Source organism: Caulobacter sp. GW821-FHT10C03 (genome assembly GCF_059415485.1).
The window spans coordinates 53090-107295 of record NZ_JBWKNI010000012.1 but is presented as its reverse complement, the minus strand read 5'-3'; the positions used below and the strand labels follow the sequence as shown (position 1 = coordinate 107295).

At 68.0% G+C, this 54206-nt stretch carries 60 protein-coding genes and 2 tRNA genes (1 of these 62 cut by a window edge); 6 read left to right on the top strand and 56 right to left on the bottom strand.

What is annotated here, in order from left to right; genetic code table 11:
- The 6 genes from panB to AC07NG_RS16605 form a co-directional block, all read right to left on the bottom strand.
- On the bottom strand, positions 1-638 hold the 5' portion of the coding sequence (panB, locus tag AC07NG_RS16630) for a 3-methyl-2-oxobutanoate hydroxymethyltransferase (RefSeq protein ID WP_487288739.1). The gene continues 190 nt to the left of window position 1, outside the view; 638 of the gene's 828 nt are visible here — the first part of the coding sequence; its start codon is at positions 636-638; its stop codon lies beyond the left edge, outside the window.
- Positions 639-693: 55 nt separating this feature from the next.
- Positions 694-1074: a hypothetical protein gene (locus tag AC07NG_RS16625; protein WP_487288740.1), complete on the bottom strand. Its 381-nt coding sequence runs from the start codon at positions 1072-1074 to the stop codon at positions 694-696.
- Positions 1067-1639: an RNA polymerase sigma factor gene (locus tag AC07NG_RS16620; RefSeq protein WP_487288742.1), complete on the bottom strand. Its 573-nt coding sequence runs from the start codon at positions 1637-1639 to the stop codon at positions 1067-1069. The genes AC07NG_RS16625 and AC07NG_RS16620 overlap by 8 nt, the downstream gene beginning before the upstream one ends.
- Before the next feature lie 33 nt (positions 1640-1672).
- On the bottom strand, positions 1673-2071 hold the full coding sequence (locus tag AC07NG_RS16615; protein ID WP_487288743.1) for a DUF6249 domain-containing protein: 399 nt from the start codon (positions 2069-2071) through the stop codon (positions 1673-1675).
- 118 nt (positions 2072-2189) lie between these two features.
- Positions 2190-2867, bottom strand: coding sequence for an HAD hydrolase-like protein (locus tag AC07NG_RS16610; protein ID WP_494595180.1), 678 nt, complete (start codon positions 2865-2867; stop codon positions 2190-2192).
- Positions 2868-2999: 132 nt separating this feature from the next.
- Positions 3000-3347 carry an ArsC family reductase gene (locus AC07NG_RS16605; protein WP_110117806.1) on the bottom strand — a complete coding sequence of 116 codons (348 nt, stop codon included), beginning with the start codon at positions 3345-3347 and terminating at the stop codon, positions 3000-3002.
- Between the two features lie 128 nt (positions 3348-3475).
- On the opposite strand from AC07NG_RS16605, the gene AC07NG_RS16600 reads away from it, so the two are divergent.
- Positions 3476-4078, top strand: coding sequence for a biliverdin-producing heme oxygenase (locus AC07NG_RS16600; RefSeq protein ID WP_494595178.1), 603 nt, complete (start codon positions 3476-3478; stop codon positions 4076-4078).
- Positions 4056-4511: a YbaN family protein gene (locus tag AC07NG_RS16595; protein ID WP_494595177.1), complete on the top strand. Its 456-nt coding sequence runs from the start codon at positions 4056-4058 to the stop codon at positions 4509-4511. The genes AC07NG_RS16600 and AC07NG_RS16595 overlap by 23 nt, the downstream gene beginning before the upstream one ends.
- Positions 4512-4520: 9 nt before the next feature.
- On the opposite strand, the gene AC07NG_RS16590 is transcribed toward AC07NG_RS16595, so the two are convergent.
- The 19 genes from AC07NG_RS16590 to rpsB all read right to left on the bottom strand — a co-directional run bounded on the left by AC07NG_RS16590 (position 4521) and on the right by rpsB (position 22981).
- Positions 4521-5093 (bottom strand): 2'-5' RNA ligase family protein, encoded by a 573-nt coding sequence (locus AC07NG_RS16590; protein ID WP_494595176.1) that lies wholly within the window; start codon positions 5091-5093, stop codon positions 4521-4523.
- A 73-nt stretch (positions 5094-5166) separates the two neighbouring features.
- Positions 5167-5871 carry a glutathione S-transferase N-terminal domain-containing protein gene (locus AC07NG_RS16585; RefSeq protein ID WP_494595174.1) on the bottom strand — a complete coding sequence of 235 codons (705 nt, stop codon included), beginning with the start codon at positions 5869-5871 and terminating at the stop codon, positions 5167-5169.
- 91 nt (positions 5872-5962) lie between these two features.
- A complete protein-coding gene (locus tag AC07NG_RS16580) occupies positions 5963-6226 on the bottom strand; it encodes an EscU/YscU/HrcU family type III secretion system export apparatus switch protein (protein WP_110117814.1) in 264 nt (87 codons plus the stop codon).
- Positions 6223-7902: a flagellar hook-length control protein FliK gene (gene fliK, locus AC07NG_RS16575; RefSeq protein ID WP_494595172.1), complete on the bottom strand. Its 1680-nt coding sequence runs from the start codon at positions 7900-7902 to the stop codon at positions 6223-6225. Before fliK ends, AC07NG_RS16580 begins: the two co-directional genes overlap by 4 nt.
- Before the next feature lie 69 nt (positions 7903-7971).
- Complete coding sequence (gene lpxB / locus AC07NG_RS16570; protein WP_494595170.1) at positions 7972-9183, bottom strand: lipid-A-disaccharide synthase; 1212 nt, start codon at positions 9181-9183, stop codon at positions 7972-7974.
- Positions 9183-10016: a UDP-2,3-diacylglucosamine diphosphatase gene (gene lpxI, locus AC07NG_RS16565; RefSeq protein ID WP_492855534.1), complete on the bottom strand. Its 834-nt coding sequence runs from the start codon at positions 10014-10016 to the stop codon at positions 9183-9185. The genes lpxB and lpxI overlap by 1 nt, the downstream gene beginning before the upstream one ends.
- Before the next feature lie 2 nt (positions 10017-10018).
- On the bottom strand, positions 10019-10813 hold the full coding sequence (gene lpxA / locus AC07NG_RS16560; protein WP_494595168.1) for an acyl-ACP--UDP-N-acetylglucosamine O-acyltransferase: 795 nt from the start codon (positions 10811-10813) through the stop codon (positions 10019-10021).
- Entirely contained in the window at positions 10810-11286 is a 477-nt protein-coding gene (fabZ, locus tag AC07NG_RS16555; protein WP_487288756.1) for a 3-hydroxyacyl-ACP dehydratase FabZ, read from the bottom strand. Before fabZ ends, lpxA begins: the two co-directional genes overlap by 4 nt.
- Positions 11283-12308, bottom strand: a complete 1026-nt coding sequence (gene lpxD / locus AC07NG_RS16550; protein ID WP_494595166.1) for a UDP-3-O-(3-hydroxymyristoyl)glucosamine N-acyltransferase — start codon at positions 12306-12308, stop codon at positions 11283-11285. Before lpxD ends, fabZ begins: the two co-directional genes overlap by 4 nt.
- A gap of 135 nt (positions 12309-12443) precedes the next feature.
- Positions 12444-13115 (bottom strand): OmpH family outer membrane protein, encoded by a 672-nt coding sequence (locus AC07NG_RS16545; RefSeq protein ID WP_110117793.1) that lies wholly within the window; start codon positions 13113-13115, stop codon positions 12444-12446.
- 22 nt (positions 13116-13137) lie between these two features.
- The gene (gene bamA / locus AC07NG_RS16540) at positions 13138-15498 is read right to left on the bottom strand and encodes an outer membrane protein assembly factor BamA (RefSeq protein WP_110117794.1); all 2361 of its coding nucleotides are present in this window, start codon (positions 15496-15498) and stop codon (positions 13138-13140) included.
- Between the two features lie 17 nt (positions 15499-15515).
- Entirely contained in the window at positions 15516-16712 is a 1197-nt protein-coding gene (locus AC07NG_RS16535) for a M50 family metallopeptidase (RefSeq protein WP_492855537.1), read from the bottom strand.
- Between the two features lie 32 nt (positions 16713-16744).
- The gene (dxr, locus tag AC07NG_RS16530) at positions 16745-17938 is read right to left on the bottom strand and encodes a 1-deoxy-D-xylulose-5-phosphate reductoisomerase (RefSeq protein ID WP_494595163.1); all 1194 of its coding nucleotides are present in this window, start codon (positions 17936-17938) and stop codon (positions 16745-16747) included.
- Positions 17926-18771, bottom strand: coding sequence for a phosphatidate cytidylyltransferase (locus AC07NG_RS16525; protein WP_494595215.1), 846 nt, complete (start codon positions 18769-18771; stop codon positions 17926-17928). The genes dxr and AC07NG_RS16525 overlap by 13 nt, the downstream gene beginning before the upstream one ends.
- On the bottom strand, positions 18731-19507 hold the full coding sequence (uppS, locus tag AC07NG_RS16520) for a polyprenyl diphosphate synthase (protein WP_494595161.1): 777 nt from the start codon (positions 19505-19507) through the stop codon (positions 18731-18733). The genes AC07NG_RS16525 and uppS overlap by 41 nt, the downstream gene beginning before the upstream one ends.
- A gap of 51 nt (positions 19508-19558) precedes the next feature.
- A complete protein-coding gene (gene frr, locus AC07NG_RS16515; RefSeq protein WP_058346382.1) occupies positions 19559-20125 on the bottom strand; it encodes a ribosome recycling factor in 567 nt (188 codons plus the stop codon).
- Positions 20126-20153: 28 nt separating this feature from the next.
- Positions 20154-20885, bottom strand: coding sequence for a UMP kinase (gene pyrH / locus AC07NG_RS16510; RefSeq protein ID WP_110117788.1), 732 nt, complete (start codon positions 20883-20885; stop codon positions 20154-20156).
- 200 nt (positions 20886-21085) lie between these two features.
- Complete coding sequence (gene tsf, locus AC07NG_RS16505) at positions 21086-22024, bottom strand: translation elongation factor Ts (RefSeq protein ID WP_110117787.1); 939 nt, start codon at positions 22022-22024, stop codon at positions 21086-21088.
- 111 nt (positions 22025-22135) lie between these two features.
- Positions 22136-22981 (bottom strand): 30S ribosomal protein S2, encoded by an 846-nt coding sequence (gene rpsB / locus AC07NG_RS16500; protein ID WP_487288763.1) that lies wholly within the window; start codon positions 22979-22981, stop codon positions 22136-22138.
- Positions 22982-23345: 364 nt separating this feature from the next.
- Here rpsB and AC07NG_RS16495 point away from each other — a divergent pair, with 364 nt between their 5' ends.
- Entirely contained in the window at positions 23346-24140 is a 795-nt protein-coding gene (locus AC07NG_RS16495; RefSeq protein ID WP_494595158.1) for a helix-turn-helix domain-containing protein, read from the top strand.
- Positions 24141-24440: 300 nt separating this feature from the next.
- On the opposite strand, the gene AC07NG_RS16490 is transcribed toward AC07NG_RS16495, so the two are convergent.
- From AC07NG_RS16490 to sidA, 3 genes are all read right to left on the bottom strand, one after another.
- Positions 24441-24791 (bottom strand): GFA family protein, encoded by a 351-nt coding sequence (locus AC07NG_RS16490; protein WP_494595157.1) that lies wholly within the window; start codon positions 24789-24791, stop codon positions 24441-24443.
- Positions 24792-24951: 160 nt separating this feature from the next.
- Positions 24952-28383, bottom strand: a complete 3432-nt coding sequence (dnaE, locus tag AC07NG_RS16485; RefSeq protein ID WP_494595155.1) for a DNA polymerase III subunit alpha — start codon at positions 28381-28383, stop codon at positions 24952-24954.
- A 25-nt stretch (positions 28384-28408) separates the two neighbouring features.
- Positions 28409-28498, bottom strand: coding sequence for a cell division inhibitor SidA (sidA, locus tag AC07NG_RS16480; protein WP_058346375.1), 90 nt, complete (start codon positions 28496-28498; stop codon positions 28409-28411).
- 173 nt (positions 28499-28671) lie between these two features.
- Between sidA and AC07NG_RS16475 the strand changes: the two genes are divergently transcribed.
- On the top strand, positions 28672-29628 hold the full coding sequence (locus tag AC07NG_RS16475; protein WP_494595153.1) for a nucleoside hydrolase: 957 nt from the start codon (positions 28672-28674) through the stop codon (positions 29626-29628).
- A 3-nt stretch (positions 29629-29631) separates the two neighbouring features.
- Here AC07NG_RS16475 and AC07NG_RS16470 read toward each other — a convergent pair whose 3' ends face one another.
- From AC07NG_RS16470 to AC07NG_RS16335, 28 genes are all read right to left on the bottom strand, one after another.
- A complete protein-coding gene (locus tag AC07NG_RS16470) occupies positions 29632-30318 on the bottom strand; it encodes an ABC transporter ATP-binding protein (protein WP_110117780.1) in 687 nt (228 codons plus the stop codon).
- On the bottom strand, positions 30311-31585 hold the full coding sequence (locus AC07NG_RS16465) for a lipoprotein-releasing ABC transporter permease subunit (RefSeq protein ID WP_494595151.1): 1275 nt from the start codon (positions 31583-31585) through the stop codon (positions 30311-30313). Before AC07NG_RS16465 ends, AC07NG_RS16470 begins: the two co-directional genes overlap by 8 nt.
- Complete coding sequence (gene proS, locus AC07NG_RS16460) at positions 31585-32910, bottom strand: proline--tRNA ligase (RefSeq protein WP_494595150.1); 1326 nt, start codon at positions 32908-32910, stop codon at positions 31585-31587. Before proS ends, AC07NG_RS16465 begins: the two co-directional genes overlap by 1 nt.
- Positions 32911-33307: 397 nt before the next feature.
- Positions 33308-33568 (bottom strand): DUF1467 family protein, encoded by a 261-nt coding sequence (locus tag AC07NG_RS16455; protein WP_492855545.1) that lies wholly within the window; start codon positions 33566-33568, stop codon positions 33308-33310.
- Entirely contained in the window at positions 33568-33987 is a 420-nt protein-coding gene (gene mce / locus AC07NG_RS16450) for a methylmalonyl-CoA epimerase (RefSeq protein WP_110117776.1), read from the bottom strand. The genes AC07NG_RS16455 and mce overlap by 1 nt, the downstream gene beginning before the upstream one ends.
- A gap of 62 nt (positions 33988-34049) precedes the next feature.
- Positions 34050-34781, bottom strand: coding sequence for a rhomboid family intramembrane serine protease (locus AC07NG_RS16445; RefSeq protein WP_494595148.1), 732 nt, complete (start codon positions 34779-34781; stop codon positions 34050-34052).
- A gap of 7 nt (positions 34782-34788) precedes the next feature.
- The gene (locus AC07NG_RS16440) at positions 34789-36468 is read right to left on the bottom strand and encodes a ribonuclease J (protein WP_494595146.1); all 1680 of its coding nucleotides are present in this window, start codon (positions 36466-36468) and stop codon (positions 34789-34791) included.
- Entirely contained in the window at positions 36465-37253 is a 789-nt protein-coding gene (locus AC07NG_RS16435) for a type III pantothenate kinase (RefSeq protein ID WP_487288841.1), read from the bottom strand. The genes AC07NG_RS16440 and AC07NG_RS16435 overlap by 4 nt, the downstream gene beginning before the upstream one ends.
- The gene (locus AC07NG_RS16430; RefSeq protein ID WP_487288842.1) at positions 37250-38005 is read right to left on the bottom strand and encodes a biotin--[acetyl-CoA-carboxylase] ligase; all 756 of its coding nucleotides are present in this window, start codon (positions 38003-38005) and stop codon (positions 37250-37252) included. The genes AC07NG_RS16435 and AC07NG_RS16430 overlap by 4 nt, the downstream gene beginning before the upstream one ends.
- Before the next feature lies 1 nt (position 38006).
- On the bottom strand, positions 38007-39446 hold the full coding sequence (nuoN, locus tag AC07NG_RS16425) for an NADH-quinone oxidoreductase subunit NuoN (protein ID WP_487288773.1): 1440 nt from the start codon (positions 39444-39446) through the stop codon (positions 38007-38009).
- Positions 39447-39454: 8 nt separating this feature from the next.
- A complete protein-coding gene (locus tag AC07NG_RS16420) occupies positions 39455-40939 on the bottom strand; it encodes an NADH-quinone oxidoreductase subunit M (RefSeq protein ID WP_110117772.1) in 1485 nt (494 codons plus the stop codon).
- Between the two features lie 10 nt (positions 40940-40949).
- Positions 40950-43040: an NADH-quinone oxidoreductase subunit L gene (gene nuoL / locus AC07NG_RS16415; RefSeq protein ID WP_492855551.1), complete on the bottom strand. Its 2091-nt coding sequence runs from the start codon at positions 43038-43040 to the stop codon at positions 40950-40952.
- Between the two features lie 4 nt (positions 43041-43044).
- A complete protein-coding gene (gene nuoK / locus AC07NG_RS16410; RefSeq protein ID WP_110117770.1) occupies positions 43045-43350 on the bottom strand; it encodes an NADH-quinone oxidoreductase subunit NuoK in 306 nt (101 codons plus the stop codon).
- Positions 43347-43964 carry an NADH-quinone oxidoreductase subunit J gene (locus AC07NG_RS16405; protein WP_110117769.1) on the bottom strand — a complete coding sequence of 206 codons (618 nt, stop codon included), beginning with the start codon at positions 43962-43964 and terminating at the stop codon, positions 43347-43349. The genes nuoK and AC07NG_RS16405 overlap by 4 nt, the downstream gene beginning before the upstream one ends.
- Before the next feature lie 82 nt (positions 43965-44046).
- Positions 44047-44538, bottom strand: coding sequence for an NADH-quinone oxidoreductase subunit NuoI (gene nuoI / locus AC07NG_RS16400; RefSeq protein ID WP_487288775.1), 492 nt, complete (start codon positions 44536-44538; stop codon positions 44047-44049).
- Positions 44539-44548: 10 nt separating this feature from the next.
- A complete protein-coding gene (locus tag AC07NG_RS16395; protein ID WP_110117767.1) occupies positions 44549-44773 on the bottom strand; it encodes a hypothetical protein in 225 nt (74 codons plus the stop codon).
- Positions 44770-45009 (bottom strand): hypothetical protein, encoded by a 240-nt coding sequence (locus AC07NG_RS16390; RefSeq protein ID WP_494595143.1) that lies wholly within the window; start codon positions 45007-45009, stop codon positions 44770-44772. Before AC07NG_RS16390 ends, AC07NG_RS16395 begins: the two co-directional genes overlap by 4 nt.
- On the bottom strand, positions 45009-46073 hold the full coding sequence (gene nuoH, locus AC07NG_RS16385) for an NADH-quinone oxidoreductase subunit NuoH (protein ID WP_110117765.1): 1065 nt from the start codon (positions 46071-46073) through the stop codon (positions 45009-45011). The genes AC07NG_RS16390 and nuoH overlap by 1 nt, the downstream gene beginning before the upstream one ends.
- A gap of 3 nt (positions 46074-46076) precedes the next feature.
- Positions 46077-48137 carry an NADH-quinone oxidoreductase subunit NuoG gene (gene nuoG / locus AC07NG_RS16380; protein ID WP_494595142.1) on the bottom strand — a complete coding sequence of 687 codons (2061 nt, stop codon included), beginning with the start codon at positions 48135-48137 and terminating at the stop codon, positions 46077-46079.
- A 5-nt stretch (positions 48138-48142) separates the two neighbouring features.
- Positions 48143-49462 carry an NADH-quinone oxidoreductase subunit NuoF gene (gene nuoF, locus AC07NG_RS16375; RefSeq protein WP_110117763.1) on the bottom strand — a complete coding sequence of 440 codons (1320 nt, stop codon included), beginning with the start codon at positions 49460-49462 and terminating at the stop codon, positions 48143-48145.
- Positions 49463-49466: 4 nt separating this feature from the next.
- Entirely contained in the window at positions 49467-49727 is a 261-nt protein-coding gene (locus tag AC07NG_RS16370; protein WP_487288778.1) for a hypothetical protein, read from the bottom strand.
- Positions 49724-49969, bottom strand: coding sequence for a hypothetical protein (locus AC07NG_RS16365; protein ID WP_494595140.1), 246 nt, complete (start codon positions 49967-49969; stop codon positions 49724-49726). The genes AC07NG_RS16370 and AC07NG_RS16365 overlap by 4 nt, the downstream gene beginning before the upstream one ends.
- A complete protein-coding gene (nuoE, locus tag AC07NG_RS16360; RefSeq protein WP_494595139.1) occupies positions 49969-50652 on the bottom strand; it encodes an NADH-quinone oxidoreductase subunit NuoE in 684 nt (227 codons plus the stop codon). Before nuoE ends, AC07NG_RS16365 begins: the two co-directional genes overlap by 1 nt.
- Complete coding sequence (locus tag AC07NG_RS16355) at positions 50649-50981, bottom strand: nuclear transport factor 2 family protein (RefSeq protein ID WP_110117759.1); 333 nt, start codon at positions 50979-50981, stop codon at positions 50649-50651. Before AC07NG_RS16355 ends, nuoE begins: the two co-directional genes overlap by 4 nt.
- Positions 50978-52228: an NADH-quinone oxidoreductase subunit D gene (locus AC07NG_RS16350; RefSeq protein WP_487288780.1), complete on the bottom strand. Its 1251-nt coding sequence runs from the start codon at positions 52226-52228 to the stop codon at positions 50978-50980. Before AC07NG_RS16350 ends, AC07NG_RS16355 begins: the two co-directional genes overlap by 4 nt.
- Positions 52229-52231: 3 nt before the next feature.
- The gene (locus tag AC07NG_RS16345) at positions 52232-52834 is read right to left on the bottom strand and encodes an NADH-quinone oxidoreductase subunit C (protein ID WP_494595138.1); all 603 of its coding nucleotides are present in this window, start codon (positions 52832-52834) and stop codon (positions 52232-52234) included.
- On the bottom strand, positions 52831-53436 hold the full coding sequence (locus AC07NG_RS16340; RefSeq protein ID WP_110117756.1) for a NuoB/complex I 20 kDa subunit family protein: 606 nt from the start codon (positions 53434-53436) through the stop codon (positions 52831-52833). Before AC07NG_RS16340 ends, AC07NG_RS16345 begins: the two co-directional genes overlap by 4 nt.
- Positions 53406-53783: an NADH-quinone oxidoreductase subunit A gene (locus tag AC07NG_RS16335; protein WP_110117755.1), complete on the bottom strand. Its 378-nt coding sequence runs from the start codon at positions 53781-53783 to the stop codon at positions 53406-53408. Before AC07NG_RS16335 ends, AC07NG_RS16340 begins: the two co-directional genes overlap by 31 nt.
- Positions 53784-53982: 199 nt before the next feature.
- On the opposite strand from AC07NG_RS16335, the gene AC07NG_RS16330 reads away from it, so the two are divergent.
- A tRNA-Asp gene (locus AC07NG_RS16330) sits at positions 53983-54059 on the top strand.
- 69 nt (positions 54060-54128) lie between these two features.
- Positions 54129-54205: transfer RNA gene (locus tag AC07NG_RS16325), tRNA-Asp, on the top strand.
- The last annotated feature ends 1 nt before the right edge of the window (position 54206 follow it).

Below are 54206 nucleotides of genomic sequence, written 5' to 3'. Positions count from 1 at the left end.
GAGGCGCCGATGCCGATGGTCGGCGGGGCGATCGTCTCGGTGATCTCGCGGGCCAGGGCCTCGGCGACGCCCTCGACCACCACGGCGAAGGCGCCGGCCTCGGCGGTGGCGCGGGCCTCGGCCAGGATCTTCTGGCGGCCTTCCTCGTCGCGGCCCTTGGCCTTGAAGCCGCCGTCGACCAGCACCGCCTGCGGGCGCAGGCCCACATGGCCCATCACCGGCACGCCGCGATCGACGAGGTAGCGGATGGTCTGGGGCACGGTGGGGCCGCTCTCGACCTTCACGGCCTGGGCCCCGGTCTCCTTCATGATGCGGACGGCGTTGGCGTAGGCCTCTTCCGGCGCGCCCTCGTAGGAGCCGAAGGGCATGTCGACGACGACCATGGCCTTGCGGGAGCCGCGCATGACCGCCTGGCCGTGCAGGATCATCATCTCCATGGTCACGCCGACCGTGTTGGGCAGGCCGTGGACGACCATGCCCAGCGAATCGCCGACCAGCAGCACGTCGCAGGCGTCGTCGAGGGCGGCCGCCACCGGGGCGGTGTAGGCGGTGAGGCAGACGATCGGAACGCCGCCCTTGCGGGCGGCGATATCGGGGGCGGCGAGACGGCGGACCGTCTCCTGGCGATGGGCGGACAAGACTCGCTCCGGCTCTCTTCGATGACCGGAGCGCGACGGGGGCCGCCCTCCGGAATTAGAACTCTTCGACCAGTCGGGTGACGGCGAAGGCCAGAGCGATAGCCGCAAGCGCCGCGCCAAGCCACAGGGTTTCGACGCTGGCCGGCGTGGCGACGAACTGGTCGATCCGCCCCATCAGCTTGTCGACGCCCATGTCCATGCTGGTGACGCCCTGCGCGGAAGCGTGCTGCAGGTCCGAGGCGAAGCGGCTGGTGATCAGTTGCCCCACCGCCACCACGCCGGCGACGGCGCCGGCCGCGCCGATCAGCAGGCGACGCATGGCCCAGCCGCGATCGAGCCGCCGCTCGACCTTGGCCTGAAAGGCTTCGGCGTCGGAAAAGGCCGGCGGGGCGGCGAACAGCCGCGAAAGCTGGGCGTCGAAGTCGCGATCAACCATGACCTTCCCTCCGCGCAGATGAGTCCGGTGACGGGGCCAGTCTGGCCCGGAGCTTATCGAGACCACGTTTGACATGGGATTTGACCGTCCCGATCGGGATATTCAAGGCCTCCGCCGCCTCGGCGTGCGACCAGTCGGCGCCGTAGCACAGCGAGACGCACAGCTGCTCGCCGCGCGACAGGCCCTTGAGAGCCTCGTCCAGGTCGAGCCGGTCGCCCGGCGAGGCGCTGGTCGCGGGCGAAGGATCCTCCGGCGTCTCGTCCGAGAAGATCAGGCGCGAGTCGCGCTTGACCTTGCGCAGATAGAGCCGCGCGGCGGTCTTCTTGATCCAGCCGCCGAAGGAGCCCTCGCCGCGATATTCGGCGATCTGCTCGAAGCCGACCAGGAAGGCGTCCTGGGCGACGTCGTCGGCCGTGGCCGGATCGGCGCCGAGGCGACGCAGCAGCCCCCGTACGGCCGAGCCGTGCCTGCGCACGAGCTCCCCGAAGGCGGCGCGGTCGCCGGTGGCGGCGAGGGCCGCCAGCTCGACGTCGTGACCGGTGGTTGGCGGGCGTTGAACACCCATGATGACAAGTCCCCTCTTCCCCAGCGGACGGCCTCAGTTCAGAGGCCGCGCGCCCTTGTTGGGGTTGAAGAAGCTCAGGACCACATAGGCGACGCCGATCAGGGCCGGGATGGCGGCGACGCCGAGAATCGGGTGCAGCGCCTCGTTCTCGACCTGGCCGAGCATGAAGCCCAGCACGGCGAGACCGCCGCCGACGGCGATCAGGATCACGCCCACGCGCATGTCGCGCAGGGCCGAGGATTCCTTCGGCGGTTTGACTTCCTTGCTCAGCGCCTCGATCAACTCGGGCGGCAGCGCCTGGCCCTTCTCAATGGCGGCGCGGACGGTGGCCTGCATCTCCCGGCGCTCGCGGCTCTTCAGCCACATCGGGATGCAGACGATGCAGACGACCATGATGAACGGCGCCAGCGGCACCAGGATGCCAAGTTCCATGACTCGTTCCCCTCGGAATGTTTTCGACGAGAGCCTGTCGCTTTCGTCTCGTATAGGGAAGAGGCTTTGGCGGCGCCGTTTGGAGGCGCCTAGCGAGATGAAACTTTCGTAAGGCGGATCAAGCCGTTGCGACGGCCGCGGCGGTCCGTTGAGGCGCAAGGCTGGCGACGATGTCCTCGACGGCGTCGAGCAGCACGGTCGGGGTGTGGTCGACCAGCAGCTGGCGGGTGGCGTAGCCCCAGGTGACGGCGCCGGACGCCAGGCCCAGGGCGTTTGCCGCGTCGATGTCGCGGGTCTCGTCGCCGATGGAGATCACCCGGCCGGGCCGCACGCCGGCGGTCTTGATCACCTTGAGGAACTTCTTGGCCTTGCCGAACAGCGAGGCGCCGCAGCCGTAGTGGTCGATCAGCTTGGCGAGGTCGGGACCCAGCACGGTGCGGATCGTGGCTTCGCTGTTGGAGCTGACCACGGCCAGGCGCACGCCGCCCGCCGCCAGGGCGCGCAGCATGTCCGGAACGCCCGGGAACAGTCCGATCGAGCCGATCTCGGCGGCCATCAGCTTCTTGCCGTGGGCGGCGATGATCGGGATCTTCCAGGCCGAGACGCCCAGGTACTTGATGATCTCGCGATTGGGACGACCACGGAGCATCTCGACTTCCTCGTCGGTGACGCTCTTGAAGCCGTAGATCCTGGCCATCGGATTGACGAGCTTCAGCACCACGGCGCCGCTGTCGGCCAGCGTGCCGTCGAAATCGAAGATCGCCAGATCGTAAGGAAGCCCCGAAGTCACGCCCACTCAATCATCCTGTCGTCGCCATTCTCTGGTCACAGAGTCCGGCCGTTTCCCAAAGACTTAGCCGCTGTTTGCCGCGGTTGTCGCCCCAAAGTTCGCCAACTCGCGTATTTCGCGCAAGCGCTGTTTCACGCTTCAGGCGAGAACCGCCGCATAGGCCTCGGGCTTGAAGCCGGCCAGCAGCTTGCCGTCGATATCGAGGATCGGCCGCTTGATCATCGACGGCTGGGCCAGCATCAGGTCGACCGCCTTGGCCGCGTCGATCCCGGTCTTGTCGGCGTCGGGCAGCTTGCGGAAGGTCGTGCCGGCGCGGTTCAGCACCGTCTCCCAGCCCAGCTGCGCGACCCAGCCCTCGACGCTGGCGCGGTCGATCCCGGCGACCTTGTAGTCGTGGAAGGCGTAGGCCACGCCGCGCTCGTCGAGCCAGGTGCGGGCCTTCTTCATCGTGTCGCAGGCCTTGATGCCGTAGATCGTCACCGTCACCGGACGCGCTCCAGAACTTCGCCCGCGAGTCGGGCTCTCCTCCGACGGATTAGCATTTTCGCCAAAGTACGAGGCGGATTTGATCCAGAGCAGTTGCGTCTCAATCGCGAGGGGGCGACATTCACCCCATGAACGCCATGACCGATCTCGCCAACGCCGAAAGCCTCGCCAAGCGCCTGAAGGCCGGAACGACCCAGACCCACGAGCGGCTCGACAAGAGCATCATGGCCGGCCGGCCGTTCGAGGATCGCGAGCGTTATGGACGGTTCCTGGAGGTGCAGCAGCGCTTCCATCGCGACATCGACGCCCTCTACCAGCGGCCCGAACTGGCCCAGCGCCTGCCGGACCTGGAAGGCCGCCGGCGGCTGGCGGCGATCGAGGCCGACCGCGCCGATCTTGGCCTGCCCGCCCTGGAGGACCTGCCGCCGCCGGCCTTCACGGCCGACGAAGAGCCGGACCTGGCGACGGGGCTGGGCTGGCTCTACGTCGCCGAGGGCTCGAACCTGGGCGCGGCGTTCCTGTTCAAGGCGGCCGCCAAGCTGGGACTGGGCGAGACCTTCGGCGCGCGCCATCTGGCCGGCCATCCCGACGGCCGCGCCGCCCACTGGCGACAATTCACCGCCGCGCTGGACGCGGCCGATCTCGACGCGGCCGGAGAGGCCCGCGCCATAGCCGGGGCGAAAGCCGCCTTTTCGCAGGTGCAGGCCTATGTCGACGCCGCCTTCCGCTGAGATCCCCGCCGACGAGCTCCCTTCGACGGGGCTCGAAGCCGTCAGCGCGCCCGCCACGTCGCGCGGGGTGCGGATCGGCTATCTCGTGGCCGGCTTCGCCTTCACGGCGCTGGGCATCGTCGGGGCGTTCCTGCCGCTGATGCCGACGACGGTGTTCCTGATCCTGGCCGCCGGCTGTTTCGGCAAGTCTTCGCCGAAGCTGGAGGCCTGGCTGCTGAACCATCCGAAGTTCGGCCCCTCGGTGCGCGCCTGGCGGGCCAACAAGGCCATTCCCCGCAAGGCCAAGATCGCCGCGTGCCTGGGCATGGCGGGCGGCATGGCGGTGTTCCTGCTGGCGGCGCGGCCCAAGCTCTGGCTAGGCCTGCTGGTCGGCGCGATCATGGCCGCCTGCGCGGCCTTCGTGGTGTCGCGGCCGGAGCCGCCGGCGGCCTGATACGCGCGCTCAGCCCTTGAGGGGCCAGCGCCCGAGCACGATGTGCCGGGTCTGGCCCAGCAGGCTGTGGATCAGCACGAACTCGGAGACCGGCCACGACACCGGCTCCACCGCCGTCTCAGGCGCCAGACCGCGGTCGTAGAGCAGCGTCACGTGCGGATTGAACTGCCTGGCGACCTGCTTGCCCAGGCCCGCATGGGCCATGGCCAGGCCCAGCGCCTTCTGGAAGGCGTGCAGGCCGACCAGCCCCTCCCCGCCTTGCAGGACGAAGGGGTTGTTGCCGCGGTTGTTGAAGCTGGCGGCCTTGTCGAAGGTCACCTCGAACGGCGCCGAGGTCGCGGCGACAGCCGCGCCGGCCTCCAGGGCCTGGGCGACGATGCCGCGCGGCAGGCCGGCGTAGTCGCCGATGTGATGCAGGGTGACGTGGAAGCGGTCGGGCGTCAGCGGCGCGCCGGAGAGGTCCAGGCGGCCCTTCAGGTCGCGCGCCCGGCCGGCGATGGCCTCGGCGACGGGCGGCTCGGGGAAGATCCCGAAGAACAGGCGGTCGGACGGCGGGACGTCGAGTTCGGGAAAGAGCGACATGCCCAGTTTCTTGAGCGGAATCGGCGGCCGTTGAAAGGGCGGACGGCGCTCGCCGCCTGCCCTTTCGTCGAGCTTACGGACGCGCCGGAATGTTGAGGCCGCGCTGCACGGCCGGACGGGCGAGACCCCGCTCCAGCCAGGCCGGGACGTTCTTCAGGCTCTTGTAGTCGACCAGATCGGCCGCATCGTAGAAACCGACGAGGTTGCGCACCCAGCCGAGCGTGGCGATGTCAGCGATCGTGTAGTCGTCGCCCATGATCCAGTCGCGGCCCTCCAGGCGGGTCTCCAACACGCCCAGCAGACGCTGGCTCTCGGCGCGGTAGCGCTCCAGCGGGCGCTTGTCCTCGTATTCGCGGCCGGCGAACTTATGGAAAAAGCCCAGCTGGCCGAACATCGGCCCCACGGCCGCCATCTGGAAGAACACCCACTGCAGGGTCTCGTAGCGGGCGGCCGGATCGGCCGGCAGCAGCTTGCCGGTCTTCTCGGCCAGATAGACGAGGATCGCGCCGCTCTCGAACAGGCCCAGCGGCTTCCCGCCCGGGCCGTCGGGATCGATGATCGCCGGGATCTTGCCGTTGGGGTTGAGGCTGAGGAATTCCGGGGTCCAGGTCTCGTTCTTGCCGATGTCGATCAGGTGCGGCTCGTAGGGCAGGCCCAGCTCTTCCAGGATGATCGACACCTTCACGCCGTTGGGCGTGGGCAGCGAATAGAGCTGGATACGGTCGGGATGAGCGGCGGGCCAGCGGCTGGCGATCGGGAAGGCCGAGAGGTCGGACATGGGAGCTCCTGGGAAGGGTCCCGGTCGATATAGGCGCCGCATGGGCCAACCCCAGCCCCCTATCGCAACTTTATTGGTTTCAGTTCGGGTTTCAGCTCTTGGCGGCGGTGCGCAGGATGAAGCCCAGGATCTCGGCCACGGCGACGTAGAGCGCCTCGGGGATCTCCTCCTCCATCGGGATGGTCGACAGGGCCTGGGCCAGGGCCGGGTTCTCCTCCAGCGGCACGCCGTGCTCGCGGGCGGTCTCGACGATCTTGTCGCCAACCCAGCCGCGGCCGCTGGCGACCACGCGCGGGGCGTCGGGCGCGTCGTAGCGCAGGGCGACGGCGATGCGGGGACCGGAAACGCGGGTCATGTGGCGCGGTCCACGAAGCGGCCAGGCGCCGGCGGCGCGGCGACCGGCGCCGGCGAAGCGTGGAAGGCCACTTCCGGCTCCAGGGCGGCCTCGCGCAGGGCGGCGTCGAGGATCTCCTGGCCGCCGCGCAGGCGGTTCATGGTCTCGGTCCGTTCGGCCCACAGCGACACGCGGGCCCGCTCGCCGGTCAGGGCCAGCTGGGCGTCGATGCGGCCCATGGGCTCGACGTCGAGCGAGAAGCGGACCTTCCAGGTGCGGGCCTCGTCCGGTCCGCCGGCGGCCCCGCCGCCACCGCCGTCGCGGCTGATCTCGAACTGGGCGACGGACGATCCCTGGGGCGTGGCGAAGGGCACGTCGAACACCCAGCGGGGGCCGGTCTTCTCCTCCACGGCGCGGCCATCGAGGGGCTGGGCGGCTCGGGCGACGTCGGCGCGCTCGGGCAGCGAGGCGACCTGCATCAGTTCCTGGCGGGCCAGGGCGGCGTCGACGCCCTTGGACAGTTGATGAGCGACCGTGGCGGGCGGCGCGTCATGGGCCAGGGTCGAGGTCACGGCCGCCTGGGCGACGACCGGTCCGCCGGCGAACGGCGGCGGCGGTCCCTTTCCGGGCGGCGTCAGGGGCGTCTGGACCAGGGGTTGGCGCACTACCGGTTCCTCGAAGCCGGCGGCGGCCTCCTGGGCCAGGACGAACAGGGCGGCGGCGGGCTGGGCGGCCTGCTGCGGCGTGGGGCGTGGGGCGACGGCGGCCAGGAAACGGGCGATGGGCGTCTCGGCTTCGTCGGGCGCGGCTGGAGCGGGAGGCGCCGTCTCGGGCTCGACGGGCGTGGCGGAGGCCGACGCAGGGCGGGCAAGCGGGGTCGGAGCCCCCTCCTCCGCCACCGCGGGCTGCGCAGGCGCGCCGGCCGTCTGGATGGTCGAGGTCGAGACCGGATCAGCTTCGGTCTGGAGCGGGGCGGGCAAGGCCGGCGACGTCGCGGCGGCGGAGGTCGATCCGGCGGCCGACGGTGTCTGCGAGGGCGTCGTGGAAGCCGCCGTGGACGAAGGTCCGGCCGGGCCGGTCTGGGCGCTCCAGCTGGCGACGGCGGCGCGCAGCACCAGCATGGCGGCCTTGAGGTCCTTTGCCGCCAAAGGCGCGGCGCCGGGCTCGGCCTCCTCGGCCAGGCGCTGCTCCATGAACAGGCCCGAACGGCTGAAGGCCTGGCGGATTTCGCCGGCGGTCACCGCGCCGTCGATCGGCGAGCGCAGGGCCAGCATGTTGGCGGCGGCCTGGCGGACGACGGCGGGGGCGTCGGGCGAGATCGAGACCCGCTCCAGGTCGGCCAGCAGCGGCGCCATGCCGCCCTGAGCGGGCGCGGCGCGACCGACGAGGTCGGAGACGGCCTTGGCCTGCACCGTGGGGCTGGACAGCAGGATCTCGCGGGCCTGGCCGGTGGCGCCGCCCTTGAGCAGGCTCTCGACGGTGTCGGCGGTCTCGGGCGCGGTCTGGGCGCCGGCCTCGGTCGCGATCCGTCCCAGGGTCTCGGCGGCTTCGGCCAGGGCCTTCTGGGCCAGCATGGCCGGCGGCGGCAGGCCCGGCTGCCCGGTCTGGCCGCCTTGCGGACCGGCGGGCGCGACCATCGCCGTCGGCATGACCGAGGCGGACGTCGGGACAGCGGGTCCAAGCGGTTGAACCGACACGGCGGGCTCCACGAGCGCGCGATGCGCGCAGGGTTTCCGCAAGATTAATCCACAGGCGTGAAGCGGGTCTTAAGCCCGCCCAGCGCCTCGACTTTGGGCGGCTCGGCTTTCGAGGAAATCGAGCATGGCGTCGGCGGCGGCTTCGGCCGGATCGGGCAGACCGCGCCCCAGCTTGTCGAGGGCCGCGTATTGCTCGGCCACCTGACGCCGGCGCAGGGCCGGGTCGTCCAGACGCTTGGCCAGCTCGGCCGCCAGGCGCTCGCCGGTGCAGTCGTGCTGCAGCAATTCGGGCGCGACCTCGCGGTCGGCGGCGATGTTGAACAGGGTCACCCAGCGCGGCGTCATCAGCCGCTTGAGGAGCGCGTAGCTGATGGCGCCGATCTTGTAGCCGACCACCATCGGCGCGCCGGCCAGGGCCAGCTCGATGGTCACCGTGCCCGAACAGGCCAGGGCCACCGTGGCGGCCTTCATGGCGTCGTCCTTGGCCAGGTCGTCCTCGATCACGTGAGCGCGGAACGGCCAGCCCGCGACACGCGCCTTGACGGCTGTGACCACGGTCGAGGCGGCGGGCACGACGACGTGCAGGCCCGGGCGCTCAGCCTTGAGCAGGCGCACGGCGTCCTCGAAGGCGGGCAGCACGCGCTCGATCTCGGACGGACGGCTGCCCGGCAGGACGGCGAGGATCGGATCATCCGGCCCTGCCCCGATCGCGGCGCGGGTTCGGGCGGCGTCGGCGCCGCTGAAGTCGCGGGCCAGGGCCGGGTTGCCCACGAAGACGCTGGGCAGGCCCACGGCGTCGAAGAACGGCTTGTCCATCGGCTGGGTGGCCAGCAGCAGATCGACGGCCTGGGCCAGGGTCGCCGCGCGGCCCGGGCGCGAGGCCCAGACCTGCGGCGCGACGTACTTGATCAAGGCGATCGACGGGTCGAGCGCGCGCAGGCGCTTGGCCAGGCGGATGTTGAAGCCCCAGGAGTCGATCAGCACGGCGACGTCGGGCTTTTCGCGTACCGCCACGGCCTCGACGTCCTTCAGGCGGCGCAGGACGCGCGGATAGGCCTTCAGCCCCTCGAACAGGCCCAGGATCGACAGCTCGGCGATATCGAACGGGCTCTGCACCCCTTCGGCCGCCATGCGCGCGCCGCCTAGGCCGACGAAGCGGACCTGGTCGCCCAGGCGCGCCCGCAGGACCCGGGCTAGGCCCGCGCCGAGATTGTCGCCCGAGGCCTCGGCCGCGACCAGCATGACCGTCAGCGGTCGAGCGCTGGACACCTCGGCGGTCATCAGCCCGGCTCGACGCCGTAGACGAAGAGGCCCAGGTCGTCGGCGCAGGCGATGACCTGCTCGCGATCGACGATCAGCAGGCGGCCAGCCTCGCCGACCACGCCGGCCAGGCCCGCGCGCGCGGCGCGCTGGATGGTGGCGACGCCGATGGTCGGCAGGTCGACCTTGGTCTCCTGGATCGGCTTGGGCGCCTTGGCCAGCACTCCCTTGGGCGCCTCGGGACAGCCGCGGATCGCCTGGGGCAGGTCGGCCACCCGGCGCAGCATGGCGTCGGTGCCCTCCTGGGCCTCGACGGCCAGGACGAGGCCGTCGCAGACCACGGCCCCCTGCCCCACGTCGAGCCCGCCGATGGCGCGGGCGACGGTCAGGGCGCGGTCGATGTCGGCGCCGTGCTCGGCGCGCGGGGCGTAGCGGCCCAGCGGTCCGGACGGCAGGGTCATCTCGCCGCGCACCTCATGGGCGCCTTCGACGACGAAACCTTCCTTCTCGAACTCGGTCAGCACGCGGCGCAGCAGGGCGTCGTCGCCCTCGCGCGCGGCCTTGATCAGGCCCGGCAGCACCTTCACGCCCCGGAAGTCGGGGATCAGGGCCGAGAAGTCGGGGCGATCGACCGTGCCGGCGAAGCAGACGGCCTCGCAGCCCTCTTCCTTCAGCGCCTTGAAGGCCTTGCCGAATTCGGCCAGACCGACCTCGATGCCCGCGTACTGCTCCAGCGTCGCGTCGGCGAAGCCCTTGAGCCGCATGACGGCGAACGGACGGGAGGCGCGCTCGCAGTGGGCGGCCAGTTCGATCGGCAGGGCCCCGCCGCCGGCGATCAGTCCGAGCTTGCGCAAGACTAGACCTCGCGTTCGGGCAGGCAGAGCGGGCGGTTGCCCTCGTCGCGGATGAACGCGATGATTTCCATCACCTCGGGAATGGAGGCGTAGGTCTCGGCCGCGTCGTCCAGGCGCTCCTGGAAGGTGCCTTCGTCGGCGAACATCATGCGGTAGGCCGAGCGCAGGGCGTTGATCGCCTCGCGCGAGAAGCCACGGCGCTTGAGGCCCACGAGATTCAGACCCTCGAGGTGGGCGTGGTTGCCCCACACCGAACCGTACGGAATGACGTCCTTGGTCACGGCGGCCAGGCCGCCGATGAAGCTGTAGCGGCCGACGCGCGAGAACTGGTGGATGGCCGCCAGGCCGCCGACGAACACGAAGTTGCCGACGTCGACATGGCCGCCCAGGGTCGCGCCCTTGGCCAGCACGACATTGTCGCCGACCGTGCAGTCGTGGGCCACGTGGGCCTCGGCCATGAAGAAGCCGTCGGCGCCGATGGTGGTCACGCCGCGGCCCGAAGCCGTGCCGGTGTTCATCGTCACCTGCTCGCGGATCGTGTTGCGCGGACCGATGACCAGCTGGGTGCGCTCGCCCTTGTAGCCCAGGTGCTGCGGCGGACCGCCCAGGGCCGAGAAGGCGTGGACCACGGTGTCCTCGCCGATGGTGGTGACGCCATCGACCACCACATGCGACAGCAGGCGCACGCGGTCGCCCAGGGTCACGTCGGGGCCGACGATGCAGAACGGCCCGATTTCGACGTCCTGGCCCAGCTTGGCGGCGGCGTCGACGATGGCGGTCGGATGGACTTTGGTCATTTCGTCGGGGTCTCCACGACCATGGCGGCGAACTCGACCTCGGCGGCGACCTTGTCGCCGATCTTGGCCACGCCCTTGAACTTGAAGATGGTCGAACGCGCGCGCAGCACCTCGACCTCCATGCGCAGGACGTCGCCCGGGCGCACGGGGTTGCGGAAGCGGGCGTTGTCGACCGACATGAAGAAGATCGTCTTGCCCTCGGTGTCGACTTCCAGCGACTTGCTCATCAGCACCGCGCCCGTCTGGGCCAGGGCCTCGATGATCAACACGCCGGGCATCACCGGGTTGCCCGGGAAGTGGCCCTGGAAGAACGGCTCGTTGACGGTCACGCACTTGATGCCGACGATCGACTGGTGCGGGACATAGGCTTCGGCGCGGTCGACCAGCAGGAACGGATAGCGGTGCGGGATCCGGTTGAGGATCTCGGCGATGTCGATGTCGGTCTGCGGGGCCGCGGTTTCGGTCTGGCTCATGCCTCGTCTTTCATCCCCCGACTGCGCGCGCTGCGCGACAGCCATGCCGTTTCCCTCAGCCACCGCTTGATGGGGCGCGCGGGAAACCCTGTCCATGTCTCGCCGGCCGGCACGTTCTTGAACACCGAGGCCGAGGCCCCGATGCTGGCGCCGGCGCCGATCTTCAAGTGGTCGGCGACGCCGGCCTTGCCGCCGAAGGCGACGCCGTCGCCGACGACCGTGCTGCCCGACAGCCCGGTGTAGGCCGCCAGCAGGCAGTTTCGGCCAAGCTGCACGTTGTGCGCAACGTGGACCAGATTATCGATCTTGGTGTTTTCGCCCACCGTGGTGTCGTCGAACGCGCCGCGGTCGATGCAGCTGTTGGCGCCCAGGGTGACGCCGTCCTGCAGGACCACGCGGCCCAGCTGCGGCAGGTCGACGACGCCCTTGGGGCCGCCGGCCGCGCCGAACCCGGCCTCGCCCACCGCCGAGCCGGCGTGCAGGCTGACACGGTCGCCGATCAGGGCGAAGCCGACCACGGCGTTGGCGCCGATCACGCAGTCGCGGCCGATGGCCACGCCGGGACCGATCACCGCGCCAGGTCCGATCACCGTATTGCGGCCGATGCGGACGTCCTGGCCGATCACCGCGCCGGGCGACAGGCGCACGCCATCCTCCAGCACGGCGGAGGGATGGATGGCGGCCGAGCCCGGCTCGTGGCGGCGCGGCGCGTAGAGGCGCGCGACGGCAGCGGCCCAGGCCGCCTGGGGATGGGGGGTGAGCAGCGCGGCGCAGCCATCCGGCGCGAACTCGCGATGCTGGGGCTTCATGAAGATCGCGCCCGCCTTGCAGGCCGACAGGCCGGCGGCCCGGCGCGGATCGGAAAGGAAGGAGACGGCGTCCGGCCCGGCGCCGTCCAGCGGCGCGACGGTGGCGATCAGGCGCTCGCCCAGGGTCGGATCGGAAAGTTCGGCGCCGCCGGCCAGGGCCAGATCGGACACGGAAACCGGACCCAGGGTCTCGAAAAAGCGGGGGTCCGGCATGGAAACCTCTCGACGACGGCCGTCCCGGGAATCGCCCGATACGGACGAAGTGTAGGCGGCCGAAAGCCGTCCCGAGTCAATGCCGTAACGGAAGGCGCCCGCCCGGCGAGAAGCCGGGCGGGGCCCTCTTAGTCCTTAGTTCCGCTGCAGTTCGGCGGCCAGTTGGGCGGCCTGCTGCGGGGTCAGCTTGGTGCGTTCCAGGGCCTGGAACGACGTGGCCTTGCCACGGGCGTCCAGCAGGCTGACGACCTGCGGGGTGATGTCCATGGCCGGGTTGAAGATGGCCACGGCGTTGCGCTCGACCAGCAGGCCGCAGGCCTTTTGCTGATAGGCGGCGATCACGGCCGGCTGCAGTTCCACCTGGTACTGCTGCTGGGCGGTGTTGGCCGTGGCGACCAGTTCCATCTGGGTGTGGGCGGCGTCGCGCTGCAGGGCGCTCTGCTCCAGTTCCAGGTCCGACTTCTGCTTTTCGCGAGCGGTGATGTCGGCGGCCGGGGTCTTGGCGGCGGCGTTGAAGGCGTCGATCTTGGTCTGCAGGGCCTTTTCACGGGCGGCCAGCGGCGACTCGGCCGTGGTCTGCAGGGCCTTCAGGCGGGCGTCGAGCGCCTTGCCGGTGGCCGAGGTGCCGCGAACGGCGCCGGCCGAGAACACGCACAGGCTCGGGATCGCCGCGCCGTGGGTGATCGGCGGAGCGGCCGGGGCGGCCGGAGCCTTGGCGAGCGGAGCGGCGGCTTGCGCGAAAGCGCCGGAAGCCACGGCGAGCGCGGCCAGGCCCGAAGCGGCCGCGGCGAAGAACTTGGAGGACATGCTGTCAAGAGCCTTGTGGAGATTAGAAACGGGTTGAAGTGGAGAAGCGGAAGGTTTCCGTCCGGTCGTAGTCTTCCTTCTTCAGGATCTGGCTGATGTCGAACCGGATGGGACCCATGGGCGACTTCCAGTCGATGCTGATGCCGGCGGAAGCCCGCAGACCGAGGTTGTCCCGGATGTTTTCGTCGAAGACTCCGGTCGAACTTTGGCGATCGACGTCATCCAGCTGACCGGCGGTGCCGAAGTCGGTGAACAGGGCGGCCTTGATGCCGTACTGCTCGGGCAGGAAGGTCGGGATGCTCAGCTCCAGCGAGCCGATGGCGTACAGCTTGGCGCCCAGGGCGCTGCTGTCGGTCGAGGTGTCGCGCGGGCCGATACCGGCGGTCTCGAAGCCGCGGAAGCTGGAACCGCCCTTGTAGAAACGGTCGTTGATGCGGACGCTGTCGCCGCCCCAGCCCTCGATGTAGCCGGCCGAACCGGTGGCCTGCAGGACGAAGTCCTTGTTGAAGCCCCAGTACCAGCCGCCGTCCACCTCGGTCTTGAGGTAGTTCACGTCGCCGCCGAAGCCGGCCAGGTCCTGGTTCAGGTCGGCGAAGAAGCCGCGGGTCGGACGCAGCGGATCGTTCCGCTTGTCCAGGCGCAGGCCGTAGCCGACCAGCGAGGTCATGTAGGCGCCGCGCTGCAGGCAGAGGATCGCCGAGACGGTGCCAGCGGTGCAGTAGCTGTCGGCCACGTCCACCTCGTCCTGGCGCAGGGTGTAGCGCAGGCTCATCGAGGTGTTCTGGGTCAGGCCGAAGCCCAGGGTGAAGCCGCCGCCGATCGACTTGGTGTCGTAGGCCGCGTAGTCGCTGAGGTCGTAGCGGTACGAATAGAGGTTCACGCCGGCGGCCAGGTTGCGGCCCAGGAAGCGCGGCTCGGTGAAGGCGAAGTCGACCTGCTGACGCAGCGAGCCGACCGAGACGCGGGCGCGCAGGTTCTGGCCGCGGCCGCGGAAGTTCCGCTCGGTGACGCCGACGTCGAGCACCAGCTGGTCAACCGAGCTGTAGCCGGCGCTGAACGACAGTTCGCCCGTCGGCTGCTCCTCGACCTTCACGCGCAGGGCGGTGCGGTCGGGGGCGCTGCTCGGCACTTCCTCGATGTTGACGTCCTTGAAGAAGCCCAGGCGGCGCATGTTGTTGCGCGACCGGTCGACCAGCACGCGGTTGTAGGCGTCGCCTTCGGCGACTTCCATTTCGCGGCGCAGGACGTAGTCGAGGGTGCGGGTGTTGCCGACGATGTCGATGCGGTCGACGTAGACGCGCGGGCCTTCACGCACCTGGAACACCACGTCGACCGTCTGGGTCTCGCGGTTGGGCACGTAGCGCGGACGCACGTCCACGAAAGCGAAGCCGGCCGCGCCCGCCGCGAAGGTCAGGGCGTCGGTGGCCTGCTCGATGCGCTCGTCCTCATAGATCTGGCCGGTCTTGATCGGCAGGATCTGGGCCAGCAGGTTGCCGTCGAGTTTCTTCAGCTCGGTTTCGACGGTGACCTTGCCGAACTTGTACTTGGGGCCTTCGTCGATCGTGTAGGTGACCGCGAAGCCGTTCTTGTCGGTGGCCAGTTCGGCCGTCGAGGCCACGACGCGGAAGTCGAAGAAGCCGCGGTTGCGATAGTACTTACGCAGCTGCTCGCGGTCGTACTCGATACGGTCCGGGTCGTAGTTGTCGTTGCTGGTCAGGAACTTGTACCAGTGCGACTCCTTGGTGACGATGACGTCGGCCAGCTCGTTGTCCGAGAACTCCTTGTTGCCGAGGAAGTTGACGCCGAGGACGCCGCTCTTGGGGCCTTCGTTGATCTCGAACACCAGGTCGACGCGCTTCTGCGGCAGTTCCACGACCTTGGGGGTCACGGTGGCCGAGATGCGGCCCGAGCGGCGGTAGAGCTCGATGATGCGCTGGACGTCGGCCTGAACCTTGGCGCGGGTGAAGATGCCGCGCGGACGGATCTGGACCTCGTCCTTCAGCTTGTCTTCCTTGAGCGCCGAGTTCCCTTCGAAGACCACCTGGTTGATGATCGGGTTCTCGACGACCTTGACCACCAGGTCGCCGCCGACCAGCTCGATCGAGACGTCCGCGAACAGGTCGGTGCGGGCCAGGGTCTTCAGCGCCAGGTCGAGGCGGGCCGGATCGACGGTCTCGCCGGCCTGGATCGGCAGGTACGACAGCACGGTGCCCGCTTCGATCCGCTCGTTGCCCTGCACGACGATGCGCTGCACCACGCCCGAGGTCTGGGCCTGGGCGAACGCCGCCTGCGGCGCGATCAGGGCGGTGGAGCCGAAGAGGAGCGCAACGCCGGTGGCGAACGCGGCGCTGTGTGCGCGAATTTTGCTCATGGGACCAATCATGGACGGGCGGGCGGCGTTCACGTGAACAGGCCGCCGATGAATTTGAACACGTCGAAGCGGTTGAGGTCGTTCCAGGCCGCGAACAGCATGAAACAAAGGATCAAGGCAAGGCCCGCCCGGAACCCGGCGGCCTGGAAGTCGGCGCGCAGAGGGCGTCGGAAGACGGCCTCGTAGGCGTAGAGCAGCAGGTGGCCGCCATCGAGCACGGGGATCGGCAGCAGGTTCATGAAACCGATGCTGACCGACAGGCTGGCGATGAACAGCAGTTGGTTGAACAGCAGCCGCAGCATCACCGTGCCGACGTCAGGCGCGCCTTCGACGCTGGCCTTGGTCACCGCGCCGGCCGAATGGCCGATGCCGATGATGCCGCTGATCTGGTCGGCCGGCAGCTGACCGGTCAGCAGGCGGCCCAGATAGAAGGCGATGGTCTTGAGCATGTCCCAGACCTGGCCGACGGCGTCGGGAATGGCGCTGAGCAAGCTGGACTTCTGCAGATAGGGCCGGCTGCGGCTTTCGAGGCCCAGCTGGCCGACCTTCACGCGGCCGCTGAACTGGTCCTTCTGCTCGACCAGGCGCGGCGTGGCCGTCAGAGAGACGGTCTGGCCGGCGCGCTCGACGCCGAACGCGATCGGCAGCTTGGCGCGCAGGGTCACGTAGCGCTGGACCTGCTGGAAGTCCTTCACCTTGCGGCCGTCGATGCGGACGATGGTGTCGCCGGGACGGAAGCCCGCCTCGGCGGCGGCGCTGCCCGGCGTAACGGCCGAGATGGTGGCCGGCGACTTCAGGTCGCCGATGACCAGCAGCACGACGGCGAAGATCAGCGTCGCCAGCACGAAGTTGGCGAACGGACCGGCGGCGGCGATCACCGCCCGCTGCCAGATCGGCTTGAAATGGAAGTACTTGCCGACGGCCTCGGCGCCTTCGCGCTGGGCGATCTCGGCCTTCATGGCGTCGAGGTCGTTCTGGTCGGGCACGCTGGCGGCGTTCTCGTCGCCGGCGAAGCGCACGTAGCCGCCCAGCGGGATCGAGGCGATCCGCCACTCCACGCCGTGCTTGTCGCGCCACGAAAACAGGGCCGAGCCGAAGCCGATCGAAAAACGATCGATCGCGACGCCGCACGCGCGCGCCGCCCAGAAGTGTCCGAGCTCGTGCACCGTCACCACGACGGACAGCACGATGATCATCGACACGATCGAGATCAGAAGACTGATCATCGGCTTGGAATCAGAGCTCCCCGGTCACTTCACTAAAGGCGCTTGTGAGCGACAACCTCGGCCGCAATACGGCGGGCCGAGCCGTCGATCATCATGGCTGTGTCAAGAACGTCACCCGCCGTTACGGCGAGGTCCCCTACCCCATTCATGCGTTCAAGCGTCCCCTCAACCGAGGCGGCAATATCGAGAAAGCCGATCTGCCGGTCAAGGAAAGCCGCGACGGCGACCTCATTGGCCGCGTTCATCGCCGTCGGCGCGCCGCCGCCGAGGCGCAAAGCCTCCCGCGCGACGCCCAAAAGCGGGAACCGCTCGAGGTCCGGATCCTCGAAGGTCAGCTGGCCGTAAGCGCCCAGATCCAGGGGCTTGGCCGGCCAGGCCAGGCGCTCGGGCCAGGAATAGGCGTAGGAGATCGGACTGCGCATGTCCGGAGGCCCCAGCTGCGCCAGGGTCGAGCCGTCGGTGTACTCCACCAGGCTGTGGATCACGGACTGCGGGTGGATCACGACGCCGATGCGCTCTTCCGGGGTGTCGAAGAGGTAGGAGGCTTCGATCATCTCCAGCCCCTTGTTCATCATCGAGGCGGAATCGACCGAAATCTTGGCGCCCATCGACCAGTTGGGATGGGCCACGGCCTGTTCGGGCGTGGCGGCGGCCATCTGCTCGCGGGTCCAGGTGCGGAAGGGGCCGCCCGAGGCGGTGAGGATCAGGCGTGCGACGCGGTCCAGGCACGCCGGCTGCAGCACCTGGAAGATGGCCGAGTGCTCGGAATCGACCGGGATCACCGTGCCGCCAGCCTCGCGCGCGATGCGCAGCAGTTCGGGGCCGGCGCAGACCAGGCTTTCCTTGTTGGCCAGGGCCACGACCGCGCCGGTGCGGGCGGCCGCCAGGGTGGGCGCGAGACCCGCCGCGCCGACGATGGCCGACATCACCCAGTCGGCGCCCATGGCGGCGGCCTGCTCGACCGCGGCCGGACCGGCGGCGGCCTCGACGCCCGAACCGGCCAGGCGTTCGCGAAGCTCGCCCAGCAGGCGCTCGTCCTCGATCACCGCCAGCCTGGGGCGCCAGTGCAGGGCCTGCTGCGCCAGGCGCTCGACGTTGCGGCCAGCGGCCAGGGCCAGGATCTCGACCGGAACCTTGGACTGCTCGAAGAGATCGAGGGTGGAGACGCCGATCGAACCCGTCGATCCCAGAACAACAACCTTACGGGACGCGGTCAATGAGCCCATCCCCAGTGGTCGATCAAACGCACGGCGGCCACCACGATGGCCGCGAACATCAGGCCGTCGACGCGATCCAGCAGGCCGCCGTGGCCGGGGATCAGATCGCCGCTGTCCTTCACGCCGAAGCGGCGCTTGAGCATCGATTCCCAGAGGTCGCCGGCCATGGTGGCCAGGCCGCCGAGCAGGCCGATCAGCGCCGCCGCCGGCCAGACCAGGCGCAGATTGGCCAGTTCCGACACCGCCACGGCGCCCAGCGTGGCCGCCACGAGGCCGCCGACGAAGCCCGACCAGGTCTTGTTGGGCGAGATGCGGGGCCACAGCTTGGGGCCCTTCAGCACGCTGCCGGTCGCATAGGCGAAGATGTCGGCGAACCAGGTGACGACGAACAGCAGCAGCGTCCACCACAGGCCGTCCGACAGCGAGCGCACCCAGACCATCGCGATGACGGCGGGGGCGATGTAGATGACGCCATAGGCCGCGTCGGCCCGGCGCTCGACCGCGCCGCGCGCGATCAGGCCGGCCAGGAAGGCTCCGGCCAGCACGACGGCCCAGGCGACGAAGAAGTGGGCTAGGAAGGCGGCGATCACCGCCACGGCGCAGAACACGGCGACCACGGCGCCGACCGCGTTGGGGGCCTTGGGGGCGCTGATCTTGCCCCACTCGCGGGCCAGCAGGCCCACGCACACCAGGGCCAGGGCCAGGAACCAGTAGCTCCCCAGCCAGACGGCGGCCACGACCGTGGGAACGAGCACGGTGGCCGAAGCCACGCGCGTCCAGAGATTGCCCCAGTTGAAGCGCTTAGCCGGCGACGGCGACGTCATCGGCCGCAATGCCTCCATAGCGCCGGTCACGGCTACGATATTCCGCGACGGCGGCGGCCAGGTGCTCGGGGCCGTAGTCGGGCCAGAGAACGTCCTGGAAGATCAGTTCGGCGTAGGCGCATTCCCACAGCAGGAAGTTGGAGATGCGGTGCTCGCCGCTGGTGCGGACGATCAGGTCCGGCGCGGGCGCGGCCGAGGTCGACAGGAAACCGCCGAACATCTGCTCGTTGAGGTCAGCCGCCCTCGCCTCGCCTCGCTCGACCTGCTCGGCGAAGCGGCGCGCGGCGTCGGTGATGTCGGCCTGGCCGCCGTAATTGAAGGCCACCTGCAGCAGGAAGCGGTCGTTGTTGGCCGTGCGGCGCTCGGCGCGCTCGATCACCTCGAGCACGTCGGGCGACAGGCCGGTGCGCCGGCCGACGATCCGCACACGGACGCCTTCGCGACTCAGACGCTCGAGGTCCGATTCGACATAGGCCTTGAGCAGACCCATCAGCTCGGAGACTTCCTGGGCCGGGCGGCGCCAGTTCTCGGTCGAGAAGCCGAACACGGTCAGCACGGCGACGCCGGCCGAGGGCGCGCCCTCGACCGTGCGCTTCAGCGCGTTGACGCCGGCCCGATGGCCCAGCGCGCGCGGCATGCCGCGACGCTTAGCCCACCGGCCGTTGCCGTCCATGATGATGGCCGCATGCAGACCCGCGCCGGCCTCGCCCCCGGGGCGCGCGGTCTTGGTCTGCAGGCCGGTCTTCGGCGACATGCGCTCTTAGCCTTCCCTTCTCATCCCCCAGGCGTCCACCAGAGAGGACGATCAGACCTGCATGATCTCTTGCTCTTTGGTTTTCAAGGCCTCGTCGATGCGCTTGATGGCCTCGTCGGTCAGCTTCTGGACCTCGGTTTCCATCTTCTTGCGCTCATCCTCGTTGATGGCGCTGTCCTTCTCGGCCTTCTTGAGGTCGTCGTTGGCGTCGCGGCGAACGTTGCGCACGGCGATCTTCTGTTGTTCGGCGTACTTGCCGGCGATCTTGGAGAGGTCCTTGCGGCGCTCTTCGGTCAGCGGCGGGATCGGAATGCGCAGGTTCTGGCCTTCGACCACCGGGTTCAGGCCCAGGCCCGAGGCGCGGATGGCCTTCTCGACCGAGACCACGACGCCGCGGTCCCAGACGCTGACGTTGATCTGGCGCGGCTCGGGGACGCTGACCGAGGCCACGGCGTTCAGCGGCGTGCTGGAGCCGTAGGCCTCGACCATCACCTGGTCGAGCAGGCTGGCCGACGCGCGGCCGGTGCGCAGGGAGCCGAACTCGTCCTTCAGGGCGAGCACGGCCTTGTCCATGCGGTCTTTGTAGCGGGAAAGGACGGGCTTTTCGGCGGCGGCCATGGCTTGGGCTCTCTTCGCTTAGATAAAATCAGGCGTTGGCGACGACGGTGTGCGTGCCTTGGCCACGCAGCACGTCGAGCAGGTTACCCCGCCCCTTGATCGAAAACACCACGATCGGGATGTTGCTGTCGCGCATGAGGGCGACGGCCGAGGCGTCCATGACGCGCAGGTCCTTGGCCAGCACGTCCATGTAGCTCAGGCGGTCGTAGCGCTGGGCGGTGGGATCCTTCTTGGGATCGGCGGTGTAGACGCCGTCGACGCTGGTGCCCTTGAACAGGGCGTCGCACTGCATCTCGGCGGCGCGCAGGGCGGCGGCGGTGTCGGTGGTGAAGAACGGGTTGCCGGTGCCGGCGGCGAAGATCACCACGCGGCCCTTCTCGAGGTGGCGCTGGGCGCGGCGGCGGATGTAGGGCTCGCAGACGGTGGCCATCGGGATGGCCGACTGCACGCGGGTCTCGACGCCGATGCGCTCGAGGGCGTCCTGCATGGCCAGGGCGTTCATGACGGTGGCCAGCATGCCCATGTAGTCGGCGCTGGAGCGCTCCATGCCCTTGGCCGCGCCGGCCATGCCGCGGAAGATGTTGCCGCCGCCGATCACCAAGCACAGCTCGACGCCCGACTTGACGATCTCGGCGATGTCGAGAGCGACGGATTGGACGGTGTTGGTGTCGATCCCGTAGGGCGTGTCGCCCATCAGCACTTCGCCGGAAACCTTGAGCAGAAGACGACGGTACGGCTTGGCGGGGGTGGGATCGGACATGGACCGGGCTCTTCCTGAGTCGTCGGCACGCACCATAGTGTGCGTTACACAAAAGTGGGATCGGTTTTGCGCCATCCGGGCGCGACGCCGTTCAAGCGCAAAAAAAGGGCGCGGCGCGCGTTCGATGCGCGCCGCGCCCTTGATTTGACGACAGCGAAAGCGGCGAGACCTGCCCGCCGCCTTGCCTGTCTTCTCCAGCCTTAGGCTTGGCCGGTCATCGAGGCGACTTCGGCGGCGAAGTCGTCCTGCTTCTTTTCCACGCCTTCGCCGAGGGCGAGACGGGTGAAGCCCTTCACGACGATCGGCGCACCGAGGGTCTTGCCGGTTTCGGCGACCAGTTGCTCGACGGTCTGGTCCGGGTTCATGACGAAGGCCTGCTTCAGCAGCACGACTTCTTCCAGGAACTTGCGGATGCGGCCTTCGATCATCTTCTCGACGACGGCAGCCGGCTTGCCCGATTCCAGGGCCTGCTCGGTGAACACGGCCTTTTCGCGCTCGATGGCGGCCGGGTCCAGATCGTCCGGCGACAGCGACAGCGGGGCGGTCGCGGCGACGTGCATGGCGATCTTGCGGCCCAGCTCGCGCAGGGCGGCCTTGTCGCCGGCCGACTCGAGGGCGACCAGCACGCCGATGCGGCCGAGGTCCGGCGCGGTGGCGTTGTGGATGTACGAGGCGACGACGCCGTTCTCGACCGTCCACTTGGCGGCGCGACGGACCATCATGTTCTCGCCGATCGTGGCGATCAGGTTGGTCAGGTGGTCCTGAGCGGTCTCGCCGCCGGCCAGCTTGGCCGCGCCGATGGCTTCGACCGAACCGTCGGTGCCGAGGGCGGCCTGGGCGATCTGACGGGCAGCGCCCTGGAACAGGTCGTTGCGCGACACGAAGTCGGTTTCGGCGTTCACTTCGACGGCGGTCGCGGTTTCACCAGCGCCGGCTTCGGCGACGGCGATGGCCACCAGGCCTTCGGCGGCGGCGCGATCGGCCTTCTTGGCGGCCTTGGACAGGCCCTTGGCGCGCAGCCAGTCGATGGACGCTTCGATGTCGCCGTTGTTCTCGGACAGGGCCTTCTTGCAGTCCATCATGCCGACGCCGGACTTTTCGCGCAGTTCCTTGACCAGCGCAGCCGTGATCTCAGCCATGGAAAATCTCCAGATTCAAACGTTTAGCGACCGGGCTTGATAGCCCGGTCGCGTGTCGGTAGCGCGACGGCCGCCCGCCCTCCGTCAGGAGAGCCGGCGGCCGAAGAGAAATCAGCCGGCGGCCGATTCGTCGGCGGCCGGAGCGGCGACTTCTTCAGCGGCAGCTTCCGGGGCGGCCGCTTCGGGAGCGACTTCCGGGGTCAGTTCGCGGGCCAGGGTCGGCTCGATCGGAGCGACCGAAGCGCCCAGGTCGACGCCCGAGGCGGCTTGACCGGCGGCCAGGCCGTCGAGGACGGCGTCGGCGACCAGGTCGCAGTACAGCTGCAGGGCGCGGGCGGCGTCGTCGTTACCCGGGATCGGGTAGGTGATGCCGTCCGGATCGCAGTTGGTGTCGAGGATGGCGACGACCGGGATGTTCAGCTTGCGGGCTTCCAGGATCGCGATCGCTTCCTTGTTGGTGTCGATCACGAACATGATGTCGGGGATGCCGCCCATGTCCTTGATGCCGCCCAGCGACAGCTCGAGCTTGTCGCGCTCGCGGGTCAGCTGCAGCAGTTCCTTCTTGGAACGGCCCGAACCGTCGCCGCCCAGGACGCCTTCCAGCTCGCGCAGACGAGCGATCGAGCCCGAGACGGTGCGCCAGTTGGTCAGGGTGCCGCCGAGCCAGCGGTGGTTCACGTAATACTGGGCGCAGCGCTTGGCGGCCGTGGCGACCGGATCCGAAGCCTGGCGCTTGGTGCCGACGAACAGCACGCGGCCGCCGGCGGCGGCGACTTCACGGACCTTCACCAGGGCCTGGTGCAGCAGCGGGATGGTCTGCGACAGGTCGATGATGTGGATGTTCGAGCGCGAACCGAAGATGTAACGGTCCATCTTCGGGTTCCAGCGGTGGGTCTGGTGGCCGAAGTGGGCGCCGGCTTCCAGGAGCTGACGCATGGAGAATTCGGGAAGAGCCATCGGGCCTTAATCCTTTTTCCGGTTGAACCTCCGCGGACACCCCCGCTCCAGACCATTCTGGAGGCGGGACCGGAACGGCGACGTCGGGATGTCTCCCCGGCGCTGCCGAACGTCCGCGTGTGGAATGGCGCGCAGATAGTCGCGAAACGCGCTGAATGCAAGCCTTTCCCGACGCTCGCCGGCAGCGAGGGTCGTTCTTTCCGGACATTCGCGGCCGCGCGCATGCACCGGCCGGCGATGGCGAGATCGCCGACAGGTCAGGGCGGAATCACCGACCGCCCTCCCCGGCCGTTGCCGAACGCCGGCCGAAAAGGTTGAGTGCGCACCCGCGCTGCACCCTTGCCGCGCACCGTACGGGATCCCGATGTCAGACCTCTCGCACCTGTCCGACGCCGAACGTCGCGTCTTGCTGCTGCTGGCGCGCGGCCACACGGCCAAGAGCGCGGCCGCCGAACTGGGCGTCAGCGAAGGCGCTGTCAACGAGCGGCTGCGCGAGGCGCGGCGCAAGACCGGCGTCGGCAGCAGCCGGCAACTGGCGCGCCTCGTGGCGGACGACGGGGTGGACGGTGGAACGGGCGTCGCGGTGGGTGATGGAACGGCCGCCGTGGCCGATGGCGCGCCGGCCGAAGTCCTGCCTGGGGCGCTCCCGGCTTCGCCACAAGAAAGTCGGGACGAGAAAATCGGGATGGCCGCGCGTCGCCCGCCGGGTCAGGACGGACGGCGCAACCCCGCCCTCCGGGCCGCCTGGCCCCTCCTCGCCGGAGCTTCAGCAATGATCGTCATGGCCGCCGCCATCGGCGCCGTCGCCGCCCTTGCCGTCGCCGACCACAAGCAGCCGCGGCCGCCCGCGCCGCCGCGTGTCGTCGCCGTCTCGCCCACACCCGGCGCCGTGGTCCGGGCCGGGCCTCTCGCCCTGAGCGTCACCTTCGACCAGCCGATGCAGGCCGGCTGGTCGTTCGTCACCCGCGATCCGGCCACCTTCCCGGCCTGCGCGCCCAAGCCCGCCCAGTCCAAGGACCGGCGCAGCTTCACCCTCTACTGCACCGTCCAGGCCGGGCGCAGCTACGAGGTCGGCTTCAACAACGACCGCCACCGCAAGTTCGCTTCGGAAGCGGGCGTTTCGGCGATCCCGGCCGTGGTCAGGTTCTCGGCGCGGTAGGAGGACGGGGCTGGCATCCTGTCAGCGCACACGATCTCGTCGCGGCCACCATAGCGTCCAGGCGGTTCGTGGACCTGAGACCCGAGACTCCCCAGGTTCCTAAAGCCGAGCGGCGGGAGGTCCCCCACTGAGACCGCACGACGACAGGTTTCGGGCGAGCCGCCGGGGTGAAGTGATGGAGGGGCGGGGCCTGAGCTTGCCCGCTCCCAAGCGCTCCTGCCCGCGCACCCTCGAAGCAACATCGACTGGAGCGGCGACAGACGTTGGCGCCTGTTCAGACCGACCCGGTCGCCCTTTACGTCAGAACGACTTGCCGTCGACCTGCTGCGGCTCCAGGGCGAAGACGTCGACGCCATCGACGCAGCGGACATTGATCGCCGCCATCTTCGCGCCGTTCGGCGCTTCGCCGCGGGCGAAGGATTCGATGCCGCAGTCGGCGCAGAACAGGTGCTGGATCTTGCCGGTGTTGAACCGGTACTCGGTTAGAGCGTCCTCGCCCGAGACGAGGCTGAACTGGTCGATCGGCGCAAAGGCCAGGACCGAGCCCAGCTTGCCGCAGCGCGAACAGTTGCAGGTGATGGTCTGCGACAGGTCGGCCTCGACCTCGAAGCGGACCTTGCCACATTGGCAGCCGCCGGCGTGCTTGGCCATGTCGTCCTCCCTTTCGCCGGCTGCGGCTCGCGGCCAGCGTCCTCAATCAGGCTCCGCGCCTATTCCGCACGTGAGCCCCAAGTTCGCATCGTAGATCTATCCGGCTCGCCCCGCCCAGCGCGCCGAAAAGCCCGCGACAGTTCAGGGCCGGACAGCGACGCTAGACGTCTTCCAGCAGCGCCACGCCCGGCGCGGTCTTCAGCGCGCCGCGCAAAGAGGCGTCAAGAGTATAGCGGCCCGGCAGCTTCAGTTCGATCTCGCGGCCGCCGCCGAGGGCCGCCACGAAGCTGATCTCGCCGCCCTTCTGGGCCGCGGCCGGTTCGATGCGGCGCTTGAGCGCCTCGATCTCGGTGGCCGACGGCGACAGGTGCACGCGCAGGCCGGCCACCACGTTCTCGATGGCCTTCTCGATCGGCTCGGCGTCGTCGCCGAAGAACCGCACCTCGCCGTCGCGGGCCTTGGAGCGGACCTTGATGACCACGCCCTTGCCCGGCTCGAGCACGTCGCGGCACTTGCGCAGGGATTCCGGCGGGAACAGCACCTCGTACTCGCCGGACGGATCCGACAGCGACACGAAGGCGAAGCGCTCGCCGCTCTGCGAGGCGCGCTCCTGGCGGCGGCGGACGATGCCGCACATCCGCAGGGCCTCGGCGCCGGCCTCGGCCTGGGCCAGGGCCTCGGTCAGCATGACGGTGCGCCGGCGGCGCAGCATGCCGATCATGTCTTCGAGCGGGTGGCCGGTCAGGTAGAAGCCGACGGCCGACAGCTCTTCGTCCAGCAGATCGACCTGGGTCCAGGGCTCGACCTTCTTCAGGCGCGGGCGGCTGGCGGCGGCGTCGCCGCCGAACAGGGCGTGTTGGCCGCCCTGGCGGTCGGCGGCGATGCTCTGGCCGTGGGCGATCAGCACGTCGGCGTTGGCGAACACCTGGGCGCGGTTCTTGTGCAGAGAATCGAAGGCCCCGGCCCTGGCCAGGTTTTCGATGGCGCGCTTGTTGACCTGCTTGGGATCGACGCGCTCGACGAAGTCGAAGATGTCGCGGAACGGCCCGCCCTCCTCGCGCACGGCGACGAGGTGCTTCATGGCTTCCAGGCCGACGTTGCGCACGGCGCCCAGGGCGTAGAGCACCTCGCCGTTCTCGACCTCGAAGTCGGCGCCCGAGCGGTTGACGTCCGGCGCCCGCACCGTGATCGAGAAGCGGCGGGCGTCCTGGTGGAAGACCGCCAGCTTGTCGGTGTTGGAGATATCGAGGCTCATCGACGCCGCGAGGAACTCGACCGGCGTATTGGCCTTCAGCCAGGCGGTCTGATAGGCGATCAGGGCGTAGGCGGCCGCGTGGCTCTTGTTGAAGCCGTAGCCGGCGAACTTGGCCACCAGTTCGAAGATCGAGCCCGACTGGTCCTCGGGGACGCCCTTCTCCTTGGCGCCGGAGACGAAACGGATCTTCTGGAGATCCATCTCCTCCTTCTTCTTCTTGCCCATGGCGCGACGCAGCAGGTCGGCCTCGCCCAGGCTGTAGCCAGCCAGGATCTGGGCGATCTGCATCACCTGCTCCTGGTAGACGATGACCCCATAGGTCTCGCGCAGCACGCCTTCCAGCGATGGGTGCAGGGTATCGACGGGCTTTCGGCCGAACTTGCAGTCGACGAAGGTGTCGATGTTGTCCATCGGGCCGGGGCGATAGAGCGAGATCAGCGCGGTGATCTCCTCGATCGAGCCGCAGCGCATCTTGCGCAGGGTGTCACGCATACCCTGGCTTTCGAGCTGGAACACCCCGACCGTCTGGCCCGAGGCGAGCAGTTCGTAGCTCTTGGTGTCGTCGAACGGCAGGCGGCCGAGATCGACCTCCATGCCGCGCTTGCGCAGGTGCTTCACCGCCCGGTCGAGCACGGTCAGGGTCTTCAGGCCCAGGAAGTCGAACTTCACCAGGCCGGCGCTCTCGACCCACTTCATGTTGAACTGGGTAGCCGGGAAGTCCGAGCGCGGATCCTTGTAGAGCGGAGTCAGCTGCGTCAGCGGCCGATCACCGATGACCACGCCGGCGGCGTGGGTCGAGGCGTTGCGGAACAGACCTTCCAGCTGCAGGGCCACGTCCAGGCAGTTGGAGACGTTGGCGTCCTCGTTCTTGGCCTGCTTGAGGCGCGGCTCGATGTCGATGGCCTGCGCCAGGGTCACCGGCGCGGCCGGGTTGTTGGGCACCATCTTGCAGAGACGGTCGACCAGACCCAGCGGCAGCTGCATCACCCGGCCGACGTCGCGCAACACGGCGCGAGCCTGCAACGAACCGAAGGTGATGATCTGGGCCACGCGGTCGCGGCCGTACTTGTCCTGGACGTAGGCGATCACCTCTTCGCGTCGCTCCTGGCAGAAGTCGACGTCGAAGTCGGGCATGGAGACCCGCTCAGGATTGAGGAAGCGCTCGAACAGCAGGCCAAAGCGCAGCGGATCCAGGTCGGTGATGGTCAGCACCCAGGCGACCAGCGAACCGGCGCCCGAACCCCGCCCCGGACCGACCGGAATGCCGTGATCCTTGCCCCACTTGATGAAGTCGGAAACGATCAGGAAGTAGCCGGGGAAGCCCATCTTGACGATGATGCCCAGCTCGAAGTCGAGCCGTTCCCAGTAGACGTGCTCTTCCATCGCCAGGGTGAGGCCGTCGAGGCGCTTGCGCAGGCCTTCGCGGGCCTGGTGGGCCAGTTCCTCGGCTTCGTTGCGGCCGTCGCCGGTGGGGAAGCTGGGCAGGATCGGGTCGCGCTTCTTGACCATGAAGGCGCAGCGCCGGGCGATGTCGAGGGTGTTGTCGCAGGCCTCGGGCAGGTCGGCGAACAGCTTGCGCATCTCGTCGGCCGGCTTGAACCAGTGCTCGGGCGTCACGCGCCGCCGCTCGTCCTGGCCGACGAACGAGCCGTCGGCGATGCACAGCAGCGCATCGTGCGCGTCGTAGAGCTCGGGCTTGGCGTAGTAGCAGTCGTTGGTCGCGACCAGCGGCGCATCGTGATCATAGGCCCAGTCGACCAGGCCCGGCTCGGCCGCCGCCTGCTGCGGCAGGCCGTGGCGCTGGAGTTCGACATAGAAGCGGTCGCCGAACACCCGCTGCATCTCGGCCAGGGCCGCGTGACCTTCGGCCGTCTTGCCGGCCGCCAGCAGCGAGTCCACCGGACCATCGGTGCCGCCCGACAGCAGGATCAGCCCTTCGGCGTGCTCGACCACCTTGGCCCAGGGCACCACCGGCTCGGCCAGTTCGCCGCTTTCCAGATAGGCCAGGGACGACAGTTCCGAGAGGTTCAGATAGCCCTTCTCGTTCTGCACCAGCAGGGTGATCGTCGGCTCTCGCGCCCAGCGCTCGGACGGCTTGGCGCCGATGCCGTTAACAGGCAGGGCGCAGCCGATAAGCGGCTGCACGCCGTTGTCCTTGGCGTAGACCGAGAACTCCAAGGCGCCGAACAGGTTGGCCCGGTCGGTGATCCCCACGGCGGGCATGCCGCCGGCGGCTGTCATGCCCGGGATCTTGTCGGCCTTGATGGCCCCTTCCAGCAGCGAATAGGCCGACCGGACGCGGAGGTGGACGAAACCCTGACCTTCCACACCCGACATGACCATGACCTCGCTGTTTCTCGACTCAGGCCACCAACTGGGCGACCGAACACATCATCCAGACGAAGCCGGCGACAGATACAAGCGCCAAAGACTCACGCGCGATCCGGACCATAACATCCCTCCACAGCTCGTTGGCCAGTTGCCTTTTTGTTCTCTATTCCCCTTTCGTTCTCATCGCAATAGTCCACAGGCAAATTGCGAGCTTTTTTGCCGCGTGGGGTTGATAGTCGCGCCACAACCTTCCGGCTCTGGCCTTGCCGGCGGGAACACGGCAGAAGCCGTTTCATGCGCCTGATCATCGACACCGACACCGCCGGAGACGACGTCTTCTCCCTGATGCTCGCCCTGCGCCGCCCGGGCGTGACCGTCGAGGCGATCACCATCAGCCACGGCAATGTCGGCTTCGAGCAGCACGCCGAGAACGCCCTCGTGACGCTGGAGGCCTGCGAGGCGGCCGGCGTTCCGGTCTATCTGGGGACCCAGAGGCCGTTCAGCCGTGTTCCGCTGGACGCCGCCTATGTGTTCGGCGCCGACGGCATGAGCGACGCGGCGTTCCCGAAGACCGCCCAGCGCCCCTCCCCCGGCCACGCGGCCGACGAGATCGTGCGGCGGGTGATGGAAGCGCCCGGCGAGATCACCCTGCTGGCCCAGGCGCCGCTGACCAACATCGCCCTGGCCGTGCTGCGCGAGCCGGCCATCGCCCAGGCCGCCAAGGCCCTGTGGGTGATGGGCGGCACCGACAACGGCGTCGGCAACGTCACCCCCGCGGCCGAGTACAACTTCTATGCCGATCCCGAGGCGGCCAAGATCGTCGTCAACGCCGGCTTCGACCTGCACGTGGTGACCTGGACCGAAACCCTGCGCGACGGCCTGCTGAGCACGGCGCAGCTCGCCGAACTGGATGCGATCGGCACGCCGCGCGCCAGGTTCTTCACCAAGGTCAACGAGGCCTCGCTGGCGTTCGCCCGCGACACCGAGGGCCTGGACGGCAGCCTGCACCCCGACGCCCTGACCTGCGCGGCGATGCTGGACGAGGCCCTCGTCCTGGACGCCGAGCGCTGCGTCATCGACGTCGAGACCATGGGCGAGCTGACGCGCGGCTATCTCAGCGTCTCGCACTCGATCCTGCCGGACATCGAGATCGCCGACCCGGCCCTGAAGCGCCGCGAACCCAACGCCCGGGTGATCAAGAAGATCGACCAGGCCGGGTTCTTCAACGCGATGCGCGAGGCGCTGCTCTAGACCCTAGAAGGTCTGCGGCTCCAGGTGGCCGTCGCGCAGGGCGAAGACGCGGTCCATGTAGCGGGCCAGTTCCATGTTGTGGGTGGCGATCAGGGCGGCGACGCCCTGGCCGCGCGCCAGGTCATAGAGCGCCTGGAAGGTGGCCGCCGAGGTGCCGGGATCGAGGTTGCCCGTCGGCTCGTCGGCCAGCAGGAGCTTGGGCGAATTGGCCAGGGCGCGGGCGATGGCCACGCGCTGCTGCTCGCCGCCCGACATCTGGCCGGGCTGGTGATCGACGCGAGCCGCGAGGCCCAGCTGGCTGAGCAGCCCCACGGCGTGCTCGCGAGCCTCGCCGCGACGGCGACCGGCGATCATCAGCGGCAGTTCCACGTTCTCGGCGGCCGTGAACTCCGGCAGCAGGTGGTGGAACTGGTAGACGAAGCCGACCGTCGACAGCCGCACCTTGGTGCGCTGGCGCTCGGAAAGCTTGGAGCAGTCCTTGCCGTCGACGGCGATGACGCCGGCGTCGGGGCGCTCCAGCAGACCCGCGGCGTGCAGCAGCGACGACTTGCCCGAGCCCGAGGGCCCGATCAGGCCGACCACTTCGCCCGGATAGACGTCGAGATCGACGCCACGCAGCACGGTCAGCTTGCCGGCCTCGGTGACATAGGTGCGCTCGACGCCGCGCAGGGCCAGGACCGGACTACTCATAGCGAAGGGCCTCAACGGGATCGAGGCGCGAGGCCCGCAGCGCCGGCGGCAGGGTCGCCAGCACGCTCATCAGGGTGGAGATCGAGACGACGCCAGCCACCTCGGCCCAGTCGATCTTGGCCGGGATATGGGCCAGGAAATAGATGTCGGCGCTGAACACCGCCGTGCCGGTGACCCACTCGACGAAGTTCTGGATGGCGGTGATGTTGGCGCAGAACAGCGTGCCCAGCAGCAGGCCCGCCAGGGTGCCGGCCACGCCGATCGAGGCGCCGGCCATGATGAAGATGCGCAGGATCGAGGACCGGCTGGCCCCCATGGTGCGCAGGATGGCGATGTCGCGGCCCTTGTTCTTCACCAGCATGACGAGGCCGGAGATGATGTTGAGGGTGGCGATGGCGACGATGAAGAACAGGATCAGCCGCATGACCTTGCGCTCGACCTGCAGCGCGTTGAAGTAGCTGCTGTTCTTGTCCATCCAGTCGGTGATGAAGGCGCCGGGGCCAACCGCCTGCTCGATGGTGGCCTTGGCCGTCTTGGCGTTGTCGGGATCGGTGAGCTTGACCTCGACATAGTCGATGGCCGTGTCGCGCCCGAAGAACGGCTGGGCCTGGGCCAGCGGCATCATCACGTAGGACTCGTCGAACTGGCTCATGCCGACGCTGAAGATGCCGCCGACCACGTAGTCCTTCTCGCGGGTCGAGGTGCCGAAGGCGGTGGCCGGGCCGGCGGGCGAGATCAGGGTGATCGGGTCGCCGACCGAGAGACCCAGGTTGCGCGCCATGCGGTCGCCGATCAGCACCATGTCGCCGCCATACTCGCCCTCGCCGAAGCCCTCGAGCGAGCCCTGCTTGATGTTGGCGGAGATCAGCTTCATGCCGCGCAGGTCGGCCGGGTTGACGCCGCGGACGATGGCGCCGGTCACCTGGTTGGGACCGATGACCATGGCCTGGGCCTCGACCAGGGGCGCGGCCTGGATAACGCCGGGCACGGCCTTGATGCGGGCGATGACGCCCTCGCGGTCGGGGCCGTTCACGAGCGGTCCCTGGGCGTAGATATGGCCGTTGAAGCCGAGCAGCCGGCCGAGCAGTTCGGCGCGGAAGCCGTTCATGACGCTCATCACGGTGATGAGGGCGAAGACCGCCAGCATCACCGCACTGAACGAGATCACCGAGATCAGGGCAACGCCGCCGTTCTTGCGCTTGGTGCGCAGGTAACGCCAGGCGACCGCCCGTTCCCAGGTTCCGAAAGGCCCCGCGCCGATAGCCATCAGGCGGCCTTGCCGGTCAGACGAGCCAGGACCGCGTCGAGCGGCTCGGACACGCGCTCGCCGGTCTTGCGGTTCTTCAGCTCGACCAAGCCCTCGGCGACGCCCTTGGGACCGACGATCAGCTGCCAGGGCAGGCCGATCAGGTCCATGGTGGCGAACTTGGCGCCGCCGCGCGCATCGGTGTCGTCGTAGAGCACATCGACGCCGGCCGCCTGCAGGGCCTTGTAGGCGGCGTCGCAAGCCGCGTCGCAGGCGCCGTCGCCCTGGCGCATGTTGACGATGCCGACGTGATACGGCGCGACGCTTTCCGGCCAGATGATGCCGCCGTCGTCGTGGCTGGCCTCGATGATCGCGCCCAGCAGGCGCGAGACGCCGACGCCGTAGCTGCCCATCTGGACCGGCACTTCCTTGCCGTCGGGACCCATGACCAGGGCCTTCATCGGCTCGGAATACTTCGTGCCGAACGAGAAGATGTGGCCGACCTCGATGCCGCGGGCCGACAGGCGGTCGCCCTCTGGGATCGCGTCGAAGGCGGCTTCGTCGTGCATTTCCTCGGTGGCGGCGTAGAGCGCGGTGCGCTGGTCGACCAGCGGCTGCAGGTCGCCGTACCATTCGACGTCCGGGCCGGGCGCGGCCATCTCGACCAGGTCCTTGTGGCAGAAGACGGCGCTTTCGCCGGTCTCGGCCAGGACGATGAACTCGTGGGAAAGGTCGCCGCCGATCGGGCCGGTGTCGGCGCGCATCGGCACGGCCTTCAGGCCCATCCGCGAGAACAGGTTCAGATAGGCCACGAACATGCGATTGTAGGACTTGCGCGCGCCCTCGGCGTCGAGGTCGAAGCTGTAGGCGTCCTTCATCAGGAACTCGCGGCCGCGCATGACGCCGAAGCGCGGACGGCGCTCGTCGCGGAACTTCCACTGCACGTGGTAGAGGTTCTTGGGCAGGTCCTTGTAGGACCGCACCGAGCCGCGGAAGATCTCGGTGACCATTTCCTCGTTGGTGGGCCCGTACAGCAGTTCGCGCTCGTGGCGGTCGGTGATGCGCAGCATCTCCGGGCCGTAGGCGTCGTAGCGACCCGACTCGCGCCACAGGTCGGCCAGCTGCAGGGTCGGCATCAAGAGCTCGATGGCGCCCGCGCGATCCATCTCCTCACGGACGATCTGCTCGATCTTATTGAGCACCCGCAGACCCAGCGGCAGCCAGGCGTAGATGCCGGCGGCCTCCTGGCGGATCATGCCCGCGCGCAGCATCAGCTGGTGGGACGCGATCTGGGCGTCGGAGGGAGCTTCTTTCAGAACGGGCAGGAAGTAGCGCGACAGGCGCATGGACGGAACGTCTCCGGGGGAATTCGAGGCGTTGAGATAGCCGGTCGCCGTTCAGCTTGGCAACGCGCGCGGCGAAAAGATGACGTTTTGAGTGTCGAGGACGTCCAGGCGGCGAAACCGCGCTCACTTTCGCCTGACGCCCTCGAGCTAGGCTAAACGAAAAGAAGGCCGCGCGGTTCACTCGCGCGGCCATCAAGTTCATCGTCGGGGAAGACGCCACAGAGCAAGGCCGAACCCGGCCTCGTCATGACAATCTAAGCCTCCGAACGACTGTTGGGGCATCCGATTGCCGCCAAGTGGGCAAGTCGGCCTGTTTCGCCCAACCGATGGGCGTTTGACGGGCAGAAGGCCAGCGCCCGCCCAAGGCTTGGGCGCCGGGCCGCGTTCTGCAAATTTTTCAATAGGTGGACGGCAGGTCCGGCAGACTCACCAGCTGGAACTTCACCACCAGCCAGAACACCACGAACACCACGACCGAGATCCAGGTGGTGGTGAAGAACTTGCGCTTGAGGTTCGGGTTCACCGGCGCGCCGGGATCCGCGCCCGGCGGCGGCTCGATTCCCAGCTCGTGATAGCTGCGCGTGCCGATCGGCAGCACGGCGAACAGCACCGTCCACCAGATGGTCAGGAAGATCGCGATGCCGGTGATCGGACCCATCAGTGGTGCGCGTCCTTGGGGCTTTCCATCAATTCCACGAGCAGGCCGCCCATGTCCTTGGGGTGAACGAAGACGATCAGCGTTCCGTGGGCGCCGATCCGGGGCTCGCCTAGCACGGTCGCGCCCTTGGCGACCAGAGAATCGCGCGCCTCGTAGATGTTCTCGACCTCGAAGCAGATGTGGTGCTGGCCGCCCTTGGGGTTCTTGGCGAGAAACCCGTGGATCGGCGAGTTCTCGCCATAGGGCTCGATCAGCTCGATCTGGCTGTTGGGCAGATTGACGAAGCACACCCAGACGCCCTGCTCGGGCATGGCCCACTTGTCGGTGACCGAGGTGGCGCCGAGCAGTTCGCGATACATCTTCACCGACTCGTCGATGGACGGGGTGGCGACGCCGACGTGGTTGAGCCTGCCGATCATGGTGCGGGGTCCTGGCTATAGAGGATCTGGCCGCCCACTAACCGCGCCTCCGCTCACGGCAGTCAAGCCGTGCGAGCGCCCTTCAGCCAATGGAAGCGGACGGGCAGGATCGGGATCAGCAGGAAGCCCAGCACGAACCCGCCGAGATGGGCCTGCCAGGAGACCAGGATCATCCCCTGCTGCGAGGCGAGGCCATAGGCGCCGGCGGCGACCACGACGATCAGGTTCATCACCACGAAGGAGCCAACCGAGCGACCGACCTGCGGCGAGAAGATCGGCGCCAGTTCCGCCCTCCCCGGCCCCGCCAGGCGCGCACCGGCGCCCCACAGGCCGCAGATCGCGCCCGAGGCGCCGACCAGCCAGCTTTCGGGGCTGAGCACCATCGACAGCATGGCCCCGGCCACCCCGCAGACCAGGAACAGCGCCGCGAACAGCAGGCCGCCGACGGCGTCACGCCCGAAACGCTGGGCCAGGCCCGGCCCCAGGCCCACCAGGGCGGCCGAGTTCATGGCGATGTGGAACCAGCCGGCATGCATGAAGATGTAGCTGATCGGCGTCCACCACAGCCCCTCGCGGAAGTTGCCGGGGTGAAAGGCGCCGAGGCTGAGCAGTTCGTTTTCGAAGCCCAGGGGCGCGCTGGCCAGTTGGACGGCGAAGACCGCCCAGATCAGGCCGAGCGTCACCAGCACCGGCCAGGCCTCGAACCAGAGGATGGCCGGTCCCGTGCCGAACAGCCTCTCGCGCCGGGGCGCGGGGGTCTCTTCGGTCAGGGTCGGATCCTCTGGCGTCGACATGCGGCGATCAGAGGCGCAGGACGGTCGTCTCGACGACCGGCTTGCGTTCCCAGATGCGGAAGGCGGCCTTCTTCACCGCGCGCGAGATGGCGTTCTCGATGGTCTCGTCGATCTCGCGATCGTCGCCCGACAGGCGCTTGAAGGCCTCTTCGGCCTCTTCCGCCAGATCGTCCAGAGCCTCGTCGAGGGGGTACTCCTCGTCGCCGGCCAGACCCAGACCACGCACCTGCGGGCCCGAGACCACCTTGTTGCGGCCGTCGAGCACGATCGACACGGCCAGCACGCCGTTGAACGCCGCGTGGCGGCGCTCGCGCAGGGCCTCGCCGTTCTCGGGCGTCACGACGCCGCCGTCGACGTACAGCCGGCCGGCCGGCACCTCGTCGATGATCTCCGGATGGCCGGGGGCCAGGCGCACCATGTCGCCGTTACGGGGCGAAACGGCGTGCGGGACCTGCAGGTCCTTGGCGAAGGCGGCGTGCTCGAGCAGGTGGCGGCGTTCGCCGTGGGTCGGCACGGCGATCTGCGGCCGGGCCCACTGGTACATCTGCTTGAGCTCGTCGCGGCACGGGTGGCCGGAGACGTGGATGCCGGGGGTGTCGCGCTCGGTGTGCAGGCGCACGCCGCGGTCGGCCAGCTTGTTCTGCAGGTTGCGGATCGGGATCTCGTTGCCCGGGATCACGCGCGAGCTGAACACCACGTGGTCGCCCGAGGAGAGCTTGACGTGCGGGTGGTTGCCCTCGGCGATGCGGGCCAGAGCCGCCCTCGCCTCGCCCTGGCTGCCGGTGCAGAGATAGAGGATCTCGTTCTCCGGCATATGCTTGGCCTGGTCGTCGTTGACGAACGGCTCCAGGCCGTCGAGCAGGCCGACCGAGCGGGCCGCGGCGGCCATGCGGTGCATCGAGCGGCCGGCCAGGCAGACCTTGCGGCCGGCGGCCTGGGCGGCGCGGATGACGGTGTCCATGCGGGCCACGTTCGAGGCGAAGCAGGCCACGGCGATCTTGCCGGTCAGGCTGGCGATCAGCTTGTTCATCTCGACGCGGACGTCGGCTTCCGAGCCGGCGGTGCCTTCGACGAAGACGTTGGTGCTGTCGCAGACCATGGCCAGCACGCCCTCGTCGCCGAGGCGGCGCAGGGCGTCGACGTCGGTGGCGGCGCCGAGCTGGGGATCCGGATCGATCTTCCAGTCGCCGGTGTGCAGGATGGTGCCCAGCGGGGTCTTAATCGCCAGGCCGTTGGGTTCGGGGATCGAGTGGGTCAGCGTCACCATTTCCAGGTGGAACGGCCCCAGGTCGAAGTTACCGCTCAGCGGCACTTCGTGGATCTCGACCTCGTCCAGCAGGTTGGCGTCGCGCAGCTTTTCGCGCAGCAGGAAGGCGGTGAACGGCGTGGCGTAGACCGGGGCCTTCAGCTGCGGCCACAGCCAGGCGACGGCGCCCAGGTGGTCTTCGTGAGCGTGGGTCAGCACGATGCCCAGAATGTCCTTGGCGTAGGGGACGATATATTCCGGGTCGGGCAGGATGATCTCGACGCCCGGCGTGGTCTGGTCGCCGAAGGTCACGCCCAGGTCGACGACGATCCACTTGCGATCGTGCGCCGGGCCAAAGCCGTACAGGTTGAAGTTCATGCCGATCTCGTTCGACCCGCCCAGGGGCAGGAAGACGAGCTCGTCGTCAGGGTGCTTTTTCATTCGTTCTCTAGGTGGGTATTGCGGCGATGAATTTCGAGGAGACCACGGATGGTCAGATCAGGGTCGAAGTGGTCGATGCTGTCGGTGGCGCCCTCGAACAGCGAGGCGACGCCGCCGGTGGCGACCACGGTCAGGGGTTCGCCGCGCTCGGCCTTGATGCGCGCGACCAGCCCTTCGATGAGTGAGATATAGCCCCAGAACACGCCCGATTGCATGGCGCTCACCGTGTCGGTGCCCACGACGCGATTACGGGCGGGACGCTGGATGGCGATGCGGGGCAGCTTGGCGGCCGCTTCGTGCAGCGCCTGCATGGAAAGATTGATGCCCGGAGCGATAATGCCGCCCTCGAAGGCGCCGTCAGCGCCCACCACGTCGAAGGTGGTGGCCGTGCCGCTGTCGATGACGATCAGCGGGCCCTTGTAGGCCATGCTGGCGCCCACGGCGTTGACCAGACGGTCGGCGCCGGCCTCGCTGGGCTTGTCGATGCGGACGTCGACGCCGAGCTTGGCGTTCTCGCCGATCACCAGCGGCTCGACGTTCAGGTAGCGGCGCGACAGGTTGCGCAGGTTGAACAGCGACTGGGGCACGACGCTGGAGATGATGCAGGCGTCGAGCGCCCGGAACCCCAGGCCCTGCATCGACATCAGCTGCGACAGCCAGACCACGTATTCGTCGGCGGTGCGGGTGCTCTCGGTCGCCGCGCGCCACTGGGCGATCCACGACTGGCCGTCGTGGATGGCGAACATGGTGTTGGTGTTGCCCTGTTCGATGGCCAGCAGCATCAGGGGTTTCCTCCGAAGAAGACGTCGCCGGCGGTGATCCGGCGCAGTTGGCCGTCGGCCAGGCGCAGGCGCAAGGCGCCATCGGCGTCGAGGCCCTCGGCGATCCCTTCGATCGTCTCGGTCGAGAGCCGCGCGGTGCAGGGCTCGCCCAGGCCGTGGGCCTTGGCGGTCCAGGCGTCGGCGATGGCGGGGAAGCCCAGGCGGGTCCAGACATCGAGCCAGCGGGCGAAGGCCGGGGCCAGGATCTCGATCGCCTCCACCGGCGAGGGCGGCGGCTCGGCCCGCCAGGTCGGCAGGGCCGTGGCCGGGCGCTCGCTGTCGATGGGCTTGCGGGCGAGGTTGACGCCGATCCCGACGGCCAGCCACAGGCCGCCTGCGGGGCTCTTGCCGGACTCGACGAGGATGCCGCTGATCTTAAGCCCGCCGACCATCGGGTCGTTGGGCCATTTCAGGCTGACCAGCCGCTCGGCGACATAGGCGCTCAGCAGGTCGGCGACGGCCAGGGCCGCCACGAACGAGATCTGCGCGGCCTCGGCGGGCGGCTTGTCGGTGGTGAGCAGGAGGGTTGCGGCCAGGTTGCCGTCGCCGGTTTCCCAGGCGCGGCCCCGGCGACCGCGGCCCGCGGTCTGCCGCAGGCCGACGATCCAGACCGGGCCCGCCTGCCCCGCTTCCGCGCGGCGGCGAGCCTCGGCGTTGGTCGAGTCGATCTCGTCGAGAACGACGACGGGCGGCCCCTCGGCGGACGCGCCCGTCACGTCACGCGTGGCCAAAGGCCGCCGCGGCCGCCTTGGCGGCGGGGTCGAGCCAGACCAGGGCGATCAGGACGATCGGGAACGAGAACAGGGCCGCGGCGAAGCCGATCGCGCGAGCGGTCGGTTGCGGCTTGTCCACCGCGCTGGTCGGCGCGTCGAACCACATCGTCTTGATCAGACGCAGGTAGTAGAAGGCGGCCACGACGCTGCCGACCAGGCCGATGACGGCGGCCCACTGCAGCGGCACGTCGCCCGAGCCCATGGCGGCCTTGAAGACGTAGAACTTGGCCCAGAAGCCCGAGAACGGCGGCAGGCCCAGGGCCGACAGCGAGAACGCGGTCATGGCCAGGGCGACGCCCGGACGTTCCTTCACCAGGCCGGCCATATCCTCGATGGTCTCCATCGGCTTGCCGTCGCGGGTCAGCGCCTGCAGGCAGGCGAAGAAGCCGGTGACGTCGACCATGTAGAGCACCATGAACACCAGCATCGAATGCAAACCCACCTCGCCGCCGGTGGCGACGCCCAGCAGGGCGTAGCCGACGTTGGCGATCGAGGAATAGGCCCACAGGCGCTTGAGGTTGCTCTGGGCCAGACCGGCGAAGGCGCCGACGAACACCGACAGCAGGGCTGCGATGATCAGCACCTGGCGCCATTGGGCCACGGCGTCCGGGAAGGCGTCGCCCAGCACGCGGGCGAACATCATCATGGCGGCCAGCTTCGGCGCGGCGGCGAAGAAGCCGACGACCGGGGTCGGGGCGCCTTCGTAGACGTCCGGGGTCCACATGTGGAACGGCGCGGCCGAGACCTTGAACGCCAGGCCGCAGATCACGAAGATCAGGCCGAACAGCAGGCCCACGCCATGGGCGCCGTGCGAGGCCGCGGCGATGTCGACGAAGCGGGTCGAGCCCGAGAAGCCGTAGATCAGCGAGGCGCCGTACAGCAGGATGCCCGACGACAGAGCGCCCAGCACGAAGTACTTCAGGCCCGCTTCCGAGGCCTTGGCGTCGTCGCGGCGGAAGGCCGCCAGGACGTACAGGGCCAGCGATTGTAGCTCGACGCCGATATAGAGGCTGATGAGGTCGCCGGCCGAGGCCGTGATGCCCATGCCCAGCGCGGCCAGGATCACCAGGACCGGGAACTCGAACTTCTGGTCGCCGCGGGCGGCCAGCCAGCGGTCGCCCAGCACGATGGCCAGGGCGCTGAACAGGAAGATCGCGACCTTGGCGTAGGTGGCGGCGGCGTCGGCCGAGTAGACGCCGTTGAAGGCGTCGCCGCGCGGTCCGTGGATCGCGAAGGCGGCGGCGACCACCAGGGCCAGCACCGAGGCGCCCGTGAAGACCGGCGTGGTCTTCTTGGAGAAGGCGCCCCAGACCAGCAGCAGCAGGGCCGAAATCGCCAGGACGACTTCAGGCAGGACGAGGGAGAAGTTGGCGGAGAACGTCATGGGATCCCTCACCCGCCCACGGCGGCGCGCCAGGCGCCGACGAGCCCGTCGACGGACGACGCGGTCAGGTTGAACACAAGATTAGGATAGATGCCGAGGACCAGGGTCATGATGATCAGCGGCGCGAAGAGCAGGATTTCCCGCGCGTCGAGGTCCTTGATCGTCTTCAGTTCGGGGTTGGTGATCTCCCCGTACATGACCCGGCGGTACAGCGTCAGGGCGTACATGGCCGACAGGATCACGCCGGTGGCCGAGACGATCGCCGTCCAGGTCGAGGCCTTGTAGACGCCCGTCATGGTCAGGATTTCGCCGACGAAGCCCGAGGTGCCCGGCAGGCCGACATTGCCCATCGTGAACAGCAGGAACACGAAGGCGTAGTGCGGCATGCGGTTGGTGAGGCCGCCGTAGAAGGCGATCTCGCGGGTGTGCATGCGGTCGTAGACCACGCCGACGCAGAGGAAGAGCGCGCCGGAGATCACCCCGTGGCTGATCATCTGGAACAGGGCGCCCTGCTCGCCGGCGGCGTTGCCCGAGAAGATGCCCATGGTCACGAAGCCCATGTGGGCGACCGACGAATAGGCGATCAGCTTCTTGATGTCGGTCTGACGGAAGGCGACCAGCGAGGTGTAGACGATGGCGATGCCCGAAAGGGCGAAGACCAGCGGCTGGAACATCTCCGAGGCGTTCGGGAACATCGGGATGCTGAAGCGCATGAAGCCGTAGCCGCCCATCTTCAGCAGGATGCCGGCCAGGATGACCGAACCCGCCGTCGGGGCTTCCACGTGGGCGTCAGGCAGCCAGGTATGCACCGGCCACATCGGCATCTTCACCGCGAACGAGGCGAAGAAGGCCAGCCACAGCCAGGTCTGGAGCCACGGCGCGAACTTGTAGGTCATGAGCTCGGGGATCGACGAGGTGCCGGCGATCGAGATCATGGCCAGGATGGCCGCCAGCATCAGCACCGAGCCGAGCAGCGTGTAGAGGAAGAACTTGTAGGCCGCGTAGATCCGGCGCTTGCCGCCCCAGATGCCGATGATCAGGAACATCGGCACCAGGCCCCCTTCGAAGAAGAGGTAGAACAGCACCAGGTCCAGCGCGCAGAACACGCCGATCACCAGGGTCTCGAGGACCAGGAAGGCGATCAGGTATTCGACGACGCGCTTTTCCACCGACTTCCAGCTGGCCACGATACAGATCGGCAGCAGGAAGGCGGTCAGCAGGACGAGCAGCACCGAGATGCCGTCGATGCCCATGCGGTAATGCAGGCCGCCGAACCAGGCGATGTCTTCCACGAACTGGAAGCCGGGGTTCTTGGCGTCGAACTGGAGCGTCAGCACCAGCGACAGGGCGAAGGCGACCACGGTGGTCGCGAGCGCGATCCACTTGGCCAGGGTGTCGGTCTTGGCGCCGGGACCCTGGATGGCCCGAGCCACCAGGATAACGGCCACGCCGACGAGCGGAGCAAAGGTCGTAAGGCTGAGCAGGCCGGTCATCGATCCGTCCTCAACGGAATGCGTAAAGGGCGAACGTCAGCAGGCCGGCGACGCCGAGCAGCATGACGAAAGCGTAGTGGTAGACGTAGCCGGTCTGGGCTTTGCCCGTCTTGCGGCCGACGGCGTAGGAGACGGCGCTGACGCCGTCCGGACCCAGGCGATCGATGATCTTCTGGTCCCCGCCCTTCCAGAACAGGTCGCCGAGGAACTTGGCGGCCCGCACGAAGGTGGCCTCATAGAGCTCGTCGAAGAACCACTTGTTGTAGAAGAACACGTACAGCGGGCCGTTACGCTCGGCGAGCTTGAGGCCCAGGCGCTCGTTGCCCCTGATCAGGTAGACGTAGACCGCGATCAGCAGGCCGACGATCGAGGCGATCAGCGGGCTCCACTTCACCCACTCGGCCACTTCGTGGGCCTCGTGCAGCACGTGGTTGGTAGGCGCGTTGAAGATCGCGCCGCGCCAGAACTCTTCCTGGTGGTGACCCACGAAGTAGCCGGTGAAGACGAAGCCGGCGGCGACCGCGCCGATCGACAGTACGACCAGCGGCAGCAGCATCACCCAGGGGCTCTCGTGCGGCTTGTGATCATGGCCGTGGCCGTGATCGTCATGACCGTGATCGTCGTGCGCGCCATGGGCATGGTCGTCATGACCATGGGCGGCGTGCGCGTGATCGTCGTGGCCATGAGCGTGCGCATCATGGGCGTGGTCGTCGTGACCCCAACGGGCCTTGCCGTTGAAGGTGAAGAAGGCCAGGCGCCAGGAGTAGAACGAGGTCAGGCCGGCCACTAGGACGCCGATCGCCCAGGCGAACATGGCGATCTGGTTGTGCGAGCCCGCGGCGAACGCCGCCTCGATGATGGTGTCCTTCGAGTAGAAGCCGGCGAAGCCCAGGTGCAGCGGCGGGAAGCCGAGGCCCGTGATGGCGATCGTGCCGATTGTCATGGCGATGAAGGTCACCGGCAGCAGCTTGGCCAGGGCGCCGTAGCGACGCATGTCCTGCTCGTGGTGCATGCCGTGGATCACCGAACCGGCGCCCAGGAACAGCAGCGCCTTGAAGAAGGCGTGCGTGAACAGGTGGAACATCGCCGCCTGGTAGGCGCCGACGCCGGCCGCGAAGAACATGTAGCCCAGCTGCGAACAGGTCGAGTAGGCGATCACGCGCTTGATGTCGTTCTGGGTCAGACCGACCGTGGCGGCGAACAGGGCCGTGATGGCGCCGATCACCGTGACGATGTTCTTGGCCACCGGGGCGTATTCGAACATCGGCGACAGCAGGCACAGCATGTAGACGCCGGCGGTCACCATGGTGGCCGCGTGGATCAGGGCCGACACGGGGGTCGGGCCTTCCATGGCGTCAGGAAGCCAGGTGTGCAGGAAGAACTGGGCCGACTTGCCCATCGCGCCGATGAACAGCAGGAAGCAGGCGATGTCGACCAGCGGCCAGCTGTGGCCCGCGAACTCCCAGGTGCGCGAGGCGCCGGCGGCGATCATCGGGAACAGTTCGTGGAACTGGATGGTGCCGAAGGCCCAGTAGGTGGTCATGATGCCAAGGGCGAAGCCGAAGTCGCCGACCCGGTTGACCACGAAGGCCTTGATGGCCGCGGCGCTGGCCGAGGGCTTCTTGAACCAGAAGCCGATCAGCAGGTACGAGGCAAGACCCACGCCTTCCCAGCCGAAGAACAGCTGCATGAAGTCGGCGGCGGTGACCAGCGACAGCATGGCGAAGGTGAAGAGCGACAGGTACGCGAAGAAACGCGGCTTGCTGTCGTCCTCGGCCATGTAGCCCCAGGAATAGACGTGCACGAGCGCCGAGACGGTCGTGACCACGATCAGCATGGTCGCCGACAGGGCGTCGATGCGGATCGACCAGTTGGCGACGAAGTCGCCGATGTGGATGAACGGCAGCAGGGTGACCGTGAAGGCCTCCATGTGCCCCCAGGTCCACTTGCTGAACGTGAACCACGACAGCGCGCAGGCCAGGATCAGCAGGCCGGTGGTGACCGACTGCGACGCGACGTTGCCGATCCGCCGGCCGAACAGGCCAGCGATGATCGCGCCCACCAGCGGGGCGAAGACGAGAATGGTGACGAGCGATTGCACTGGGTCAGCCCTTCATCATGCTGGCGTCGTCGACCGCGATGTCGCCGCGGTTACGGAAGAAGGTCACCAGGATGGCGAGGCCGACGGCCGCCTCGGCGGCGGCCACGGTCAGCACGAACATCGCGAAGATCTGGCCCACCACGTCATGCAGGTAGGCCGAGAACGCCACCAGGTTGATGTTCACCGCGAGCAGGATGAGCTCGATCGACATCAGGATGACGATGATGTTCTTGCGGTTCACGAAGATACCGAAGACGCCGATCGTCAGAAGGATGGCGGCGACGATGAGGTAATGCGGAAGGCCGATCATTCGCTGATCCCCTCGCCCGGCTTGATCTGCACGAGTTCCATTCCGGTCTTGGGCGTACGGGCGATCTGCTTGCCGATGTCCTGGCGCTTGACGCCCGGCTTGTGGCGCAGGGTCAGGACGATGGCGCCGATCATGGCGACCAGCAGCACCAGGCCCGCCGCCTGGAAGAAGAAGACATAGTCGGTGTAGAGCACCCGACCGAGCGCCTCGGTGTTGCTGAAGCCGCCCGGCGAGGCGTTAGGCAGCGCGTTGGCGCTGGCCTTGCCGTTGGTGGCGACGCTGACGGCGACCATGATCATCTCGATGGTCAGCACGCCGGCGACGAGGCCGCCGATGGGCAGGTATTGCGCGAAGCCGTCCCGCAGCGCTTCGAAGTCGATGTCGAGCATCATGACCACGAAGAGGAACAGCACCGCGACCGCGCCCACATAGACGACGATCAGCAGCATCGCCAGGAACTCAGCGCCCAGAAGGACGAAGAGGCCGGCGGCCGAGAAGAAGGCGGTGATCAGGAAGAGCACCGAGTGCACGGGGTTCTTGGCCGACACGACGAGAAGACCCGCCGCTATCGTCACGAACGCCAGCAAATAGAAAGCTATCGCCTGCAAGGCCATTGGCCAGGGTGCTCCCCTGAAAGTTCAAATAACGACGACGCGCGAAATACACGCCGCCAACCTCGGATTCGCGCCGGACCGTTTAGCGGTACGGAGCGTCCAACTCCAGATTCTTCGCGATCAGCCGTTCCCAACGGTCACCGTTGTCGAGCAGCTTTTCCTTGTCGTAGTAGAGTTCTTCACGCGTCTCGACCGCGAACTCGATGTTCGGGCCTTCGACGATGGCGTCCACCGGGCAGGCCTCTTGGCAGAGACCGCAGTAGATGCACTTCACCATGTCGATGTCGTAGCGGGTCGTACGGCGGCTGCCGTCCTCGCGCGGTTCGGCCTCGATGGTGATCGCCTGAGCGGGGCAGATGGCCTCGCACAGCTTGCAGGCGATGCAGCGCTCTTCCCCGTTGGGATAGCGACGCAGGGCGTGCTCGCCACGGAAACGAGGCGACTGCGGGCCGCGCTCGTTCGGGTAGATCACGGTCTTCTTCGGCGCGACCAGATACTTCATGGCCAGGCCGAAGGCGCCCGCGAAATCGAGCAGGGCCACCCCTTTGACCGCTTGCGTGATGCGCTGGAACACCAGAGCTCTCCTAACACTTTTCCTTAGGGAAAGGACGGACGTCCCTACCCCGCTCTTCCTGCTGACGCCGCACCTGCTGGCGCAGCACGCAGTCCTTGGTCTCTTCCTCGGCCTTCCGGCGGGCCTCGATCTGCTCCTCGAGCGATCGCTCCCGCGGCGGCCGAATGCTTCGCCCCGGTATCGTGCAGCCGGCCAGCAGGCCGATCACCGCGATCCCGAGGACGACCCGCCTCATTTCCCGGCTCGGGGAATGACGCAGGTGTAGTTCGAAAGCTGGGCGGGATCTCCCCCGTCCATCTTGGCCTGCAACGTCCCGCCCTCGGCCTTGCACTTGTCGCCGGCCCGGCGCAGTTCGTCGTAGTTCACGATCCCCCGTCCCAGCGAATAGGAGCGGTCCGAGGCCTCGCTCGACGCGCATGCGCCCAGCGAAGTAAGGACCAGCCCCGTCAAGGCCAGGGCGGCGGGGCGCATCAGCCCGCCACCGGCGAGAAGACGCGCCAGCCGGCGACCAGGGCGACCAGCACCAGCGACATCGGCAGGAAGACCTTCCAGCCCAGTCGCATCAGTTGGTCGTAGCGGTAGCGAGGCACGATCGCCTTAGCCATGGCGAACATGAAGAACCAGAAGACGATCTTGGCGTAGAACACCAGGGCCAGGGCCAGCTTGCCCCACCAGCCCCACATCGCCACCAGGTCGATCGGCAGACCCAGGTTCCAGCCGCCGAAGAACAGCACGCTGATCATCGCGCACATCAGCACGATGTTCGAATATTCGGCGACCATGAACAGCAGGTACGGGGTCGACGAGTACTCGACCTGGTAACCGGCCACGAGTTCGGATTCGGCTTCCGGAAGGTCGAAGGGCGGGCGGTTCGTCTCGGCCAGGGCCGAGATGTAGAACATGCCCATGGCGATCACCATGACCGGCAGCAGGATGATGTTCTTGAGGCCGCCGCCGCCGAACACGTTCCAGTTCCAGATCCAGCCGGACTGGTTCTCGACGATGGTCGACAGGTTCATCGAGCCGGCCAGCAGGATCACCGTGATGATGATCAGGCCGATCGAGACTTCATACGACACCATCTGCGCCGCCGAACGCAGCGCGCCCAGGAACGGGTACTTCGAGTTCGAAGCCCAGCCGCCCATGATGATGCCGTAGACGCCCAGCGAGCTCATCGCCAGCAGGTAGAGGATGCCGACGTTCAGGTTGGAGACGACCCAGCCCGGCGCGAACGGCACCACGGCCCAGCCGATGAAGCCCAGAACCAGGCTGATCAGCGGGGCCAGCAGGAAGATCGCCTTGTCGGCGCCGGCCGGGATGACGATTTCCTTCAGCACGAACTTGCCGAAGTCGGCGAAGGACTGCAGCAGGCCGAAGGGGCCGACGACGTTCGGGCCCTTGCGCATCTGGACGCCGGCCCAGATCTTGCGGTCGGCCAGCAGCAGGAAGGCCAGGCTCAGCAGAACCCAGATCACGACCAGCAGGATGCCGCCGAGAGTGAGGCCGAACCAGATAAGCGGGTTGGTCTGAGACACGGCTTACTCCGCGGCGATCTTGGCGGCGGCCGAGACGTTGGCCGCGCACTCGGCCATGGTCACGCTGGCGCGCGCAATGGGGTTGGTCAGGTGGAAGGCCTTCACCGGGCTCTCGAACGGAGCATCGGAGACGTCCCCTTCCCCACCGACGGCGGCGAGGTCGAACACGGTCGGGACCGAGCCCGGCGCGAAGTCGATCTGGCCGAAGGTGGGGTGATCGGCGAACAGCTTGGCGCGCAGCTGGTCCAGGCTGTCATAGGGCAGCTTGGCGCCCAGCACTTCCGACAGCGCCCGCAGGATCGACCAGTCTTCCTTGGCCTCGCCCTTCGGGAACACGGCGCGCTTGCCCATCTGCACCCGGCCCTCGGTGTTGACGTAGAGGCCGTTCTTTTCGGTGTAGGCGGCGCCCGGCAGGATGACATCGGCCTTGTGGGCGCCGGCGTCGCCGTGGGTGCCCAGATAGATCTTGAAGGCGTCGCTGGCGGCGGGCTCGCACTCGTCGGCGCCCAGCAGGAACAGCACGTCCAGCGCGCCCGGCTTCAGCATGTCGCGAGCCGAGAGAGCGCCCTCGGCCGGGACGAAGCCCAGGTCGAGGCCGGCCACGCGGGCGGCGGCGGTGTGCAGCACGTTCCAGCCGTTCCAGCCTTCGCGCACGACCTTGAAGGTCTTGGCGACGCCGGCGGCGGCCTTGAGGATCGCCGCGCCGTCGGCGCGGGCCAGGGCGCCCTGGCCGATGATGATGGCGGGACGCTCGGCGGCCTTCAGGGCGGCGACGAAGTCGTTCTTGGCCTTGGCCAGGCCCGACAGCGTCTTGGCGCCGGCGCCGAGGTAGTCGTAGTCGAACGTCAGGTCGGCCTGTTCGCCGATGACGCCGAAGCGGGTCTTGCCGGCGATCCACTGCTTGCGGAAGCGGGCGTTGAGGACCGGAGCCTCGAGGCGCGGGTTGGCGCCCACGAACAGCACGACATCAGCGTCTTCGATGCCGGCGATGGTCGAGTTGAACAGCCAGCTCTCGCGCGGGCCATTGCCCAGGGCCGTACCGTCCTGGCGGGCGTCGAGGTTCTTCACGCCCAGGGCGGTGAAGAGGTCCTTGGTCGCCTTCAGGCTTTCGGCGTCCTGCAGGTCGCCGGCGATGACGCCGATGCGCTCAGGGGCGGTCGCCTTGATCTTGGCGGAGACGGCGGCGAAAGCCTCAGACCACGTGGCCGGCTTCAGCTTGCCGTCAACGCGGACGTACGGGCGGTCGAGGCGCTGGCGCTGCAGGCCGTCGACGGCGTAGCGCGTCTTGTCGCTGATCCACTCTTCATTGACGTCCTCGTTGACGCGCGGCAGCACGCGCAGGACGGCGTTGGCGCGGGCGTCGACGCGGATCGAGGAGCCCAGGGCGTCCTGGACGTCGACGCTCTCGGTCTTCTTCAGTTCCCACGGGCGGGCTTCGAAGGCGTAGGGCTTGGAGGTCAGGGCGCCGACCGGGCACAGGTCGATGACGTTGGCCGACAGCTCCGAGGTCACCGCGGCGCCCAGATAGGTCGTGATTTCAACGTCTTCGCCGCGCGAGATCAGGCCGATCTCCGGCGAGCCGGCGACTTCGGTGATGAAGCGGACGCAGCGGGTGCACTGGATGCAGCGCGTCATCACGGTCTTGATGAGCGGGCCCATGGCCTTCTCTTCGACCGCGCGCTTGTTCTCTTCGTAGCGGCTGTCGTCACGACCGTAGCCGACGGCCTGGTCCTGCAGGTCGCACTCGCCGCCCTGGTCGCAGATCGGGCAATCCAGCGGGTGGTTGATGAGCAGGAACTCCATCACCCCTTCGCGGGCCTTCTTGACCATCGGGGTCTTGGTGAAGATCTCCTGGCCCTCGGCGGCCGGGAGGGCGCAAGACGCCTGCGGCTTCGGCGGACCGGGCTTAACCTCGACCAGGCACATGCGGCAGTTGCCGGCGATGCTCAGACGCTCGTGATAGCAGAAGCGCGGGATCTCTTCCCCAGCCAGCTCCGCGACCTGCAGAACCGTCATGCCGGGTTCGAACTCGACCTCGACGCCGTTGACCTTGGCGATTGCCATTCTCGTTACTCCGCCGCGATCAGCTTGGCGCCCTGCACGTGCAGGCGACCGCTACGATAGGAAGCGATCCGCTCCTCCACCTCGTGGCGGAAGTGGCGGAACAGACCCTGGATCGGCCAGGCGGCCGCGTCGCCCAGGGCGCAGATGGTGTGACCCTCGACCTGGGTCGTGACGTCCAGCAGGGTGTCGATCTCTTTCGGATCGGCTTCGCCGGTGGCCATGCGCTCCATGACCCGCCACATCCAGCCGGTGCCTTCGCGGCACGGCGTGCACTGGCCGCAGCTCTCGTGCTTGTAGAAGTACGACAGGCGGGCGATGGCGCGGACGAGGTCGGTGGACTTGTCCATGACGATGACGGCGGCGGTGCCCAGGCCCGACTTCAGGTTCCGCAGGGCGTCGAAGTCCATCGGCAGGTCTTCGCACTGCTCGGCGGGGATCATCGGAACCGACGAACCGCCCGGGATGACGGCCTTGAGGTTGCCCCAGCCGCCGCGAATGCCGCCGCAGTGGTCTTCCATCAGCTGACGGAAGGGGATGCTCATCGCTTCTTCGACGTTGCAGGGCAGGTTCACGTGGCCCGAGACGCAGAACAGCTTGGTGCCGGCGTTGTTGGGACGGCCGAAACCGGCGAACCAGGCCGCGCCGCGGCGCAGGATGGTGCCGGCGACAGCGATGCTCTCGACGTTGTTGACCGTGGTCGGCATGCCGTAGAGGCCAGCGCCCGCCGGGAACGGCGGCTTCAGGCGCGGCTGGCCCTTCTTGCCCTCCAGGCTTTCCAGCAGGGCGGTCTCTTCACCGCAGATATAGGCGCCGGCGCCGTGGTGGACGTAGAGGTCGAAGTCCCAGCCGTGGACGTTGTCCTTGCCGATCAGCTTGGCCTCGTAGGCCTGCTTGACCGCCGCTTCCAGGCGCTCGCGCTCGAAGACGTACTCGCCGCGGATGTAGATGTAGCAGGCGTGGGCCAGCATGGCGCGCGAGGCGATCAGGCAGCCCTCGATCAGGAGGTGCGGATCGTGCCGCATGATCTCCCGGTCCTTGCAGGTGCCCGGTTCGGACTCGTCGGCGTTGACCACCAGGTAGTGCGGACGGCCGTCCTTCACTTCCTTGGGCATGAAGGACCACTTCAGACCGGTCGAGAAACCAGCCCCGCCCCGGCCTCGCAGACCGGAGTTCTTCATGTTCTCGATGATCCAGTCGCGACCGGCGTCAAGAATGTCCTTGGTGCCGTTCCAGCAACCGCGCGCCTTCGCACCTTCCAGACCCCAGTCCTGGAGCCCGTAAAGGTTGGTGAAGATGCGATCCTTGTCTTCGAGGATACCGACCATGACTCTAGCTTTGCGGATCGAATGGATGGGTGCGGACATAGCGCGTCCGCCGGACGATGACATAGGCGAAAAGCAGCCAACCGGCGCCGATCACCAAAAGACCTGTGGGCGCCGCCCAGGCCGGAGCCCCAGGGACCTCCCGCCCCCAGATCAGCAGCAGGACGCCGGCCAGGCAGGCCACGAAACCCAGGACCCGCTCCTTGCGGTAGAGCCCCTTGATCGTGGCCAGATAGGCCGCCCGCCTGGCGGAAAGGTCGTCGCTCAAGGCGCCCTCCCCGCTTGCGGCTCGGAACCGGCTTCAGGCTTGGTGGCCTTCATCCAGCCGAGGATGAACCAGATCTGGGCGCCCAGCCCGACCACGACGGCCAGGATGAACACCGGAAGCAGCCACCAGACGTGGAAGGCCACGTGGCCGACGATCGCCGCGCCGGCCAGCAGGAAGCACACGACGTCGATGGCGAGCATCGTCGTGAGGCGCTTCTTCTGATGGACGGCGACGTCGGTCATCAGGCGGCGGGCTCCGCCTTGGTCTTCTTGGGCTTCTCGGGCAGGTTCGGGATCTTGATCTTCTTGGCCGCCGAGCCGTCGTACAGCTTCGGATCGGTCAGGGTCTGGATCTTTTCCTTCGGCTCCGAGGACTTGCGGCCCTCGTAGCTGCCCGGCTGCGGGGCCTTGCCCGCGGCAAAGTCGTCGAGGATTGCGCTGAGGCTCTCCGGCGTCAGGTCTTCGTAGTAGTAGTCGTTGATGGCGGCCATCGGGGCGTTGCAGCAGGCGCCGAGGCACTCGACCTCTTCCCAGCTGAACTTGCCGTCGGCCGACACGGTGTGGGCCGGGCCGATCTTCTTCTCCAGCACCGACTTCAGGTCGAGCGCGCCGCGCAGTTGGCACGGCGTGGTGCCGCACAGCTGGACGAAGGCGGTCTTGCCGACCGGGGCCAGCTGGAACATCACGTAGAAGGTGGCGACTTCCAGCACGCGGATGACCGGCATCTCGAGCTGCTTGGCGATCTCCTGGATCGCCGGCTCGGAAATCCAGCCTTCCTGCTTCTGGGCCAGCCACAGCATCGGGATCACCGCCGACTGCTTGCGGGCGGCGGGATACTTGGCCTTCCACCAGTCGGCCTTGGCCTGGCTGTCCTTCGAGAAGGCGAAGCTGGCGGGCTGCTCTTTGGCGAGACGACGAACGCTCATCGTGCGAAATCCACGCGGACGATCTTGTCGCCCTTGAAGGTGTAGATGGCGGCGACCTGGAAGGGCGCGTCGCCGTTGCCGCGGTCGACGTGCTCGTGATCGATCACGTTCGAGCCGACCACGATGCGGTTCAGGAGCTCGGCCTTGTTCTTGGGGAACTCGGCGAAGGTCTTGGCGTAGAAGGCGCGGTAAGCCTCGATGCCCGTGCGCGCGACTTCGCCGTTCAGGCCGGCCACGACCACGTCGTCCGAGAAGTGGGCGCAGTGGGCGTCCAGGTCTTGGGCGTTGTAGGCGTCGAGCTGAGCCTGGGCGATGCTCTCGAGGCTCATCGATCGACCTCGCCGAACACGATGTCGAGCGAACCCAGGATGGCCGAAACGTCGGCCAGCTGGTGGCCGCGGTTCATCCAGTCCATGGCGGCCAGGTGCGAGAAGCCCGGAGCCTTGATCTTGCAGCGGTACGGCTTGTTGGTGCCGTTGCTGACCACGTAGACGCCGAACTCGCCCTTGGGGGCTTCGACGGCCGCGTAGACCTCGCCTTCCGGCGTCTTGAAGCCCTCGGTATAGAGCTTGAAGTGGTGGATCAGGGCTTCCATCGAGCGCTTCATCTCGGCGCGACGCGGCGGGCTGACCTTGTTGTCCTCGGTCAGCACCGGACCCGGCGTGCCGCGCAGCATGGCGACGGCCTGCAGGATGATCTTGGTGCTCTCGCGCATCTCCTGCATGCGGCAGAGATAGCGATCGTAGCAGTCGCCGTTCTTGCCCAGCGGGATGTCGAACTCGAACTCGTTGTAGTTCTCGTACGGCTGGTTGCGGCGCAGGTCCCAGGCGATGCCCGAACCGCGCACCATCACGCCCGAGAAGCCCCAGGCCCACGCGTCTTCCTTGCTGACGACGCCGATATCGACGTTGCGCTGCTTGAAGATGCGGTTGTCGGTGATCAGGCCCTCGATGTCGTCGCAGATCTTCGGGAAGGCCTTGGCCCAGCTCTCGATATCGTCGATCAGCGAGGGGGTGAGGTCCTGGTGGACGCCGCCCGGACGGAAGTAGTTGGCGTGCAGGCGAGCGCCGCAGGCGCGCTCGTAGAACACCATCAGCTTCTCGCGCTCCTCGAAGCCCCAGAGCGGCGGCGTCAGGGCGCCGACGTCCATGGCCTGGGTCGTCACGTTCAGCAGGTGGTTCAGGACGCGGCCGATCTCGCAGAACAGCACGCGGATGACCTGGCCGCGCTTGGGCACTTCAACGCCCAGCAGCTTTTCGATGGCCAGGCAGAACGCATGCTCCTGGTTCATCGGCGCCACGTAGTCGAGGCGGTCGAAGTACGGGATGTTCTGCAGGTAGGTGCGCGCTTCCATCAGCTTCTCGGTGCCGCGGTGCAGCAGGCCGATGTGCGGATCGACGCGCTCGACGATTTCACCGTCGAGTTCGAGCACCAGACGCAGCACGCCGTGCGCGGCAGGGTGCTGGGGGCCGAAGTTGATGTTGAACTTGCGGACCGGGGTTTCCGGGATCACCGGAACCGTCGGTTCGTCGCGGAAGAAGTCGGTCGCCGCGGCGGGCGCGTTCGTGCCAGTCATGACTTAAGCCTTTTCCGCCTTCTCGTCGCCCGGCAGAGCGTACTTCGCCCCTTCCCACGGAGACAGGAAGTCGAAGGCGCGGAACTCGGTGATCTTCACGGGTTCGTAGACGACGCGCTTGAGCTCGTCGTCGTAGCGGACCTCGACATAGCCGGTCATCGGGAAGTCTTTCCGCAGCGGGTGGCCGTGGAAACCGTAGTCCGTCAGGATCCGGCGCAGGTCCGGGTGGCCTTCGAAGAACACGCCGTACATGTCGAACGCCTCGCGCTCGAACCAGTCGGCCACCGGGAACACCGGCGTGGCGCTCGGCACCGGGGTGTCTTCGTCGGTCTGCACCTTCACGCGGACGCGGACGTTCTTCACCATCGACAGCAGGTGGTAGACCACGTCGAAGCGCGCGGCGCGCTCGGGGTAGTCGACCGCCGTCAGGTCCACCAGCTGGTGGAAGCGGTAGTCGGGGTGATCACGCAGATAGGTCAGCAGCTCGACCACGCGGTTCGTCGAACCGAGCAGGTTCAGCTCGCCGAACGCGACAGTGTACGAGGCGATGGCCCCGGCCGAGTTGGCGACGATCGCCTGGCCGAGGGCTTCGAGGTCTTGGCTCATCGCTCGATGGTCCCCGTGCGACGGATCTTCTTCTGGAGCTGCAGCACGCCGTAGACGAGCGCTTCGGCCGTGGGCGGGCAGCCCGGCACGTAGATGTCGATCGGGACGACGCGGTCGCAGCCGCGCACGACGCTGTAGCTGTAATAGTAGTAGCCGCCGCCATTGGCGCAGCTGCCCATCGAGATGACGTAGCGGGGCTCGGGCATCTGGTCATAGACCTTGCGCAGAGCCGGAGCCATCTTGTTGGTCAGGGTGCCGGCGACGATCATCACGTCCGACTGACGCGGGCTGGCGCGCGGCGCGAAGCCGTAGCGCTCCAGGTCGTAGCGCGGCATGGCCGAGTGCATCATCTCGACGGCGCAGCACGCCAGGCCGAACGTCATCCACATCAGCGAGCCGGTGCGCGCCCAGGTGATCAGGTCGTCGGCGGCCGCGGTGATGAAGCCCTTGTCGGCCAGCTGCTGCGACACGCCGTCGAAGAATGCGTCGTGCAGCTTCGGGTCATAGCCCTGCACCGTCGAGCGGCCAGCGGCGCCGGCCGCCGGAAGCGGCGAGCTGTTGGCGGGAACGATCACTCCCATTCGAGGGCGCCCTTCTTCCATTCGTAGATAAAGCCGACAGTCAGAACGCCGAGGAAGCTCATCATCGACCAGAAGGCGAAGACCGAGGCTTCATGCGGAAGCTTCAGCAGGGTCACCGCCCACGGGAACAGGAAAGCCACTTCGAGGTCGAAGATGATGAAGAGGATCGAGACCAGGTAGAACCGGACGTCGAACTTCATGCGCGCGTCGTCGAAGGCGTTGAAGCCGCATTCGTATGCGGACAGCTTTTCCGGGTCCGGCGCCTTGGGCGCGAGCACGGCGGCAGCCAGCATGAAGACGATGCCGATAACCGCCGCGATCCCGAGGAAGATCACGATCGGCAGGTACTGGAGAAGGAAGGCGTTCATGACAGCCCTTGGCTTGAATCGGCCGCGTTGTAGCCCAGTGTCTTCCAGGCTTCAAACGCCCCGGGCACATTGAGAAACGATCGCAACTTCTGGCCATCCACAGGTTCGGCGACATGGCCGTTGACACGAGTCTTCGCCCGACATATCAGACGCCCCTCGCCGCACGGCGGGTCGCACTTTCGCTTCGGCGGAGGGTAATGCGGATGTAGCTCAGTTGGTTAGAGCGCCGGCCTGTCACGCCGGAGGTCGCGGGTTCGAGCCCCGTCATTCGCGCCACCTTCTCCTGGAAGGTCGCGATCCGAGATAAAAGCGAGCGCTTCGTAGGGTTTTACGACCTTACGCGACGCGGATGTAGCTCAGTTGGTTAGAGCGCCGGCCTGTCACGCCGGAGGTCGCGGGTTCGAGCCCCGTCATTCGCGCCAC

Bases quoted from the DNA above. Each gene is read 5' to 3' on its own strand.
- AC07NG_RS16350 (WP_487288780.1), bottom strand. From the start codon at position 52,228: ATGACTGGCACGAACGCGCCCGCCGCGGCGACCGACTTCTTCCGCGAC.
- dxr (WP_494595163.1), bottom strand. From the start codon at position 17,938: ATGGGCTCATTGACCGCGTCCCGTAAGGTTGTTGTTCTGGGATCGACG.
- AC07NG_RS16600 (WP_494595178.1), top strand. From the start codon at position 3,476: ATGAACGCCATGACCGATCTCGCCAACGCCGAAAGCCTCGCCAAGCGC.
- AC07NG_RS16580 (WP_110117814.1), bottom strand. From the start codon at position 6,226: ATGACCCGCGTTTCCGGTCCCCGCATCGCCGTCGCCCTGCGCTACGAC.
- AC07NG_RS16535 (WP_492855537.1), bottom strand. From the start codon at position 16,712: ATGATCAGTCTTCTGATCTCGATCGTGTCGATGATCATCGTGCTGTCC.
- lpxB (WP_494595170.1), bottom strand. From the start codon at position 9,183: ATGACCGCCGAGGTGTCCAGCGCTCGACCGCTGACGGTCATGCTGGTC.
- tsf (WP_110117787.1), bottom strand. From the start codon at position 22,024: ATGGCTGAGATCACGGCTGCGCTGGTCAAGGAACTGCGCGAAAAGTCC.
- AC07NG_RS16585 (WP_494595174.1), bottom strand. From the start codon at position 5,871: ATGTCCGACCTCTCGGCCTTCCCGATCGCCAGCCGCTGGCCCGCCGCT.
- nuoF (WP_110117763.1), bottom strand. From the start codon at position 49,462: ATGGTCGGTATCCTCGAAGACAAGGATCGCATCTTCACCAACCTTTAC.
- AC07NG_RS16390 (WP_494595143.1), bottom strand. From the start codon at position 45,009: ATGCGCCCCGCCGCCCTGGCCTTGACGGGGCTGGTCCTTACTTCGCTG.
- uppS (WP_494595161.1), bottom strand. From the start codon at position 19,507: ATGTCGCCGAAGACCGGCCTGCAGACCAAGACCGCGCGCCCCGGGGGC.
- lpxA (WP_494595168.1), bottom strand. From the start codon at position 10,813: ATGACCAAAGTCCATCCGACCGCCATCGTCGACGCCGCCGCCAAGCTG.
- AC07NG_RS16615 (WP_487288743.1), bottom strand. From the start codon at position 2,071: ATGGAACTTGGCATCCTGGTGCCGCTGGCGCCGTTCATCATGGTCGTC.
- AC07NG_RS16335 (WP_110117755.1), bottom strand. From the start codon at position 53,783: ATGAACGCCTTCCTTCTCCAGTACCTGCCGATCGTGATCTTCCTCGGG.
- AC07NG_RS16420 (WP_110117772.1), bottom strand. From the start codon at position 40,939: ATGACCGGCCTGCTCAGCCTTACGACCTTTGCTCCGCTCGTCGGCGTG.
- AC07NG_RS16365 (WP_494595140.1), bottom strand. From the start codon at position 49,969: ATGACCGACGTCGCCGTCCATCAGAAGAAGCGCCTCACGACGATGCTC.
- AC07NG_RS16595 (WP_494595177.1), top strand. From the start codon at position 4,056: ATGTCGACGCCGCCTTCCGCTGAGATCCCCGCCGACGAGCTCCCTTCG.
- nuoG (WP_494595142.1), bottom strand. From the start codon at position 48,137: ATGGCAATCGCCAAGGTCAACGGCGTCGAGGTCGAGTTCGAACCCGGC.
- AC07NG_RS16340 (WP_110117756.1), bottom strand. From the start codon at position 53,436: ATGGAAGAAGGGCGCCCTCGAATGGGAGTGATCGTTCCCGCCAACAGC.
- frr (WP_058346382.1), bottom strand. From the start codon at position 20,125: ATGGCCGCCGCCGAAAAGCCCGTCCTTTCCCGCTACAAAGACCGCATG.
- pyrH (WP_110117788.1), bottom strand. From the start codon at position 20,885: ATGTCCGATCCCACCCCCGCCAAGCCGTACCGTCGTCTTCTGCTCAAG.
- AC07NG_RS16465 (WP_494595151.1), bottom strand. From the start codon at position 31,585: ATGGCTATCGGCGCGGGGCCTTTCGGAACCTGGGAACGGGCGGTCGCC.
- dnaE (WP_494595155.1), bottom strand. From the start codon at position 28,383: ATGTCGGGTGTGGAAGGTCAGGGTTTCGTCCACCTCCGCGTCCGGTCG.
- rpsB (WP_487288763.1), bottom strand. From the start codon at position 22,981: ATGGCTCTTCCCGAATTCTCCATGCGTCAGCTCCTGGAAGCCGGCGCC.
- AC07NG_RS16470 (WP_110117780.1), bottom strand. From the start codon at position 30,318: ATGAGTAGTCCGGTCCTGGCCCTGCGCGGCGTCGAGCGCACCTATGTC.
- AC07NG_RS16440 (WP_494595146.1), bottom strand. From the start codon at position 36,468: ATGAAAAAGCACCCTGACGACGAGCTCGTCTTCCTGCCCCTGGGCGGG.
- fabZ (WP_487288756.1), bottom strand. From the start codon at position 11,286: ATGAGCCAGACCGAAACCGCGGCCCCGCAGACCGACATCGACATCGCC.
- sidA (WP_058346375.1), bottom strand. From the start codon at position 28,498: ATGGTCCGGATCGCGCGTGAGTCTTTGGCGCTTGTATCTGTCGCCGGC.
- AC07NG_RS16345 (WP_494595138.1), bottom strand. From the start codon at position 52,834: ATGAGCCAAGACCTCGAAGCCCTCGGCCAGGCGATCGTCGCCAACTCG.
- AC07NG_RS16590 (WP_494595176.1), bottom strand. From the start codon at position 5,093: ATGTCGCTCTTTCCCGAACTCGACGTCCCGCCGTCCGACCGCCTGTTC.
- nuoN (WP_487288773.1), bottom strand. From the start codon at position 39,446: ATGACGTTCTCCGCCAACTTCTCCCTCGTCCTGCCTGAAGTCGTCCTG.
- nuoE (WP_494595139.1), bottom strand. From the start codon at position 50,652: ATGAGCGTTCGTCGTCTCGCCAAAGAGCAGCCCGCCAGCTTCGCCTTC.
- AC07NG_RS16525 (WP_494595215.1), bottom strand. From the start codon at position 18,771: ATGGAGGCATTGCGGCCGATGACGTCGCCGTCGCCGGCTAAGCGCTTC.
- nuoK (WP_110117770.1), bottom strand. From the start codon at position 43,350: ATGATCGGCCTTCCGCATTACCTCATCGTCGCCGCCATCCTTCTGACG.
- AC07NG_RS16625 (WP_487288740.1), bottom strand. From the start codon at position 1,074: ATGGTTGATCGCGACTTCGACGCCCAGCTTTCGCGGCTGTTCGCCGCC.
- AC07NG_RS16490 (WP_494595157.1), bottom strand. From the start codon at position 24,791: ATGGCCAAGCACGCCGGCGGCTGCCAATGTGGCAAGGTCCGCTTCGAG.
- lpxD (WP_494595166.1), bottom strand. From the start codon at position 12,308: ATGCCGGACCCCCGCTTTTTCGAGACCCTGGGTCCGGTTTCCGTGTCC.
- bamA (WP_110117794.1), bottom strand. From the start codon at position 15,498: ATGATTGGTCCCATGAGCAAAATTCGCGCACACAGCGCCGCGTTCGCC.
- AC07NG_RS16445 (WP_494595148.1), bottom strand. From the start codon at position 34,781: ATGTCGACGCCAGAGGATCCGACCCTGACCGAAGAGACCCCCGCGCCC.
- mce (WP_110117776.1), bottom strand. From the start codon at position 33,987: ATGATCGGCAGGCTCAACCACGTCGGCGTCGCCACCCCGTCCATCGAC.
- AC07NG_RS16620 (WP_487288742.1), bottom strand. From the start codon at position 1,639: ATGGGTGTTCAACGCCCGCCAACCACCGGTCACGACGTCGAGCTGGCG.
- AC07NG_RS16545 (WP_110117793.1), bottom strand. From the start codon at position 13,115: ATGTCCTCCAAGTTCTTCGCCGCGGCCGCTTCGGGCCTGGCCGCGCTC.
- AC07NG_RS16405 (WP_110117769.1), bottom strand. From the start codon at position 43,964: ATGGCCTTGCAGGCGATAGCTTTCTATTTGCTGGCGTTCGTGACGATA.
- AC07NG_RS16455 (WP_492855545.1), bottom strand. From the start codon at position 33,568: ATGGGTCCGATCACCGGCATCGCGATCTTCCTGACCATCTGGTGGACG.
- AC07NG_RS16475 (WP_494595153.1), top strand. From the start codon at position 28,672: ATGCGCCTGATCATCGACACCGACACCGCCGGAGACGACGTCTTCTCC.
- AC07NG_RS16355 (WP_110117759.1), bottom strand. From the start codon at position 50,981: ATGAGCCTCGAGAGCATCGCCCAGGCTCAGCTCGACGCCTACAACGCC.
- proS (WP_494595150.1), bottom strand. From the start codon at position 32,910: ATGCGCCTGTCGCGCTACTTCCTGCCCGTTCTGAAAGAAGCTCCCTCC.
- AC07NG_RS16495 (WP_494595158.1), top strand. From the start codon at position 23,346: ATGTCAGACCTCTCGCACCTGTCCGACGCCGAACGTCGCGTCTTGCTG.
- AC07NG_RS16395 (WP_110117767.1), bottom strand. From the start codon at position 44,773: ATGAGGCGGGTCGTCCTCGGGATCGCGGTGATCGGCCTGCTGGCCGGC.